At 62.3% G+C, this 55,524-nt stretch carries 58 protein-coding genes and 2 tRNA genes (2 of these 60 only partly in view); 31 read left to right on the forward strand and 29 right to left on the reverse strand.

Annotated elements, in window-relative coordinates:
• Both tig and EI983_RS09385 read right to left on the reverse strand, forming a co-directional pair.
• Window positions 1–266 carry the start of a trigger factor gene (tig, locus tag EI983_RS09380; RefSeq protein WP_157707103.1) on the reverse strand. Its footprint begins 1,066 nt before the window's first position, so the window shows 266 of its 1,332 coding nt (coding positions 1–266); the start codon lies at window positions 264–266; the stop codon falls past the left edge of the window.
• Window positions 267–402: 136 nt separating this feature from the next.
• Window positions 403–478: transfer RNA gene (locus EI983_RS09385), tRNA-Thr, on the reverse strand.
• A 184-nt stretch (window positions 479–662) separates the two neighbouring features.
• Between EI983_RS09385 and EI983_RS09390 the strand changes: the two genes are divergently transcribed.
• On the forward strand, window positions 663–1,538 hold the full coding sequence (locus EI983_RS09390) for a hypothetical protein (protein ID WP_157707104.1): 876 nt from the start codon (window positions 663–665) through the stop codon (window positions 1,536–1,538).
• A 6-nt stretch (window positions 1,539–1,544) separates the two neighbouring features.
• Here the strand turns inward: EI983_RS09390 and EI983_RS09395 are convergent, their stop codons facing one another.
• Window positions 1,545–1,802, reverse strand: a complete 258-nt coding sequence (locus tag EI983_RS09395) for a DUF2312 domain-containing protein (RefSeq protein WP_157707105.1) — start codon at window positions 1,800–1,802, stop codon at window positions 1,545–1,547.
• A 140-nt stretch (window positions 1,803–1,942) separates the two neighbouring features.
• Between EI983_RS09395 and EI983_RS09400 the strand changes: the two genes are divergently transcribed.
• A complete protein-coding gene (locus EI983_RS09400) occupies window positions 1,943–2,158 on the forward strand; it encodes a hypothetical protein (protein ID WP_157707106.1) in 216 nt (71 codons plus the stop codon).
• A gap of 4 nt (window positions 2,159–2,162) precedes the next feature.
• On the opposite strand, the gene EI983_RS09405 is transcribed toward EI983_RS09400, so the two are convergent.
• From EI983_RS09405 to EI983_RS09435, 7 genes are all read right to left on the reverse strand, one after another.
• Window positions 2,163–4,187, reverse strand: a complete 2,025-nt coding sequence (locus EI983_RS09405; protein ID WP_198389405.1) for an enoyl-CoA hydratase/isomerase family protein — start codon at window positions 4,185–4,187, stop codon at window positions 2,163–2,165.
• 142 nt (window positions 4,188–4,329) lie between these two features.
• Entirely contained in the window at window positions 4,330–4,731 is a 402-nt protein-coding gene (locus EI983_RS09410; RefSeq protein WP_157707108.1) for a hypothetical protein, read from the reverse strand.
• Between the two features lie 33 nt (window positions 4,732–4,764).
• Window positions 4,765–5,949, reverse strand: a complete 1,185-nt coding sequence (locus tag EI983_RS09415) for a FliM/FliN family flagellar motor switch protein (RefSeq protein ID WP_157707109.1) — start codon at window positions 5,947–5,949, stop codon at window positions 4,765–4,767.
• Window positions 5,950–6,011: 62 nt separating this feature from the next.
• Window positions 6,012–8,705: an ATP-binding protein gene (locus EI983_RS09420; protein WP_157707110.1), complete on the reverse strand. Its 2,694-nt coding sequence runs from the start codon at window positions 8,703–8,705 to the stop codon at window positions 6,012–6,014.
• Window positions 8,706–8,975, reverse strand: a complete 270-nt coding sequence (locus EI983_RS09425; protein ID WP_157707111.1) for a hypothetical protein — start codon at window positions 8,973–8,975, stop codon at window positions 8,706–8,708. It lies immediately after the preceding gene.
• On the reverse strand, window positions 8,972–9,340 hold the full coding sequence (locus EI983_RS09430) for a response regulator transcription factor (protein ID WP_157707112.1): 369 nt from the start codon (window positions 9,338–9,340) through the stop codon (window positions 8,972–8,974). The genes EI983_RS09425 and EI983_RS09430 overlap by 4 nt, the downstream gene beginning before the upstream one ends.
• A gap of 68 nt (window positions 9,341–9,408) precedes the next feature.
• A complete protein-coding gene (locus tag EI983_RS09435; RefSeq protein ID WP_157707113.1) occupies window positions 9,409–10,716 on the reverse strand; it encodes a helix-turn-helix domain-containing protein in 1,308 nt (435 codons plus the stop codon).
• Window positions 10,717–10,940: 224 nt separating this feature from the next.
• Here EI983_RS09435 and EI983_RS09440 point away from each other — a divergent pair, with 224 nt between their 5' ends.
• The 6 genes from EI983_RS09440 (at window position 10,941) to acs (ending at window position 18,192) form a co-directional block, all read left to right on the forward strand.
• Window positions 10,941–12,293, forward strand: coding sequence for a substrate-binding protein (locus tag EI983_RS09440; protein WP_157707114.1), 1,353 nt, complete (start codon window positions 10,941–10,943; stop codon window positions 12,291–12,293).
• A 112-nt stretch (window positions 12,294–12,405) separates the two neighbouring features.
• A complete protein-coding gene (locus EI983_RS09445) occupies window positions 12,406–13,437 on the forward strand; it encodes a branched-chain amino acid ABC transporter permease (protein ID WP_157707115.1) in 1,032 nt (343 codons plus the stop codon).
• A gap of 3 nt (window positions 13,438–13,440) precedes the next feature.
• On the forward strand, window positions 13,441–14,640 hold the full coding sequence (locus EI983_RS09450; RefSeq protein WP_157707116.1) for a branched-chain amino acid ABC transporter permease: 1,200 nt from the start codon (window positions 13,441–13,443) through the stop codon (window positions 14,638–14,640).
• A 12-nt stretch (window positions 14,641–14,652) separates the two neighbouring features.
• Window positions 14,653–15,408 (forward strand): ABC transporter ATP-binding protein, encoded by a 756-nt coding sequence (locus EI983_RS09455; protein ID WP_157707117.1) that lies wholly within the window; start codon window positions 14,653–14,655, stop codon window positions 15,406–15,408.
• A gap of 12 nt (window positions 15,409–15,420) precedes the next feature.
• Complete coding sequence (locus tag EI983_RS09460; protein ID WP_157707118.1) at window positions 15,421–16,176, forward strand: ABC transporter ATP-binding protein; 756 nt, start codon at window positions 15,421–15,423, stop codon at window positions 16,174–16,176.
• A gap of 66 nt (window positions 16,177–16,242) precedes the next feature.
• Window positions 16,243–18,192, forward strand: coding sequence for an acetate--CoA ligase (acs, locus tag EI983_RS09465; RefSeq protein WP_425500901.1), 1,950 nt, complete (start codon window positions 16,243–16,245; stop codon window positions 18,190–18,192).
• Window positions 18,193–18,243: 51 nt separating this feature from the next.
• Here the strand turns inward: acs and EI983_RS09470 are convergent, their stop codons facing one another.
• The gene (locus EI983_RS09470) at window positions 18,244–19,134 is read right to left on the reverse strand and encodes a DMT family transporter (RefSeq protein ID WP_157707120.1); all 891 of its coding nucleotides are present in this window, start codon (window positions 19,132–19,134) and stop codon (window positions 18,244–18,246) included.
• Between the two features lie 142 nt (window positions 19,135–19,276).
• On the opposite strand from EI983_RS09470, the gene EI983_RS09475 reads away from it, so the two are divergent.
• The 5 genes from EI983_RS09475 (at window position 19,277) to aat (ending at window position 24,007) form a co-directional block, all read left to right on the forward strand.
• Complete coding sequence (locus EI983_RS09475) at window positions 19,277–20,401, forward strand: DMT family transporter (protein ID WP_246162366.1); 1,125 nt, start codon at window positions 19,277–19,279, stop codon at window positions 20,399–20,401.
• Window positions 20,398–21,309, forward strand: coding sequence for a DMT family transporter (locus EI983_RS09480; RefSeq protein ID WP_157707121.1), 912 nt, complete (start codon window positions 20,398–20,400; stop codon window positions 21,307–21,309). Before EI983_RS09475 ends, EI983_RS09480 begins: the two co-directional genes overlap by 4 nt.
• Window positions 21,310–21,471: 162 nt before the next feature.
• Window positions 21,472–21,972: an acetyl-CoA carboxylase biotin carboxyl carrier protein gene (gene accB / locus EI983_RS09485; RefSeq protein ID WP_157707122.1), complete on the forward strand. Its 501-nt coding sequence runs from the start codon at window positions 21,472–21,474 to the stop codon at window positions 21,970–21,972.
• A 13-nt stretch (window positions 21,973–21,985) separates the two neighbouring features.
• Complete coding sequence (gene accC / locus EI983_RS09490; protein WP_157707123.1) at window positions 21,986–23,335, forward strand: acetyl-CoA carboxylase biotin carboxylase subunit; 1,350 nt, start codon at window positions 21,986–21,988, stop codon at window positions 23,333–23,335.
• 21 nt (window positions 23,336–23,356) lie between these two features.
• A complete protein-coding gene (gene aat, locus EI983_RS09495; protein ID WP_157707124.1) occupies window positions 23,357–24,007 on the forward strand; it encodes a leucyl/phenylalanyl-tRNA--protein transferase in 651 nt (216 codons plus the stop codon).
• Here aat and EI983_RS09500 read toward each other — a convergent pair.
• The 9 genes from EI983_RS09500 to EI983_RS09540 all read right to left on the reverse strand — a co-directional run bounded on the left by EI983_RS09500 (window position 23,971) and on the right by EI983_RS09540 (window position 31,794).
• Entirely contained in the window at window positions 23,971–24,327 is a 357-nt protein-coding gene (locus tag EI983_RS09500) for a DUF2155 domain-containing protein (RefSeq protein ID WP_157707126.1), read from the reverse strand. The two genes, aat and EI983_RS09500, sit on opposite strands and share 37 nt — an antisense overlap.
• Entirely contained in the window at window positions 24,324–24,788 is a 465-nt protein-coding gene (mlaD, locus tag EI983_RS09505; RefSeq protein WP_157707128.1) for an outer membrane lipid asymmetry maintenance protein MlaD, read from the reverse strand. Before mlaD ends, EI983_RS09500 begins: the two co-directional genes overlap by 4 nt.
• A 9-nt stretch (window positions 24,789–24,797) precedes the next feature.
• Window positions 24,798–25,181 (reverse strand): NADH:ubiquinone oxidoreductase subunit NDUFA12, encoded by a 384-nt coding sequence (locus tag EI983_RS09510; RefSeq protein ID WP_157707130.1) that lies wholly within the window; start codon window positions 25,179–25,181, stop codon window positions 24,798–24,800.
• A 110-nt stretch (window positions 25,182–25,291) separates the two neighbouring features.
• Window positions 25,292–26,557, reverse strand: coding sequence for an ATP-dependent Clp protease ATP-binding subunit ClpX (gene clpX, locus EI983_RS09515; protein WP_157707131.1), 1,266 nt, complete (start codon window positions 26,555–26,557; stop codon window positions 25,292–25,294).
• 145 nt (window positions 26,558–26,702) lie between these two features.
• Window positions 26,703–27,332, reverse strand: a complete 630-nt coding sequence (locus EI983_RS09520) for an ATP-dependent Clp protease proteolytic subunit (protein ID WP_157707133.1) — start codon at window positions 27,330–27,332, stop codon at window positions 26,703–26,705.
• A 146-nt stretch (window positions 27,333–27,478) separates the two neighbouring features.
• Entirely contained in the window at window positions 27,479–28,717 is a 1,239-nt protein-coding gene (locus EI983_RS09525; protein WP_157707136.1) for an acyl-CoA dehydrogenase family protein, read from the reverse strand.
• 66 nt (window positions 28,718–28,783) lie between these two features.
• The gene (locus EI983_RS09530; protein WP_157707138.1) at window positions 28,784–29,425 is read right to left on the reverse strand and encodes a response regulator; all 642 of its coding nucleotides are present in this window, start codon (window positions 29,423–29,425) and stop codon (window positions 28,784–28,786) included.
• Between the two features lie 136 nt (window positions 29,426–29,561).
• Window positions 29,562–30,278 carry a sensor histidine kinase gene (locus tag EI983_RS09535; protein WP_157707140.1) on the reverse strand — a complete coding sequence of 239 codons (717 nt, stop codon included), beginning with the start codon at window positions 30,276–30,278 and terminating at the stop codon, window positions 29,562–29,564.
• Window positions 30,279–30,318: 40 nt separating this feature from the next.
• Window positions 30,319–31,794, reverse strand: a complete 1,476-nt coding sequence (locus EI983_RS09540; RefSeq protein ID WP_246162368.1) for an extracellular solute-binding protein — start codon at window positions 31,792–31,794, stop codon at window positions 30,319–30,321.
• A 119-nt stretch (window positions 31,795–31,913) separates the two neighbouring features.
• Here EI983_RS09540 and EI983_RS09545 point away from each other — a divergent pair, with 119 nt between their 5' ends.
• The 3 genes from EI983_RS09545 (at window position 31,914) to EI983_RS09555 (ending at window position 35,186) form a co-directional block, all read left to right on the forward strand.
• Window positions 31,914–33,863, forward strand: coding sequence for a sensor histidine kinase (locus EI983_RS09545; protein ID WP_157707142.1), 1,950 nt, complete (start codon window positions 31,914–31,916; stop codon window positions 33,861–33,863).
• Window positions 33,864–33,886: 23 nt separating this feature from the next.
• Complete coding sequence (locus EI983_RS09550; protein WP_157707144.1) at window positions 33,887–34,348, forward strand: response regulator; 462 nt, start codon at window positions 33,887–33,889, stop codon at window positions 34,346–34,348.
• A 136-nt stretch (window positions 34,349–34,484) separates the two neighbouring features.
• On the forward strand, window positions 34,485–35,186 hold the full coding sequence (locus EI983_RS09555; RefSeq protein ID WP_157707145.1) for a response regulator: 702 nt from the start codon (window positions 34,485–34,487) through the stop codon (window positions 35,184–35,186).
• A gap of 64 nt (window positions 35,187–35,250) precedes the next feature.
• Here EI983_RS09555 and EI983_RS09560 read toward each other — a convergent pair.
• A tRNA-Leu gene (locus EI983_RS09560) sits at window positions 35,251–35,335 on the reverse strand.
• A gap of 150 nt (window positions 35,336–35,485) precedes the next feature.
• On the opposite strand from EI983_RS09560, the gene EI983_RS09565 reads away from it, so the two are divergent.
• Complete coding sequence (locus EI983_RS09565; protein ID WP_157707147.1) at window positions 35,486–35,992, forward strand: Hint domain-containing protein; 507 nt, start codon at window positions 35,486–35,488, stop codon at window positions 35,990–35,992.
• Here EI983_RS09565 and EI983_RS09570 read toward each other — a convergent pair.
• On the reverse strand, window positions 35,989–37,527 hold the full coding sequence (locus EI983_RS09570; protein ID WP_157707149.1) for an NAD(P)H-hydrate dehydratase: 1,539 nt from the start codon (window positions 37,525–37,527) through the stop codon (window positions 35,989–35,991). The two genes, EI983_RS09565 and EI983_RS09570, sit on opposite strands and share 4 nt — an antisense overlap.
• Before the next feature lie 173 nt (window positions 37,528–37,700).
• On the opposite strand from EI983_RS09570, the gene EI983_RS09575 reads away from it, so the two are divergent.
• The 4 genes from EI983_RS09575 (at window position 37,701) to EI983_RS09590 (ending at window position 41,072) form a co-directional block, all read left to right on the forward strand.
• Window positions 37,701–38,039 (forward strand): P-II family nitrogen regulator, encoded by a 339-nt coding sequence (locus tag EI983_RS09575; RefSeq protein ID WP_157707151.1) that lies wholly within the window; start codon window positions 37,701–37,703, stop codon window positions 38,037–38,039.
• 27 nt (window positions 38,040–38,066) lie between these two features.
• Complete coding sequence (glnA, locus tag EI983_RS09580) at window positions 38,067–39,473, forward strand: type I glutamate--ammonia ligase (protein ID WP_157707153.1); 1,407 nt, start codon at window positions 38,067–38,069, stop codon at window positions 39,471–39,473.
• A gap of 178 nt (window positions 39,474–39,651) precedes the next feature.
• Complete coding sequence (locus tag EI983_RS09585) at window positions 39,652–40,455, forward strand: lytic murein transglycosylase (RefSeq protein ID WP_198389407.1); 804 nt, start codon at window positions 39,652–39,654, stop codon at window positions 40,453–40,455.
• A 185-nt stretch (window positions 40,456–40,640) separates the two neighbouring features.
• A complete protein-coding gene (locus tag EI983_RS09590) occupies window positions 40,641–41,072 on the forward strand; it encodes a glyoxalase superfamily protein (RefSeq protein ID WP_157707155.1) in 432 nt (143 codons plus the stop codon).
• 30 nt (window positions 41,073–41,102) lie between these two features.
• On the opposite strand, the gene EI983_RS09595 is transcribed toward EI983_RS09590, so the two are convergent.
• Window positions 41,103–41,528, reverse strand: a complete 426-nt coding sequence (locus EI983_RS09595; RefSeq protein ID WP_246162369.1) for a DUF6314 family protein — start codon at window positions 41,526–41,528, stop codon at window positions 41,103–41,105.
• Window positions 41,529–41,598: 70 nt separating this feature from the next.
• Between EI983_RS09595 and purB the strand changes: the two genes are divergently transcribed.
• The 7 genes from purB to EI983_RS09630 all read left to right on the forward strand — a co-directional run bounded on the left by purB (window position 41,599) and on the right by EI983_RS09630 (window position 46,668).
• Window positions 41,599–42,906 carry an adenylosuccinate lyase gene (purB, locus tag EI983_RS09600; RefSeq protein WP_157707158.1) on the forward strand — a complete coding sequence of 436 codons (1,308 nt, stop codon included), beginning with the start codon at window positions 41,599–41,601 and terminating at the stop codon, window positions 42,904–42,906.
• 144 nt (window positions 42,907–43,050) lie between these two features.
• Window positions 43,051–43,215 (forward strand): hypothetical protein, encoded by a 165-nt coding sequence (locus EI983_RS09605; RefSeq protein WP_157707160.1) that lies wholly within the window; start codon window positions 43,051–43,053, stop codon window positions 43,213–43,215.
• Between the two features lie 120 nt (window positions 43,216–43,335).
• A complete protein-coding gene (locus EI983_RS09610) occupies window positions 43,336–44,412 on the forward strand; it encodes a flagellar motor switch protein FliG (protein ID WP_157707162.1) in 1,077 nt (358 codons plus the stop codon).
• 74 nt (window positions 44,413–44,486) lie between these two features.
• Complete coding sequence (locus tag EI983_RS19490) at window positions 44,487–44,792, forward strand: SH3-like domain-containing protein (protein ID WP_157709046.1); 306 nt, start codon at window positions 44,487–44,489, stop codon at window positions 44,790–44,792.
• Window positions 44,785–45,048: an SH3-like domain-containing protein gene (locus EI983_RS19495; protein ID WP_343038638.1), complete on the forward strand. Its 264-nt coding sequence runs from the start codon at window positions 44,785–44,787 to the stop codon at window positions 45,046–45,048. Before EI983_RS19490 ends, EI983_RS19495 begins: the two co-directional genes overlap by 8 nt.
• 3 nt (window positions 45,049–45,051) lie before the next feature.
• Window positions 45,052–45,699, forward strand: a complete 648-nt coding sequence (nthA, locus tag EI983_RS09625) for a nitrile hydratase subunit alpha (protein ID WP_157707166.1) — start codon at window positions 45,052–45,054, stop codon at window positions 45,697–45,699.
• Between the two features lie 39 nt (window positions 45,700–45,738).
• A complete protein-coding gene (locus EI983_RS09630) occupies window positions 45,739–46,668 on the forward strand; it encodes a lysophospholipid acyltransferase family protein (protein ID WP_157707168.1) in 930 nt (309 codons plus the stop codon).
• A gap of 64 nt (window positions 46,669–46,732) precedes the next feature.
• Here EI983_RS09630 and hemF read toward each other — a convergent pair whose 3' ends face one another.
• The 4 genes from hemF to clpS are packed head-to-tail and all read right to left on the reverse strand — an operon-like array spanning window position 46,733 to window position 49,812.
• Window positions 46,733–47,623 carry an oxygen-dependent coproporphyrinogen oxidase gene (gene hemF / locus EI983_RS09635; RefSeq protein ID WP_157707170.1) on the reverse strand — a complete coding sequence of 297 codons (891 nt, stop codon included), beginning with the start codon at window positions 47,621–47,623 and terminating at the stop codon, window positions 46,733–46,735.
• Between the two features lie 13 nt (window positions 47,624–47,636).
• Window positions 47,637–48,437 carry an SDR family NAD(P)-dependent oxidoreductase gene (locus tag EI983_RS09640; protein ID WP_157707172.1) on the reverse strand — a complete coding sequence of 267 codons (801 nt, stop codon included), beginning with the start codon at window positions 48,435–48,437 and terminating at the stop codon, window positions 47,637–47,639.
• Window positions 48,438–48,479: 42 nt separating this feature from the next.
• A complete protein-coding gene (locus tag EI983_RS09645; protein ID WP_157709047.1) occupies window positions 48,480–49,463 on the reverse strand; it encodes a class I SAM-dependent methyltransferase in 984 nt (327 codons plus the stop codon).
• Window positions 49,464–49,494: 31 nt separating this feature from the next.
• Window positions 49,495–49,812, reverse strand: a complete 318-nt coding sequence (gene clpS / locus EI983_RS09650; RefSeq protein WP_246162370.1) for an ATP-dependent Clp protease adapter ClpS — start codon at window positions 49,810–49,812, stop codon at window positions 49,495–49,497.
• 100 nt (window positions 49,813–49,912) lie between these two features.
• Here clpS and EI983_RS09655 point away from each other — a divergent pair, with 100 nt between their 5' ends.
• Both EI983_RS09655 and EI983_RS19440 read left to right on the forward strand, forming a co-directional pair.
• Entirely contained in the window at window positions 49,913–50,635 is a 723-nt protein-coding gene (locus EI983_RS09655) for an HAD family hydrolase (RefSeq protein ID WP_157707176.1), read from the forward strand.
• Window positions 50,636–50,837: 202 nt separating this feature from the next.
• A complete protein-coding gene (locus EI983_RS19440) occupies window positions 50,838–50,963 on the forward strand; it encodes a hypothetical protein (RefSeq protein WP_281356461.1) in 126 nt (41 codons plus the stop codon).
• A 34-nt stretch (window positions 50,964–50,997) separates the two neighbouring features.
• Here EI983_RS19440 and mfd read toward each other — a convergent pair whose 3' ends face one another.
• Both mfd and EI983_RS09665 read right to left on the reverse strand, forming a co-directional pair.
• A complete protein-coding gene (gene mfd, locus EI983_RS09660) occupies window positions 50,998–54,462 on the reverse strand; it encodes a transcription-repair coupling factor (protein WP_157707178.1) in 3,465 nt (1,154 codons plus the stop codon).
• A gap of 25 nt (window positions 54,463–54,487) precedes the next feature.
• Window positions 54,488–55,015, reverse strand: a complete 528-nt coding sequence (locus EI983_RS09665; RefSeq protein WP_157707180.1) for a component of SufBCD complex — start codon at window positions 55,013–55,015, stop codon at window positions 54,488–54,490.
• 122 nt (window positions 55,016–55,137) lie between these two features.
• Here EI983_RS09665 and hemB point away from each other — a divergent pair, with 122 nt between their 5' ends.
• On the forward strand, window positions 55,138–55,524 hold the 5' portion of the coding sequence (gene hemB / locus EI983_RS09670) for a porphobilinogen synthase (RefSeq protein ID WP_157707183.1). 609 nt of this gene lie beyond the right edge of the window; the window shows 387 of its 996 coding nt (coding positions 1–387); the start codon lies at window positions 55,138–55,140; the stop codon falls past the right edge of the window.

Consider the following 55,524-nt stretch of genomic DNA (forward strand, 5'->3'; position numbering starts at 1 on the left):
TCGGCTGCCGGACGCTCGCCGCTGTCCTCGAAATGCTTGGACATGGCGCCATCGACGGCTTCTTGCATGGCTTCGCCCAGCACACGTGCGCCAAACTGCTTTTTCAGCAGCGGCAGCGGCACCTTGCCTTTGCGGAAGCCTTTCATCTCGATCTCGGGCTGCGCTTCCTTGAGCTTGGCCAGAACCTTGTCATCCAGCTCCTTGGCGCTCAGCACCATTTTGTAGCCGCGTTTCAGACCCTCATTCAGGGTTTCGGTGACCTGCATTGTCGTCCTCTCATATGCATCGGGCCGCAGAGGCGTCTGCGGCGGTCAAAATCAGGGGTCTTCTAGGGACCGGACCCGCGCGATGCAAGCGGATAAGGCACGCGGCGCGGGGGAATTTCGACTGTCAGGAAAAAACTGGTGCCCCCACACGGACTCGAACCGCGGACCTACTGATTACAAATCAGTTGCTCTACCAGCTGAGCTATAGGGGCACGGGCGCGTGACTACGCCAAGCTCAGTCACCGCGCAAGAGAAATTCCGCCTTGTGTGGCCGAATTGAGGCCCCATTTACCTTAGCATCGCCATGCCCGTGCCATGACAGAGGCTCAAAAGCCGGTTTACACTGGCGTGCGAACAGGTAAACCCGCAGATGTTCACGAGACCCCTGGACCTAAGATGCAAGTCGTACTTCACGCCGGTGCCCATATCACAGACGAAGATCGCCTGGTGAACACGCTGATCGCCAATCGCGATATGCTGGGTGAATTCGGCACCAATGTTCCGCATCCCACAACCTATCGCAAGCTGATCCGCGACGTGTTCCAGACCGCGCAGCATACCGGTCTGGGCACGGATGTGCGGGATGTGATCCTCGATACGATCCTGAAGGGCGATGCCATGGATCGTGTGATCCTGTCCAATCCGGGCCTGTTCGGAACCCCGAAAATGGCGATCTCGGCGGGCAGCCTCTATGCGGCGACAGAACAACGGCTGGAGATTCTCACCGGGATCTTCAACCATGATGCGCTTGAGCTTTATCTGGCCATCTGCAACCCGGCGACCTTTCTTCCGGCCGTGTATCAGAAAACACCCTATACAAGTTTCGACGAATTCATGCGTCATGTGGACCCGCGCAGCGTGCGCTGGTCCGACATGCTGACCCGGGTGCGCGAAGCCTTCCCCGACCTGCCGATCACGGTCTGGTGCAACGAGGATCTGCCGCTTATCTGGGCGCAGGTCCTGCGCGAGATGGCCGGGATCGACCCCACGGTGGAAATCGAAGGCGAATTCGCTCTTCTGAACGAGATCATGACGCCTGCCGGGCTCAAGCGGTTCGATGCCTATATCGCCTCGCATCCCGGCATGTCGGAAATCCAGAAGCGCCGCGTGATCGCGGCTTTTCTCGACAAGTTCGCCAAGGACGAAGCCATAGAGGAAGAGCTGGACATACCCGGCTGGACCGAAGACCTGATAGACCAGCTCACGGAAATCTATGACGAAGATCTTTATGCGATTCAGCGCATTCCGGGGATCAACCTGATCACCCCGTAAGCGTCATCACATTCCCAGCGCTTCCTTGTACATCTCCAGCACGGCCTCTTCCTCGGCGATATCGTCCTTGTCGCGCTTGCGCAGGCTGATCACCTTGCGCATCACCTTGGTGTCGTAACCACGGGCCTTGGCCTCGGCCATGACCTCTTTCTGCTGATCTGCGATATCCTTCTTCTCGGCCTCAAGCCGCTCGAAGCGCTCAATGAACTGGCGAAGCTCATCGGCTGTTACACGGTAGCTGCTGTCGGGAGAGATATCGCTCATGATGGGCCTCTTTTGCTGTCCTGAACGCCTGTCCTACCCCCGAGCGCGCGACGCTGCAAGACGCATCTGCGACCTTGCAACCCAACACCTCATGCGCTAGGCGCGGGGCGCGAAATACGCACAGGCCGGAGGGCATTGGCATGGAAAATCTGATCTGGATCGGCGCCTTGGTGTCGCTCATCGGGCTCGCGGGGCTTGTCTGGTGCATCGCATCCGTCTGGAAGGCCAAGAAAGCCGGACTGAGCGATGAAGAGCTGCGCGCCGCGGTTCAGAAGGTGATGCCCCTGAACACAGGCGCCTTGTTTCTGTCGGTGCTTGGCCTGATGATCGTCGTTCTGGGTATCGCATTCAGCTGATCCGCTAGCCGATACTGCGGCCAAAGAAACCATCGCCGTTTTTCACCATGGTTTCGATCCTGGCATGCGGCACCCAGACCGGCGCCCGCTGCCCCAGCGCACGCATGTCCTTGTAGAGCGAGAACAGCCCGCCCAGATCGACCTGTAACAGCGGCCCGCCCCGTGCGCGATCAAACCCCATGCCGTTGACCATGGCGAGGTCGATCTCTGAGGCCCGGCGCAGAAGGCCCGCGGCCATGATCTCGGCCGCGGCATTGGCCAGCGCAGCAAGCAGCGCCTGCTCTGGCGGCACCGCCGAAAGAGCCGCCCCGGCATCCCCCGGCAGCAGCCGGTCCAACAGCGGGTCCGCACTCGCTTGCCCGCCCCGATAGGCATAGAACCCCTGCCCCGTGCTTTGCCCGGTTCGGCCTGCGCCGATAACCCTCTCCAGCAGGTGAATACCGGCATCCCCTTCGGCGCCCGCGCCGAGTTGCGCCCGTATCTTGGGAAGCCCGGCCCGGTCCATCATCTCGCATGGCCCCGTTGCAAGGCCCATCCGGCGCGCTGCGGCATCCACGTCATCGGGACGTGCGCCAAGCGCCATCAGGCCAAGCCCAGCCCTGAAAAGCGCGCCGGATAACCGATGCTCGATTTCTCCGGCCCGCGCCTTGGTCAGCAGAACGGAAATTCCGATCCGGTTCATTGCCGCCATCAACCCGGCGACATCCGCCATGTCCTGTTGCGCGCTGAACGTGACCTCCGCCACCGCACGGGCGATGACGGGCTGCCACAGATGCACCGGCAGGACCGGTTTGCTCAGCGCCAGTTGCGCCCGGCGCGCATCTGGCCGGTGATCGCGCCCCAGCAGCACCCAGATCGCATGCGGCTGAAGGCCGCTCTGAGGCGTACCCGGCACCGACCCATCGTCAAAGATCAGATCGGCTTGCGCCAGCGCCCCGGGCCCGGTGCGCGTATCCAGCCGCGCCATGCGCTGACGGTGCTCCTCGTCGTTCAGTTCCCCCGCTTTCATCTGATTTTGCAGGCGTCGCGCCACCCAGGCATCGAAGGCCGCCGCCTCGGCTGGTCCGGCTGTGACGATGGCCACCTGAACATCATGCGCGATGAAGGTCAGGGCAAGCTCGCCAAGCCGGTCGCGCGATCCGTAAAGGGCGACCTGGCGGATCGCCGTGACGCTGCGCGGAGATTTCGGCGGCAGGGCCGCATAGCGTTCAGCCATCAGGATATGCCGTGCCGCGCGGGCATCTGGCGCCATCAGCCGGTCTCGAAAAAGGCTCTGCTCGAATTGCAGCCCCTGCTCGAAAGGCAAAAGTTGCGCGGCTTCCACACAGCGCAGCATGTCCGCTGCGGCACTTTGTTCGGATGTGATCTGCCGCCGCAGGCTGGACAGGGCGGACTGATACCCCTCCGGATCGCCAAAGCCCCGCGTTTCATCGCGCACACGCCGCCATCCGCCGCCATCCGCCAGGCGCATCGCAAGCTGACAGGCCGCCTCGACCGGCGCGCCCTCGGTGAGCTGCGCCATGAGCCGGTTCAACCGGATATCGGAGGCGAAAAGCGTCTGCCCGCTCAGCAGAAGCTCAAGCGCGGCCTGCGCCCCGAGCAGTCGCGGCAAACGCTGCGTGGCCCCGCCGCCGGGGATCATGTTGAGCTTGATATCCGGCATGGCAAAGCGCGTCCGGTTATGCGCGACACGGGCATGTGCGGCCAGCGCCAGTTCGAACCCCGCTCCCATGACCGCGCCATGAAGCGCGGCCACCACCGGTTTTGACGACATCTCGATCCGGGTGCAAAGCGCATCGACCCACGGATCGGCCAAAACGCCGTCATATTCCGAGACGTCCACGCCCGGGCAAAACCCCGGACCGGCCCCGGTAAGGACAATCGCCCTGATCTCCGGGGCGTCTTGTGCGGCAGACAGCTCCGCATTCAGCGCCAGGCGCAGCGCCGGGGTCAGAACATTGGCAGGCGGGCGCGTCAGACGGATCAGCGCCAGCGCGTCGCGACGTTCTGTTTCAACCAGATCCGGCACGGGGCCCCCTTCACACACATCCGTTGCACGCACTCTACACCCAAAGCCGCCTGCTCAGGCAAGCCGCAGACGCAGCCCCCCATGCGCAAGGCGCGGCGGGCTGTTGCAGATGTGTCTCGGATATGTCCGGTCGGGCGTCCGTTCAGACAGGGAAATTGTCAAACTGCGCTTCTATCGCCTCGTCCCGCAACTCGTCATTCAACTGGCGGGCCGCAGGCGGTACCGGCTTCCCTCTGATCGTTCTGGCGGTGATCCAGCTCTCCAGTTTCGGTTGCAGTTTGTAGCGCGAGTCCGCCGGGCACTTATGGATGATCTGCGCTACCTGGCCCCAATCTTCGCCATTCAAATTCATCGTCAACTCCCTTTGCCGCTCATCGTTTTTCTTAGCACGATCCGGTTCTACTTCGCTGATTTTGGCAGGGCGTTCCTTAAGAATGCGTAAATTTCCGCCAATCAGATGGCAGGAACCAGAGCCTTGCCTAAAAATAAACCGGGGAGGAAATGGCGCCGACTCAAGTCCCTGCGCGCGCAACATGGCAGCCACGGGCGGATCTGTCCTTGACGCAGGTCAATGGCATCACGGCAGATCGAGCATCGGCAGGGGGTCCGGCAGGGCCATCTCACCGCTGTCCCCGTGCTGCCCATCCTGATCCGGATCGTCTTCCCACATGGACAGATCTCCCGGCAGGCCGTCCGGGCCGGGCAACGATAGCCCATCCGCCTCACCCTCCAGATCGCCAAGCGCGGGCAACTCGCCCCCGAACGCAGGGTCGGGTTCAAGCGCATTGAGGGACGCCAAAGCGGGCTCTTCAAGCGGCCCGGCCTCATCCCCTCTGGCCGAAAGGGCGGTGGTCCGTGCAAGTGGCATCGCGCCGTGGCCCGCCTGTTCGTCCTTCACCCGTATCCGGATAGCCCGCATGCCACCCAATTGGCCAAGCCGCCCCTCTGCCACAAGGTAGCGCGGGCGCACCACCAGTTCGGCCTGGGCGATGGCATCCGGGGATACCGGCAACAGCATCCCGGGCTGAAGCGCGCAGATCTCGTTCAGCGGCCGGCGCATACGGGAAAGCACGGCGTTCAGCGTCACAGGCGCCTCCATGGCGAGCGTTTTCAGGCTGCTGGCCGGTCTTGACGGCGAACTCAGGCCGCCGGTCGCGCGTGCCGACGGCACCGGGCGGACCGGCAACGCCAAGCTGAGCATACCCGACTTGGCACCGTTGCCGATCGAAACGGTCATCCGGAAAAGGTCAAACTCCCGCCCCTGTAGCGCCAGCGACAAGACCCGCGCATCTTCAACCTTGTCGCCAAAGCGGAAGTGGCCGCCCGCATACCCTTCCTGCTCGGCCTCCAGAAGTGCGTCTGCCCCCGCAAGGCCCGCATCCAGCAAGGGCGCCATCATCGCCGCATCGGTGCGGGTATAGAGCCGCGCGCGCGCCTCCCCCTCCCGCACGGCACCGGTGACCTGCATTTCGATCAGGGCCGCGACGACCTGCGTGTCAAGGATCGCAGCCCCGCGCGCGCCTTCCGCCCCATCCAGCAGGATCAGAAGTGCATCATCGCTCAGCTCCTCGACAAGGGCTGCGGTGCTGACCTTGGTCTGTTCCAGCATTGTGACGGTAAACGCCATATCAAGCCGCTCTTCCGCGGCCTGGGCAAACGCCAGGCGCAAGGCCTTTGCCGGCGACATGGCGCGCGCGTCAAAATCCTCGCGCGCCACGCGCGCCTTCTTGTGGATGATCGAAAGGCCGTCGTTCTGCTGCATCTGTCCAATAGGGCCAGGAAAAGGTCAGCCCGATCTTAGACTAAGATTGGTTACGAAGGGCTTTATGCGGCTGAATGCGCGGACATATCCGGCCTGGATACGGGCAAGGTCACCCGGAAGGCGGTGCCGGTCATGGTCGGGATGATCTCGATCTGGCCGTCAAGGCGGGTCATGATTTCGCGACAGATCGCCAGGCCCAGCCCGGCCCCGTCAACCCGGCCATGACTGATCCGCGAAAACTTCTCAAACACCATGGAGCGCATTTCGGGCGCAATCCCCGACCCATTGTCAGAGAACTCGACGCGGGCGGTTTCGCCATCCAGATGAGTCGAGATTTCCAGCACGGGATCCTCGGCATCGCAGTATTTCCGCGCATTGGTAATCAGGTTGATGAACACCTGCGCCAGCCGGTCGTGATCGGTTGTAAGCGTGATGTCTTCGGCCAGGGGCGTGTATCGCACGTCCAGACTGCCCCCCTCGCCGCCCGCGGCTGCGATTGACCGGCTGAGCAGCGCCGAGAGGCTTCCCGTCTGGGCATTAAGCACAACCTGACCGCTCTCCAGAACGCTCAGATCAAGCAGATCGTCAAGCAGCCGGGTCAGCCGCACAGCCTCGTCATGAATGATCGACGAATACTTGCCGATCTCTGCGTCCGACAGATCCCGGGCATCACGCAATATTTCGGAAAACGCGCGGATCGAGGTCATCGGCGTGCGCAGCTCATGGCTGATCTGGCCGAGAAAACTGTCTTTCTGCGCCGACACCTGGGTAAGCTTCTCGTTGGCCGCCCGCAATTGCCGGGCGGTACGCGACAGCTCGCGCGATTTGACTTCGAGCTGGCTGGAATATTCCATAATCTGGGCGGTTTCATCGGCCACCGCCATCAGGTCCTGAACCGACACTGTCGCGCCACCGACAATCTGGCTGATCATCGCATGCGCCGTGGCCCCGCCCACCGAACCCGACAGTTCTCGCTCCAGCGCCTGAAGGAAATCCGGGGTCGGTTCCGGCAAATAGCCCGAAAACCCCTGTTTCGACGCGGCCTCGGTAAAGAATTTCTGCGCCTCTTCCGCGCCCATGATCCGCTGCGACATCAACAAAAGGTCTTCGCTTTTGGCGAGCCCCCCGGCCCAGCTTGCGGCGGTGCTGGAATGCTGAAAGATATTGACGAACTGCGCGCCCTGTAGCCGCTCGAGAGGGGTCGGGAAGGTCAGGATCGACACCACGATGAAGAAGATCGTGTTGAACAGCATCGACCACATCACCGCATGCACCAGCGGGTCCATGCCCTCGGCCCCGAAAAGCGCCCGGGGGCGCAGCCAGTCAAGCCCGAGCGGCCCCTGCTCGAACACCGCCTGCGACAGGACCACGCCGGGTCCGAAACTGGGCAGGTAAAGCGCATAAAGCCACACCACAAATCCCGCGGACAGCCCCGCCAGCGCCCCCAGCCGCGTCGCTCCGCGCCAGAACATACCGCCGATCATCGCCGGCAGGAACTGCGCAACCCCGGCAAAGCTGATCAGACCGATGGCCGCCAGCCCTGCCCCGCCATCGGAGAGCCGCAGATAGACATATCCCAAAAACACCACACCGGCGATCGACAGCCGCCGGGCCAGAAGCGCCACGTGCCGCACGTCGCCCGACACCACCGCCGACCCCCCCGTCATCCGCAGCCAGATCGGCATCACCACATGGTTCGACAGCATCGTGGACAGCGCAATCGCCGCCACGATCACCATCGAGGTGGCTGAGGAAAACCCGCCCAGAAACGTCAGGATCGCCAGCCCCTCGCGGCCTTCCTGCAACGGCAGCGTCAGCACGAAAAGATCCGGGTTAGAGCCCTCGGGCATCAGATCCAGCCCCACCGCCGCAATCGGCACCACAAAGAGGCTCATCAGCATCAGATAGGCCGGAAACGCCCAGGCGGCGGTGGCAAGGTGGCCTTCATCCTCGTTTTCCACCACCATCACCTGAAACATACGCGGCAGACAGAGAAACGCCGCCGCCGATAGCGCCGTAAGACCGATCCAGCGGTCGCCCTTGACCTCCCAATCGGCAATCTTCGAGGCATCGATCCGCGCGAAAGTCTCGGACACGCCGCCCGCCAGCCCCCAGACAACGAACACCCCGACGGCTAACAAGGCGAAAAGCTTGACCACCGCCTCCAGCGCGATCGCCATGACCACGCCATGATGGCGTTCATTGGCATCCAGGTTTCGCGTCCCGAAGACGATGGTGAACAGCGAAAGCCCCGCCGCGACCCATAGCGCGGTCGAGCCCGACACGGTGCTGGGTCCGGTATGATCCACGCTGGCGAACGCCTCGAAGGACAGGGTCACCGATTGCAGTTGCAGCGCGATATAGGGCGTCGTGCCGATGACGGCGAGCATGGTCACGATCACCGCGAGCAGGTTCGATTTGCCATAGCGCGACGAGATCAGGTCAGCCACCGAGGTGATCCGCTGCGAGCGCCCGATGCGCACCATCTTGCGCAGCGCCCACCACCAGCCGATCATCACCAGCGTGGGTCCAAGGTAGATCGTCACGAACTCAAGACCTGAACGCGCGGCGAACCCCACAGCCCCATAGAAGGTCCAGGCGGTGCAGTAGATCGACAGGGACAGCGTATAGATCAACGGCGACCGCAGCCAGCCGCCGCGCCCGTGCAGCGCCGCGCGATCCGCCGCGAAGGCCACCGCGAACAGTAGCGCCACATAAAGAAGGCACACAATGACGAGAACGTTCAGCGTGCCCATCTACTCTTCCTTGCGGGTGTCCGTTGAGTCGTCTGTCAGATTCAGTCGCCGCGAGACCAGCGTCGAAACCCCGATCAGTCCGAACCAGACCACAAAGAGATACACCATCACATAAGAGGTCGGCACCGTCTGTCCACGGGGACCGCCCCACAGAAGCGGCACCAGAAGAAGCACCGAGCCGAAAATCGGCAGAAGACGCGCAGCATCCGCGATGCGACGGCGGCGATAGGTGCTCCGGTCCAGAAACGCCTGCTGCTTTTCGGCATTCATGGCGCGATCAGCTCACGCACCGCGGCCAGCACATCGGCATTGGAAAAGGGCTTGGTCATGTACCTGCTGGCGCCATATCGCTCGGCCATCTCGCGGTCTTTTTCCTGCCCCCGCGCGGTCAGCATCAGAACCGGACGTTCCGACAGTCTTTCATCCGCCCGGATATCCTGCAATATCTCGAAACCGCTGCGTCCCGGCAGCATGACATCGAGAATGATCAGGTCCGGGTCCCGGTGGCGCGCGGCGTCGATTGCGTCATGGCCGTTGGAATGGGTTTTTACCTCCCAGCCATCGCGCGACAGAATAAAGCTTACCGCCTCGATGATGTTCGGCTCATCCTCGATGAGAAGCACGCGCTTGGTCATTATCCGTATGTCCCTGTCCCCCGGGGTCCCGACCCGGATGTCCAGTATGGAAAATCGCTGCGCATCTGTCAAAAACCTTCGCCAAGCAACGACGGTTCGCGCCGGGCCCCGCAGGTCGTGACCGGACAGACCCGACAGGTCGCCCCCACAACCCGTGGCTCCTGGCGGTCGTCCGCCACGCGCCCGGGCAACAGCAGCATCAGCGCCGTCAGCCCCGGCGCAGCCGAGAACCGCGAGGGGCTGACCGTTTCCGCCACCGCATAGCTCATCACCGGCATCTGGTTGCGCCCGGCCTGAAGCAGCGGCGCCACATGCGCCGTAAGCGGATTGAGAAGCGCCCCGAACAGCGGCCAGAGCGAACAGGCCCCTGCCCCCTGCGGAATGCTGAAACCCGGAACCGGCTTGCGAAAGAGGAACGTCCCGGAGGCGTCGCAACTCACCAGTCCGATCGGACCGAACTCTTTCGAGGGCAGCATCGCCAGACGCCGGAACAAAAGCGGCAGCCCCAGATCGAGCGCTTCGGCAAGCGCCTCCGGATCCAGCCCGTGCCGCGCGATGGCTTCGCGCAGATCGCTCAGCGGCAGCGCTTGGGCATCGCGGTAGCATTGATGCAGCCAGCGTTCGGCCAGATGCCGCGCGCCATCGCTGGCAAGCTCCTCGGCCTGGGCTACGATCGCCCCGATCCGCGCATCGCCCACCGAGCTTTCCACTTCGGGAATCGAATAATCCTTGGCCGCAAGATAGGCGTGCATCTCATCCAGCGGCGAGCGGATTTCCTCATCGGTATCCGGGGCCGCTTCGAGATAGCGCACCAACGCTTCCGCTCCTTCGGCAAGGCGGCGGCTGTCCTCGTTGATGTTCCGGTGAAACCGCGCCTGCCATTCCGGCTCCAGCGTCTTGGTGTCCACCAGGATCGACGCGGTTGAGCGGATCGCCGTCACTGTCGAGATCACATCATGCAGCGAGGCGGCAAGCTGTGGGTCATTGGCCAGACGGTCGGTGAGTGTCTTGACGGTCTGCTCCAATGCTTCGCTCCGCTGCATGAGCTTGATCAGAAGCTGCGCCCAGCCCGGAAACCGCCCGGCGAATTCCTCGGTGCGCTCCAGTTCCGCACTTGTGTCCTCGTCCGATTGCGCCGCCACACGCAAGGCGTTAAGCAGCGTTGCCTCGGCCCCTTCGCTGAGCTGTGTCGGCTCAACCTTCAGTAACTCGGCCAGTGTGAGAAGCGTCTTGCCGCCGATTCTGCGCCGGTTGTGCTCGATCAGGTTGAGATAGGACGGAGAGATTCCGGCCTGCCGCGCAAGCTCGGACTGCTTGACCCCCAACATGACCCTGCGTTCGCGTATGCGTGAGCCGACAAGCGTGTCTCCAGACATGTGGTATTCCTGTATTTTTTCCGTATCTTACCGCGGACGGGCGAAAATTATTTACAAAACAAGCGCCGCTTCTGTGTAGTTTTTTACAAATTTATTATTTCAAGTAAAGCACTTGTTGCGATGTTTTCTTACCCACTGCGATAATGTGCTCACACATTTGTGTACCCTGGGGGTCAGCGCGGAGGAGGCGCTCGCCCCGAGTTTAACTCAATGGGAGGAACTCCATGACCAAATCCAATTTCACCCGTCGCGGTCTGCTCAAAACCAGCGCTGTCGCTGGCGCGGGTGTTGCACTGCCGACGATCTTTACCGGCTCGTCTGCGCATGCCTTCACCAATGAGCCGACGGGCAGCACGGTCACGCTGGGCTTCAACGTCCCGCAAACCGGCCCCTATGCCGACGAGGGCGCGGACGAGCTGCGCGCATATGAGCTGGCGGTCGAGCACCTGAACGGTGGCGGCGACGGCGGCATGATGAACACCTTCTCGTCCAAGGCGCTTCAGGGCAACGGTATCCTGGGCAAGAAGGTCGAGTATGTGACCGGTGACACGCAGACCAAATCGGACGCGGCCCGTGCGTCGGCCAAGTCGATGATCGAAAAAGACGGCGCGGTGATGATCACCGGCGGGTCGTCCTCGGGTGTGGCCGTGGCCGTGCAGGCGCTCTGCCAAGAGGCCGGCATCATCTTCATGGCGGGTCTGACCCACTCCAACGACACCACCGGCAAGGACCGCAAGGCCAATGGCTTCCGCCATTTCTTCAACTCCTACATGTCGGGTGCCGCCCTCGCACCGGTGCTGGCCAATGCCTATGGCACCGACCGCAAGGCCTATCACCTGACCGCCGACTACAACTGGGGCTACACCACCGAGGAAGCCGTGCGCGCCTCGACCGAAGCCATGGGCTGGGAAACCGTCGCCGCCGTGAAAACGCCGCTGACGCAGACCGACTTCTCGTCCTATATCGCACCGGTTCTGCAATCGGGTGCCGACACGCTGGTTCTGAACCACTACGGCGGCAACATGGTGAACTCGCTGACCAACGCCGTGCAGTTCGGTCTGCGCGACAAGCAGGTCAACGGCAAGGACTTCCAGATCGTTGTTCCGCTCTACTCGCGCCTGATGGCCAAGGGTGCCGGCGCCAACGTGAAGGGCATCTTCGGCTCGACCAACTGGCACTGGTCGCTGCAGGATGAAGGCTCCAAAGCCTTCGTGAAATCCTTCGGCACCAAATACGGCTTCCCGCCGAGCCAGGCCGCGCATACCTGCTACGTGCAGGCGATGCTCTATGCGGATGCGGTCGAGCGCGCAGGCTCGTTTGCGCCTTGCGCCGTGGCCGAGGCTCTGGAAGGCTTCGAGTTCGACGGGATGGGCAACGGCCCGACCCTGTATCGCGCCGAAGACCACCAGTGCTTCAAGGACGTGCTCGTCGTGAAAGGGAAAGAGAACCCGACCTCCGAGTTCGACCTTCTCGAAATCGTTGAAGTGACCCCGGTGGATCAGGTGACCTATGCGCCCGATCACCCGCAGATGGGCGGCCCCGAAGCCACCCTGGGCAGCTGCAACAACGGCGCCTGATCTGACAGGCCGCTGATTGGGGTGGGCAGCACCAGCTGCCTGCCCCTCCCCCAAAATTCACCAGAGACTGTTCGCCGGCAAGGGCGTCTCGCAGACCCATGGGGACTGACCGATGGAAGCCATCATCCTGCAAATCCTGAACGGGCTCGACAAGGGCTCTGCCTATGCGCTGATCGCGCTCGGGCTGACACTCATTTTCGGCACGCTCGGCGTGGTGAACTTCGCCCATGGCGCGCTGTTCATGATCGGGGCGTTCTGCGCCGTGACATTGTCGCGTATCCTGACGCTCAGCCACACTGTCATCGACGAGACCAAGGTCGATTTCCTTGGCAATCCCCTCAAGGTCGATGTGCCGTATGTCTATGACTGGTTCGGTCAGGCCACGGGTGATGCGATCATCGACTGGGCCGTTCCTCTGGCGATCCTGTTCTCGATCCCGGTGATGCTGTTTGTCGGCTACGCCATGGAACGCGGCCTGATCAAACACTTCTACAAGCGCCCTCATGCGGACCAGATCCTCGTGACCTTCGGCCTGGCCATCGTGCTGCAGGAAGTGATCAAGTATTTCTACGGCGCCAATCCGATCCCGACGCCTGCCCCGCAGGCCTTTGCCGGATCGTTCGATTTCGGCGCCATGCTGGGCTTTGATCCCAACACCATCATCTATCCCTACTGGCGGCTCGTCTACTTTGCCTTCGCCGCGATCATCATCGGCGGTGTCTTTGCCTTCCTACAATTCACCACCTTCGGCATGGTCGTGCGCGCCGGCATGGCCGACCGCGAGACCGTGGGCCTTCTGGGCATCAACATCGACAAGCGCTTTACCATCATGTTCGGCATCGCTGCCGCCGTGGCGGGGCTTGCGGGCGTGATGTACGCGCCCATCAACTCGCCAAACTACCACATGGGCATGGACTTCCTCGTGCTCAGCTTCGTCGTGGTGGTTGTGGGCGGCATGGGCTCTCTGCCCGGTGCGGTCGCCGCAGGCTTCCTGCTGGGCATCCTGGAGAGCTTTGCCTCGATGGGCGCCGTGCTCGAAGTGCTGCCGGGGCTGAACCAGATCATCATCTATCTGGTCGCGATTATCATTCTGCTCACGCGCCCTCGGGGCCTCATGGGCCGCAAAGGCGTGATGGAGGACTAAACCATGTTCGGACTCGACAACAAAGACTTCAAACTCTTCATGATCGTCGTTGGGCTGACCATGCTGGCGCCCTTCATCCTCAACCCCTTCCCCGAAGGCTCGGGCCTTGCACAGTTCAACGCGGGCTATCCCGATCTGATGCAGCGCTTCGTGATCTTCGGGATCTTCGCCATCGGCTTCAACATCCTCTTCGGCCTCACCGGCTATCTCAGCTTCGGCCACGCGGCCTTCCTGGGGATCGGTTCTTACGGCGCGATGTGGACGATGAAACTGATCACGCTCAACGTGATCCCGGCGATCCTTGTGGGTGTGTTCTTCGCCGGTCTCTTTGCAATCGCGGTTGGCTACATTTCCCTGCGGCGCTCGGGCATCTACTTCTCGATCCTGACCCTGGCCTTCGCCCAGATGTCCTACGCGCTGGCCTATTCGGTGCTGACCCCCATCACCGGCGGTGAAACCGGCCTTCAGATCAAACCGACCGACCGGCCTATCCTGTCGAGCCTCGAAGATGGAGAGATCGGACGCGCCAGCCTCTTTGGGATGGATATGCGCGCCAGCTTCGAGCTGGAGGTGGGCTCCTGGCTCTTCACCTTCAACTCGGGCTACTACATCGCCGCGGTAGTGATGCTGATCGCCTTCTACCTCTCGATCCGGATCTTCCGTTCGCCCTTCGGCATGATGCTGCGCGCGGTGAAATCCAACCAGCAGCGGATGAACTATACCGGGCTGAACTCCAAGCCCTATACCCTCGCCGCCTTTGTCATTTCGGGCATGTATGCCGGTCTTGCCGGTGGCCTGATGGTGGCAATGGACACGCAGGTGGGCCCGGAACGGATGTTCTGGACGGCCTCGGGCGAGGTGGTTCTGATGACCATCCTCGGCGGCGCCGGCACGCTGATCGGCCCAGTCCTGGGCGCAGGCATGATCAAATACATGGAAAACATCATTTCCAAGATCAACTCGAACATCCTGCATGAATGGTTCTACTGGATGCCCGACGGGATGGAGGATTTCGTGATCGCGATCATCTATCCCTTCATCGGCAAAGGCTGGCACCTGACGCTGGGTATTATCTTCATGCTTGTGGTGATCTTCCTGCCCGGTGGCCTTGTCGAAGGGGGACAGCGCATTCGCAAGCTGTTCTCCAAGAAGGCCAGCACCGGTGGCGACGACAAAGCCACACAATCCACGCCTGCGGAATAAGGAGACGGACCAATGGGAATCCTTGAGGTTAGCAACGTCAACAAGCGCTTCGGCGGTCTGCAGGCCCTGGGCGACGTGAACCTGAGCGTGCAGGACCAATCAGTGCACGCGATCATCGGCCCCAACGGGGCGGGCAAATCCACCCTGCTCAACTGCCTGGTGGGCAAGCTCATCCCCGATACCGGCTCGGTCATGTTCGACGGCCAGTCGGTGCTGGGACGCAAGCCCTATGAGATCAATCAGATGGGCATCTCCCGCGTGTTCCAGACCCCCGAGATCTTCGGCGATCTGACCGTGCTGGAAAACATGATGATCCCGATTTTCGCCAAGCGCGACGGGGCCTTCCGGATGCATGCCATCGAAAGCTCGAACAACGAGAGCGAAGTGATCGACCAGGCCATGGAGATGCTGGAAAGCCTGAACATGGCCGATGCCCGCAATGATCATGCCGCGGCGATGAGCCGGGGCAACAAGCGTCGGCTTGAGATCGGGATGTGTCTCGCCCAGAACCCGCGCCTGCTGCTTCTGGACGAGCCGACGGCCGGCATGGCGCGCGCCGACACCAACAACACCATCGATCTGTTGAAACAGATCAAGGACGAGCGCGACATCACCATCGCCATCATCGAACACGACATGCATGTGGTGTTCTCCCTCGCCGAACGGATCACCGTTCTGGCGCAGGGCACCCCGCTGGTGGAAGACACGCCCGACAATATCAAAGGCCATCCCAAGGTGCGCGAAGCGTATCTCGGCGAGAGCGCGTAAAGGAGACGAGCCATGAACGTCAAACCCGACTTCTCAAAGGGCCACAGCCACGCCGAAACCGCCCCCGCCTTCCTGTCGGTCTGGTCGCTTCAGGCGTATTACGGCGAAAGCTACATCGTCCAGGACATCAGCTTCAACGTGCATGAGGGCGAGATCCTCGCGCTGCTGGGCCGCAATGGCGCCGGCAAGACCACGACGCTGCGCTCGATTGCCCGGATGGACAACCCGCAGGTGCTGCATGGCGAGATCTGGCTGGATCACCAGCCGCTGCACAAGATGAAAAGCCATGAGGCCGCGGCTGTCGGCATTGGCCTCGTCCCCGAAGACCGCTGCATCATCCCCGGCCTCACGGTCGAGGAAAATCTGCAACTGGCGCAGATCGCCCCGCCCATCGGCTGGTCGCTGGATCGTCTTTACGAACTCTTCCCGCGCCTCGCTGAACGGCGCAAGCAGGAGGGCGTGACCCTTTCGGGCGGTGAGCAGCAGATGCTCGCCGTGGCCCGTGCCCTTGCCCGTGACATCAAGGTGCTGTTGCTGGACGAGCCTTACGAAGGGCTGGCCCCGGTCATCGTGGACGAGATCGAGAAAACCCTGCGCGTCATCAAGGAACAGGGCATCACCACGATCATCGTCGAACAGAACGCGATCCGCGCGCTGGAACTGGCCGACCGGGCGGTGATCCTTGACACCGGCGGCATTGTTTTCGACGGCACCGCCGCGGAAGTGCTTGAAAACGAAAGCCTGCGCGCCGAGTATCTGGCCATCTGATCACGCGTCTCCCCGCCGTTCGCGCGGCGGGGGCCTTTCTTCACTGCTACGACAAGGATGCCGACCATGTCCTCCAAAACCTATCCCCCTTCGTCAGAGTTTTCGTCCGGTGCGCATGTTGATGCGGGGCGGTATGAGGAGATGTATGCGGCGTCGCTGGCGGATCCGGAGGGGTTCTGGGCGGAGCAGGCCAAGCGGATCGACTGGATCAAGCCGTTCACCCGCGTGAAGGATGTGGATTTTTCCTTCGGCAATGTCTCGATCAAGTGGTTCGAGGATGGCACGCTCAACGTATCGGCCAACTGTATCGACCGGCATCTGGCCACGCGCGGCGACCAGACCGCGATCATCTTCGAGCCTGACGACCCGAACGAGCCCGCCCAGCACATCACCTACAAGGAGCTGCACGCCCAGGTCTGCAAGATGGCCAATGTGCTCAAGGCTCTCGGCGTGGGCAAGGGCGACCGGGTGGTGCTCTATCTGCCGATGATCCCCGAGGCGGCCTATGCGATGCTGGCCTGCACGCGGATCGGCGCCATTCACTCCATCGTCTTTGCCGGGTTCTCGCCTGATGCTCTGGGCGCGCGCGTCAATGGCTGTGACGCCAAGCTGGTGATCACCGCCGATCACGCCCCGCGCGGCGGCCGCATCACCAAGCTGAAGGACAATGTGAACCAGGCGCTGCTGAACGATTTTGACGAGGTCAAATGCCTTGTCGTCAAGCGCACCGGCGATCCGATCGCCTGGCGCAACGAGCTGGATTTCTGGTGGCATGAAGAAGCCGAGAAGGTTTCGGATGACTGCCCGCCCGAGGAGATGGGCGCCGAAGATCCGCTCTTCATCCTCTACACGTCAGGCTCCACCGGTCAGCCCAAGGGCGTGGTGCATACCACCGGCGGGTACCTCACCTATGCCGCCATGACCCATGAGATCACCTTCGACTATCATGACGGCGATATCTACTGGTGCACGGCCGATGTGGGCTGGGTCACGGGGCACAGCTATATCGTCTATGGCCCGCTGGCCAATGGCGCCACCACGCTGATGTTCGAAGGCGTGCCGACCTATCCGGATGCCTCCCGCTTCTGGCAGGTCTGCGAGAAGCACAAGGTGAACCAGTTCTACACCGCGCCGACCGCCCTGCGCGCGCTGATGGGCCAGGGCAACAGCTTTGTCGAGGCCTGCGATCTGAGCTCGCTGAAGGTGCTGGGCACGGTGGGGGAGCCGATCAACCCCGAGGCCTGGAACTGGTATAACGAGGTGGTGGGCCAGGGCCGCTGCCCGATCGTCGACACCTGGTGGCAGACCGAGACCGGCGGCCACCTGATGACCCCGCTGCCGGGCGCCCATGCGCTCAAGCCCGGGGCGGCGATGAAGCCCTTCTTTGGGGTGAAGCCCGTGGTGCTGGAGCCTGCGAGCGGCGAGATCATCGAGGGCAATGGCGTCGAGGGCGTGCTCTGCATTGCCGACAGCTGGCCCGGGCAGATGCGCACGGTCTGGGGCGATCACGAGCGCTTCATGAAGACCTATTTCGCCGATTACAAAGGCTATTACTTCACCGGCGACGGCTGCCGCCGCGACGAGGATGGCGACTACTGGATCACCGGCCGGGTCGATGACGTGATCAACGTCTCGGGCCACCGGATGGGCACGGCCGAGGTGGAAAGCGCGCTGGTCGCCCATTCCAAGGTCTCCGAGGCCGCCGTGGTGGGCTACCCGCATGCGATCAAGGGCCAGGGCATCTATTGCTACGTCACACTGATGGCCGGCGAAGAACCCTCGGACGAGCTGCGCCAGGAACTGCGCACCTGGGTCCGCCAGGAGATCGGCCCGATCGCGTCCCCCGACCTGATCCAGTGGGCCCCGGGCCTGCCGAAAACCCGCTCCGGCAAGATCATGCGCCGCATCCTGCGCAAAATCGCTGAAAACGACTACGCAACCCTCGGCGACACCTCCACCCTCGCCGACCCCTCCGTCGTCGATGACCTCATCGAAAACCGGATGAATAAGGCATAGCACTCCCTGTGGACGGTCGCTTCGGAGGCCGCACATACCTTGCGGGCCGGGTCATTCCCGGCTCGTTTTTTCTTTGCGCATAGCCAGGAACACGCCTGCCCCCGCCACCGCCATCCCGAGCCAGGCCAGCGGCGGCATCACCTCGCCCAGCAGCGCCCAGGCGACAAGCGCCGCGCCGGGCGGGACGAGAAACAGCAGCGCTGAAACCCGCGCCACATCGCCCGCCCGGATCATCGCCAGCAACAGCCCCACCGCGATGACCGAATTACCGATGACAAGATAGGCCAGCGCCGCCCCGAATTCCCATGTCCAGTGCACCTGCATGTCTTCGAGCAGCAGCATTGCCGGCACGATCCCCACAAGACCCGCCGCATACCCGACCAGATTGGCCGTGACCGGGTGGTGGCTGAGGCCAAAGCGTTTCTCCCAGAGCGAGCCGCCGGTGATCCCCGCCAGCCCGAGAAAGGCAAACACAAATCCGATCAGGCTCGGCGTTTCGATGCTGAGCCGGGCCGAAATGACCAGACCTGCCCCGGCCAGCCCGAGACCAAGCCCAAGCCATTGCCGACCGCCCACCCTCTCTCCGTTCCAGCGTGGCACGATCAGCGCCACGAGGACCGGTTGCAGTGACATCAGCAACGCCACCGTCCCTGCCGCCACGCCCGCGTGAAAGGCAATGTAGGACATGCCGAAATACACCGCCTGAATCAGGAACCCGACCATGGCCAGATGCCCCCATTCCGCGCGGGTTTTCGGAACCGGCGGGCGCAACACGATAAAGATCGCGCCCATGACCACCACAACGACCCCGAACCGAAGCGCCAGAAGCGTCAAGGGCCCGGTATAGTGCAGCCCGAGCTTGGCCACAGCATAGCCGCCCGACCAAAGGCAGAGAAAAATGACAGGCGCAAAGGCCAGCCAGAGCGGGCGGGATGCGGGCACGCAGATCGTCCTTCTTGACGCAATCGCGCTCACGGTGGCGCAAGCCGTGACCATGTGCAATCCGCTTTCACCTCTTTCTTGGATCAATCGTATTATCAATGATTTGCGAGGCGTTCTTGATACAGAGACGCCCGTTTGCGACATGGCGTCGCAAACCGGCAAGACAGGCCCGCAGCGCCTGACCACCCTTGGCGGGTTCACCTGCGCCAGGAAAGTCATGACAGAGCTCAGCCAAAAGGACATCTATAGCCCGCCGATGCGGGCGATCCACGGCATTTTATGTGTCGAGATCGCCATGGTGTTCTATGCCGTGCAGGACGCGATGATGAAATCGCTGCTCGAGACCTATTCGGTCTGGATGCTGATCTTCTTTCGCGCGCTAGTCTCGGTGATCATCCTGAGCCCGATCATCCTCTGGCTCGGGGCCCCCTATCGCATTCTCACGCCGCTCTGGCCCATTCACGCGGTGCGCGGCGCGCTTTTTGCCATTGCCTTTGCGCTGTTCTATGCCGCCTTCCCCTTCATGGGGCTGGCCGAGGTTGTGACGATCTTTTTCTCGGCCCCGCTTTTTACCGCGATTCTGGCCGCGCTCTGGCTGAAGGAGACGATCGGGCCGCATCGCGCGGGCGCTCTGATTGTCGGCTTCATCGGCATTCTTATCGCGATGAACCCCACGGGCGACAGCTTCACCTGGGTGGCGCTGCTGCCTCTGGGTACGGCGGTGATGTACGCGGTCAGTCAGGTGCTGGCGCGGATCATCGGCGACCGCGAAACTACGCTGACAGTGGGCCTTCACACGCTGTTTTTCTCAGGGCTGGCGATCTTGCCCTTCGGCTGGCTGGTGGCGCAGATTGTCGGCGGCAATCCCGAGTTCCGGCACCTTGATTTCAACTTCTTCAGCCAGTTCTGGGCCGGCTGGGATATCCTGATCTTCATGGGCGCAATCGGCATGGTCGGCTATGTGCTTCTGGGGCGGGCCTATCAGGTGGCCCCGGCGAGCCTGATCGCGCCGTTCGACTATACCTACCTGCCCATTGCCGTGGCGCTTGGTTATTTCCTGTTTGACGAGGTGCCGCCACAGACCACAATCCTCGGCATGGGACTGATCATCCTGAGCGGGCTTTATCTGGGTTATCGCGAAATCCGCGCGCTCCGGAAAACCGAAGAGCCCGCCATCGTGGCCGAAACGACCTTTGTTCCGGGCAATCCGCTGCCCGCGCAGGTGACGGACGAATACGAGGCGCCCGATCAACCGGGGTCAAGATGAGCACACTCACCGCGACCTCCCCCGATGTGGCCCGGACCCAGGGAATGCTGCTGGTGTTTCTGGCGGGTGTTCTTTGGTCCACGGTAGGATTGGGCATAAGGCTGATCGAGGAGGCGCAGGTCTGGCAAATCCTGATTTACCGGTCTGCCGCGCTCTCTCTTCTGCTCTTTGTCGTGATCCGCCTGCGGTCGGGTCGGAATCCCTTTGCACTGGCGCGCCGGGCGGGCTGGATCGGGTTTCTCGGGGCGGTGTCGCTGGTCGCGGCCTATTCCGGCGGGATTTACGCCATTCAGACAACCTCCGTCGCCAATGCGATGCTGCTTTTTGCCAGCGCGCCGTTCATGACCGCGATCCTGGGCCTTCTGATCTTGCGCGAACGGGTCCGCTGGCAGACATGGGCCGCCATTGCGCTGGCCATCGCCGGGATCACTGTGATGGTCTGGGACAAATCGGGCGCCACCCAATGGTCCGGCAATCTGGCCGCTCTTGGGTCTGCCTTCGGCTTTGCGGTCTTTACCATCACGCTCCGGATCAATCGCGCAGGCGAAACCCTTCCGATTGTCTTTCTGTCCGGCATTATCGGCATTCCGATCATGATCCTGATCTGCACCGCCTCGGGCCTGCCGCTTCTGATCACCCCGCGCGACACCTCCATCGCTCTGGCGATGGGCATGTTCCAGGTCGGCGCGGGGCTCGTCCTCTATACGCTGGGTTCCAGATCCGTTCCAGCGGTGGAACTGACGCTGCTGTCACTGGCCGAGGTGGTCCTCGCGCCGTTCTGGGTCTGGCTGGTGATCGGCGAGGTGCCCAGCCACTTCACCATAATCGGCGGGGCGATCCTGCTTTTGGCCATCATCGGCAATGCCGTCACCGGCATCCGCCGCAAACCGCCCATCCTGCCCGGATAGGCGCGCGGCCGGGGTTTCCCTGATTTGCCTCACGATTGCCTGAAAGACGGCATACAACCAGACGAAATGCCCGCTTTTCTAAGGCCAAGCCATGGCCTATAAGCGGTGAAAACGAATTGCGGTGACGATACGTCATCCCTCTCTTGCCTGTCGAGGAACCTCATGCCCAAAACCAACCACGAGTCGGATGTTGCTTTCATCAAAGCGCTGGCGGAATTGCTCAACGAGAACGAGCTGACCGAACTTCAGGTCAAGCGTGAATATGGCGAAAACGACAGCCTGAACGTGCGCGTGAGCCGCCGTCAGGACGTCGCGGCACAGGTTGCCCTGCCCGCTGCGGCCCCGGTCGCGGCGGCAGCACCCGCAGCAGCGGCCCCGGCGGCAAGTGCGGCAGAGCCTGCCGCCCCCGCCGACGATCCCGCCAACCACCCCGGCGCGGTCACCTCGCCCATGGTCGGCACCGTCTATATGCAGGCCGAACCCGGCGCGCCCTCTTTCGTGAGCGTGGGCGATCAGGTCTCCGAAGGGGATACGCTTCTCATCGTGGAAGCGATGAAAACCATGAACCACATCCCCGCCCCGCGCAGCGGCACCGTCAAGCGTATCCTGATCGAGGATGGCGCGGCGGTCGAGTTTGGCTCTCCCCTGATGATCATCGAATAAGGCGGGCTGGCCGATGTTCGAAAAAATCCTCGTTGCCAACCGTGGTGAAATTGCCCTGCGCGTGATCCGCGCCGCGCGTGAGATGGGCATCCGCTCTGTCGCCGTCCATTCGACCGCCGACAGTGACGCGATGCATGTGCGCATGGCTGATGAAAGCGTCTGCATCGGCCCGCCGCCGGGTGTGGACAGCTATTTGTCCATCCCCGCGATCATCGCCGCCTGCGAAGTGACCGGCGCACAGGCGATCCACCCCGGTTACGGCTTTCTCAGCGAAAACGCCAATTTCGTGCAGATCGTCGAGGATCACGGGCTCAGCTTCATCGGCCCCACGGCCGAACATATCCGCATCATGGGCGACAAGATCACCGCCAAGGACACAATGAAGAAGCTTGGCGTGCCTTGCGTGCCCGGCTCCGATGGCGGTGTTGCGAACCTTGCAGAAGCGAAAAAACTGGCCGGAGAGATGGGCTATCCCGTCATCGTCAAGGCCACGGCGGGCGGCGGCGGCCGCGGGATGAAAGTGGCCGAGAGCGCAGAGAAGCTTGAAAGCGCCTTCATGACCGCACGCTCCGAGGCCAAATCGGCCTTCGGCAATGACGAGGTCTATATCGAGAAATACCTCACCACGCCCCGCCATATCGAGATCCAGGTCTTCGGCGATGGCAAGGGCCAGGCCGTGCATCTGGGCGAGCGTGACTGCTCTCTTCAGCGCCGCCACCAGAAAGTCCTCGAAGAGGCCCCCGGCCCCGTCATCACCGACGAAGAGCGCGCGCGTATCGGCAAAATCTGCGCCGACGCTGTGGCACAGATCAACTATGCCGGCGCCGGCACGATCGAATTTCTTTATGAAAACGGCGAATTCTACTTCATCGAGATGAACACCCGGCTTCAGGTCGAACATCCGGTGACCGAAGCGATCTTTGGCGTCGACCTCGTGCGCGAGCAGATCCGTGTCGCCGAAGGGCTGCCCATGTCCTTCACGCAGGACGATCTTTCGATCAACGGGCACGCCATCGAGGTGCGCATCAACGCCGAAAAACTTCCCGAATTTTCGCCGCGCCCCGGCACGATCAGCCAGTTTCACGCGCCCGGCGGTCTGGGGGTGCGCATGGATTCCGCACTCTATGACGGCTACAAGATCCCGCCCTATTACGACAGCCTCATTGCCAAGCTCATCGTGCATGGCCGCGACCGGCCCGAGGCGCTCGCCCGGCTCAACCGCGCCCTGTCCGAGCTGATCGTCGACGGGATCGACACCACGGTGCCGCTGTTTCACGCGCTTTTGCAAGAACCCGATATTCATTCCGGCAATTACAACATCCACTGGCTGGAGCACTGGCTGGAAACCAATCTTCGCGAGTGAGGGATCGCACCGCGCCACGCCATGAGTGACGATGACCATAGTCTGACGCCACAACTGCTGCTGCAAGGGTATGCGCAGGGTGTCTTTCCCATGGCCGAGTCGCGCGAAGACCCCTCGGTGTTCTGGGTCGACCCAAGTGACCGGGGCATTCTGCCGCTCGACGGGTTTCACATCTCCCGCTCTCTGGCCCGGCGTATGCGGCGCGGCGGCTATGACATCACGCTGAACCAGTGCTTTGATGAGGTGGTGCTGGCCTGTGCCGACCGTCAGGACACCTGGATCAATGCGCAGATATTCGATCTTTACAGGCAATTGCATGCGCTTGGGCATGCGCATTCGCTGGAAATCTGGCACGACGATGCGTTGATTGGCGGGGTTTACGGTGTCGCGCTGGGGGCTGCGTTCTTTGGCGAAAGCATGTTTTCCCGGGCCACCGATGGCTCAAAGCTGGCGCTCACGCATCTTGTGGATCACCTGCGGTGCTGCGACTTCCACCTCTTCGATACGCAATTCATCACCGGACATCTGGCCAGCCTTGGCGCTGTCGAAATCCCCCGCCGCAGCTATCATGCGCTCCTGCGCCCTGCGCTGCAATTGCCCGCCGACATCCTGTCCCGGCCGCTGGACACGAACCCTCAGGGTGTCTTGCAGCGCATGACCCAGACATCATAGCGTGGATGTTCCAGCGCGTTCAGCGCGGGCGACGAGGCAATCATCCAACCTTCGAAAACCGGCCCCGATGCGCCCTCTTCCGCAATGGTGACAAACGCATAGGCATCGCCCGTCGGATTGCCAGCCGGAAACCGGCATTCGCGCAGATGCACTTTCAGGCGGCCGATCTCGTAAATCCCGTTATTGTCGATGTCCATATCGGTGACCTGACCATCAACCTTGTCAAGCCAGCGCAGCTTGGCACCGGTCCCGGTGGCGACCTGCTGCGCCGCGGCGGCCTGCCCCGTCAGAAGCAGCGCCAGCAGCGCCCAGCGGATCATTCGGCCGCCTCGGACTCGCCACCATCCCCGGCGACAAATTTCATCAGCAGCGAAATCAGGCTGATCGACCCTTGGGTGAATTCGATCTCATCCCCTGCCGCCAGTGCAAAAGGCGAACCGCCAGGCAGGATTTCCACGAAATTGCCGCCCAAAAGCCCCTCGGAGCTGACCGCCACCGCGCTGTCATCTGGCACGTCGATGCCCTCTCGCACGGTGAAAAGGGTGTTGGCGCGATAGGTCTCGGGGTCAAGCTCGATCGAGGTGACGCGCCCCACCTTGACGCCTGCAAGGCGCACATCCGTCCCCACATCCACACCATCAGCGCTACGGAAACTGGCCATCAACGGATATTCCGTCTGCCCGGTCGTAATGCCGGTCATCTGGCCTGCATAGATCAGAAAACCGACCGCAGCGGCCAGCACCGCCCCGCCGACGATGACTTCAGTGGTGTTCTCCGACATGTGTCCGCCCTATTCCGGCTGCCAGGCCTCGTAATCGGCCCGATCGGCCGGGGCCCCCTTGCGGATCGATCCGGCAGGCGCATAGGCCAGCGCCGTACCGGTCAGGTTGTCCTGATGCGGTTTTTCCCAGGCCTTGCGCGGCAGGGGCGCTTCGGTGGGCGGTGCATCGAACGTATGGTGCAGCCAGCCATGCCATTCCGGGCTCACCCGGCTGGCCTCGGCTTCGCCGTTGAACATGACCCAGCGGCGGCTGTCATCATGGGTGCGGAAATAGACATTGCCCTGATCGTCCTCACCGACCTTCACGCCCTTGCGCCAGCTCCAGAGCTGGGTGTTGAGCGTGGCCCCGTCCCACCAGGTAAAGGCGCGCAAAACGGTTCTGAAAAGTCCCATGAAAGCCTCCGGCATTTATCGGATTCAGATATGGCGTATCCGGGCGAAAAGGTCCAGCGCAGAGGCGCTCTGAGTGGCAAGGTGCGCCATAATGCGCACCTGTCGCAGCATCAGCTCGCGCTCGTGCCTTCCTTCTTGGTGTCCGCATAGATCATCAGCGGGGCCGCGTCCGAATTCGCCGCCTCCTCGTTGACGACCACTTCCTCAACCGTATCCATCCCCGGCAGGTCGAACATCGTGTCCAGAAGAATGCTCTCCAGGATCGAGCGCAGCCCGCGCGCACCGGTCTTGCGCTCGATGGCGCGCTTGGCAATGGCGCTCAGCGCATCTTCGGTAAAGGTCAGCTGCACGTCTTCCAGTTCGAACAACCGCTGATACTGTTTGACCAGCGCGTTCTTCGGCTCCGTCAGGATGGTCACAAGTGCATCCTCGTCGAGGTCCTCCAGCGTCGCGATCACCGGCAGGCGGCCGACGAATTCCGGGATCAGTCCGAACTTGAGCAGGTCTTCCGGCTCCAGCTCGGTGAAAATCTCGCCCACACCGCGCTCGTCCACATCGCGCACATCCGCGCCGAACCCCATGGCAGAGCCCTTGCCGCGTTGCGCAATGATCTTGTCGAGCCCAGCGAAAGCCCCGCCGCAAATGAACAGAATGTTCGTGGTGTCCACCTGCAGGAATTCCTGCTGCGGATGCTTGCGCCCGCCCTGCGGCGGCACTGCGGCCACGGTGCCTTCCATCAGCTTCAGCAGCGCCTGCTGCACGCCCTCGCCCGATACGTCGCGGGTGATCGACGGGTTCTCGGATTTGCGCGTGATCTTGTCGACCTCATCGATATAGACAATGCCGCGCTGCGCGCGCTCCACATTGTACTCCGAAGATTGCAGCAGCTTGAGGATGATGTTTTCCACATCCTCACCCACATAGCCCGCTTCGGTGAGTGTCGTGGCATCGGCCATGGTAAAGGGCACGTCCAGAATACGCGCCAGCGTCTGCGCCAGCAGCGTCTTGCCACAGCCCGTCGGCCCGATCAGCAGGATGTTGGATTTCTGCAGCTCGATCTCGCCGGATTTTCCGGAATGTTCCAGCCGCTTGTAATGGTTATGCACGGCAACCGAGAGCACCCGCTTGGCCATGGCCTGTCCGATCACATAATCGTCAAGCACGGCGCAGATCTCGCGCGGGGTTGGCACACCATCGGTCGATTTGAGGCCGGCGGTCTTGGTCTCCTCCCGGATGATATCCATGCAAAGCTCGACACACTCGTCACAGATGAACACCGTGGGCCCCGCGATCAGCTTTCGCACCTCGTGCTGGCTCTTACCGCAGAAGCTGCAATAGAGGGTGTTTTTGCTGTCGCCGCTGGAGTTATTCGCCATTTTTTCTCTACCGTCTCTATACCTTTTCGCCCTGCTCGCGCAGAGGTCAAACCGCCCGACCCGTTTTTGTTTCGGTCAGCTTACGGCACGTGCCGTAGCATCACAATCTCAAATTTGCCGCCCCCGGAACGAGCGGCAAAGAGTGTTACTTATCCTCATCGGCCTTGTCGCGGTTCTCGACGATCTCGTCGATCAAACCCCAGCTTTTGGCCTCTTCCGGGCTCATGAAATTGTCGCGTTCCAGGGCGTCCTCGACCTTTTTCAGCGTCTGGCCGGTATGTTTGACATAGATTTCGTTAAGCCGCTTTTTCAGCTTCATCGTCTCTTCGGCATGGATCATGATATCGGTCGCCTGGCCCTGATAGCCACCAGACGGCTGGTGCACCATCACCCGGCTGTTGGGCAGCGAATAGCGCATTCCCTTCTCACCCGCAGTCAGAAGCAGGCTCCCCATCGAGGCCGCCTGCCCGATCACCAGCGTACTCACCTTCGGTCGGATATACTGCATCGTGTCATAAATCGAGAGCCCCGACGTCACCACACCGCCCGGGCTGTTGATATACATGCTGATTTCCTTTGACGGATTCTCCGCCTCCAGGTGCAAAAGCTGCGCCACGATCAGGCTCGACATACCGTCATGCACGGGGCCGTTGAGAAAGACGATCCGCTCCTTCAGCAGCCTTGAGAAAATGTCATAGGCCCGCTCGCCGCGGCTCGTCTGCTCCACCACCATCGGCACCAGCGTGTTCATATATGTGTCAATCGGGTCGTTCATGTCTTGCCTGCCTCACCATGTAGATCCGTTGCGTAACGGAAAGTTCCTAAACGAGTCTTAGTGTTGCGCCTTGGGGGCCGCAAGGGCTGGCACTCATTTTCGAAACGCTAATAGCACAGCGCCTGTCAACGAGTGGTTAACCACGCTCACGCTGACTTATCCTGCGCCTGCTGATACGGCTTCAATTCGGCGCGCGCCACCTGGCGGCGATGCACTGCATCGGGACCGTCAGCCAGCCGCAATGTTCGCAGGTGGGTCCACATCGCCGCCAGCGGCGCATCTTGGCTGATGCCTTGCGCGCCGAACATCTGCACCGCCTCATCCACGACCTTGAGCGCCATGCGCGGCGCGACGACCTTGATCTGATGAATCCACGGCGCCGCCGCACGCGCATCGCCCTGATCCATCATCCAGGCGGCCTTCAGGCACAATAACCGTGCCTGCTCGATCTCCATGCGGCATTCGGCGATGATATCGAAATTGGCCCCAAGCTGCGCCAGCGGCTTGCCGAACGCCTGTCGTTCCAGCCCGCGGCGGCACATCAGTTCCAGCGCCGCCTCCGCCTGACCGATGGCGCGCATGCAATGATGAATACGCCCCGGTCCAAGCCGACCCTGCGCAATCTCGAAACCACGTCCCTCGCCCAGCAGCAGGTTCTCGGTCGGAACACGCACATTTGTAAACCGGATATGCATATGCCCATGCGGCGCGTCATCCTGTCCATAGACCTTCATCGGGCGCAGGACCTCGATCCCCGCGCTTGCCGCATCCACCACGATCATCGAATGCCGTTTGTGCTTGGGGGCGTCGTCGCCACCCGTGCGCACCATCACGATATAGACCGCGCATCTCGGGTCCCCGGCACCCGTCGCCCACCATTTCTCGCCATTGAGTACATAGGCATCCCCATCGCGCATACACGACATCGACAGCTGGGTGGGATCGGAGCTTGCCACATCCGGCTCGGTCATCAGATAAGCGCTGCGGATGGTCCCCTCCATCAGCGGGGCAAGCCAGCGCGCCTTCATCTCTGCGCTGCCATAGCGGTGGAAAACTTCCATGTTGCCCGTGTCCGGCGCGTTACAGTTGAACACTTCGGGCGCCAGATGGGTGCGCCCCATGGCCTCGGCGAAATACGCATATTCGACCGTGCTCAACCCGGGCGAGCCTTCGCCCTCGGTCAGCCACAGGTTCCAAAGCCCCTCCTCCTTGGCCCGGGCCTTCAACCCTTCGAGGATCTCCGCCTGCCGCTCGGTATAGGTCCAGCGGTCTCCCTTCGGGATCTCGGCGTGAAACGCCTCTTCCATCGGCATGATCTCTTCGCGGATCATTCGCTCCACCCGCGCAAGCAGCGCGCCACTTTCCGGTTTCAGCCCCAAATCCATTGTGCATGCCCTCCGTTCTTTGCGCGGAGTTCACGAAATTCGCCCCGGAATGTCAAAGCCCTGCGCTCAGGTTCTGAAATGAAAGTCATCGACCTCAAGATAACTGCCCAGAAGCGCGTCGATCCGCCCGGCCTCGCTCAGCCCTGTCGGCAGGTATTCCTGCCGTATCGCCCGGCGCAGACCATCCTCGAGCAACCGCTGCATCGCCTCACTCTGCATGGCCTTGCGCAGCGCCCGCTGTAACGGCTCCTGCACCTGCGCCTGGTCCACAGACGTTCCGCGCACCCGTGCAAGGGCAGCACTCATTCGCTCGCGCAGCATGGCGGGCGACATCTCGTCCTTGGGAATCAGGTCATGGCACCCCTCGCGCATGGCCTCGACCGCCACCTCCCGGTGCTGTTGCCCGGTAATCATGATCACCGCGGCGTCACTTTGCACCGCGGTTCGGCGGATCATCTCTACCGCCCGAAGCCCGTTGCCTTCCGGCAATTGGTAATCCAGGAGAAAAAGGTCAAACACCCCTTGCTCCAACGCGCGTTCCATGGATTTCAGGTCCGGCGCTTCGGTGAACTCCACATCCAGGCGCGATTTCTCCGAGTAGCGCCGGATGCGGCGCCGGTCGAACGACGAATCGTCAAGCAACAGCGCCCGGATCGGCCGGTCAGCCGGGACATGTTCGCCCGGAGTCCATTTTGGCAAGGCAGACATTGTTCGCTCCCCCTCTCTCATCTCTTCACCCGTCGCACAGGATGAGCGGAAGCGGCTGACAAAGGCTTAACGAGGGGCCACAATCCCCCGGGATACTGCGTTGTGATTTATCAAATTTTGAAACGACTTGCGCCAGTCACCCCGTCGGCAGACGAATTTCGAGCACCGCGCCGCGCGCGTCAGCCGGCATGCACCAGCGCAGTTCCCCCCCGTAATGATGCACGATCTTGCGCACGATGGTCAGCCCCATGCCACTGCCTTCCAGTTCGTCCCGCGACTTCAGCAGGGTCATCGGATCGAACACCGAATTGCGGTGTGCCTCTGCGATCCCGGGCCCATCGTCGCTGACCGTCAGGATACACAGCCCCGATGCCTCCTGCGTCTCAATACTGACATGCCCGCATGGGCGATCATGATGCTTTGCCGCATTGGACAGCAACGCCGCCAGCAACCGTTCGGCATCGATGGGGCCCATATGCGGGCCGCGCCCCTCGATCCGGCGGTGCAGGGTAAACCCCTGCGGCAAGGGGCGCCGATGCAGCACCTCTTCCAGCACCGCGTTCAGATCGACAGGTCGCGGCGTCTGCATCCGCCCGACCCGCGAATATTCCAGCAGATCCCCCAGCATGCGATCCAGCCTGCGCATATGGGTGTGCATCAGCCCGAATTTTTCGGCCAGCGGCTGATCGATGCGCACCCCGGCCTCTTCCAGATCTTCCTCGATCCATTGCGGCAGTTCCAGCGAGGCCCGCACACAACTGCGTATGTCGTGGCTGAGCACATAGATGAAATCATCAAAATCCGATGCGGAGGTCACCGGCTCCGTCGCGGTTGGGCTGGGTTGCGGTATCATTTGGCGTCCTCCTGAACACGGACATGCTGTTGCACAGGCACTATGCCGTATGATCTCTTAAGACACGGCGAATAGCCGCGGGATATTTTGCCTTCAGGTCACGCCAGCGCCGCGTCTGGTCCTCAAGTCCGGCGTCCAGGGTGATCATCTGCCAGCGATGCGCCACGCGTTCCAGCGCCTCCTCCGGGCGCACATCCCCGGCAAGCGCGCGGGTCAGCCAGGTGTCCAGTACGTTGAAATACGCACTTTGATCCTTGAGGTAGAGATCGGGAATCGCCTGCTCCAGACTGGCCCGGTGCACATCCAGAAACGCCTTGGTGTAGACCTCCCGGATCTGGCTGTCCTCGTAATGTTCCGGCCGGAACGGGTCAAAAAAGCCGTCTTTCTGACGCACGGCCAGCGTCGAGATCTCGGGCGTGGAGGCGAAAAGCGCAAAGAGATAGGCGATCTCGGCGAACACGCAGTCGCTCGAGACGACATAATCCCATCCCCAGTTGAAATAGGGCGTGATCAGAAGCGCGCCATCCACCATCCCGCCCGGGGTCGGCCCATGCACCATCCGGCCCCGCATTGGCGAGCCCGGACGATTGAGATATTTCTGCGTCCCGCCCCAGCCGATATTGCAGTAGACATCACCGCGCGCGTAACGCTCCCAGTTTTCGAACAATCCCATTTGCCCGGCCTTGGGGCACAGGCTGTCCGTCGCCCGGATCATCTCTTCAAGCGCAAGCACACCGGCTTCCGACTGGATCTGGGGGGTCATGTCATCGGCAAAGGGCCAGATCCCCTTGGCATGAAAGCGGATCCACCACTCCCAGCCGAGATAGCCGGGGTTGCGAAACAGCGCGCCCCCGCAGCGGCCAGCCTGCGGATCATGGAAAAACGCCATCTGGCGGTCAAGTTCCTCCCAGGTCAGCGGCGGTTGCAATGGGGTCTGATAGAGATCTTCATAGGCCCCGCGAAGTGCCTCATCCTCCAGCATGTCCTTGTGATAGAACATCAAATAGGCATCCCCGTCGGTCTGAAACCCGTAAACTCGGCCGTCGAAGCTGTCTCCGGTGCGGTATAGTATGGTGTCACGATAGCCTGCGGGTTCGTGGCGTTCCGCGTACTGATCAAGCGGCATGATCGCCCCCGTCGCCACGAGGTTCGGCAGCCCGAACGTGGCCGAAACCGCCAGATCATAACTGCGCGAATGGCTGAGCGCGTCGAGCGAGAAGACGGTGTTCAACTCGTCAACCGGAACCTCCGAGACGACGATCTTGACGTCGCTCAGCGCCTCAAAAGCCGCGATCACCGGCGCGACATTCCCGCCGGACCCTTCGGGCACCAACAGCCGAAGCGTGATCTGCCGCCCGTTCACGAGGGTGCGTACCCTGGCCCCCACCTGCTCGTGCAGGTCGGCATTCGCCGCCATCCCGGGAGTCGCGGTCAACCCGGTCACAGCCGAAGCAGTCAGGCCGAACACAGCTTCCCGGCGCGTCAACGCACGGGGCATGACAGACAGCTTCATCATCAGAGAGTTTCCCACCGGCCCGATGCCGTCCATCCAGTTTGGGCAAACAGTCTTAACTCAACGTTAATGGCTCATGCGTATCACCAACCTGGCAGCGCAGACTGCGAAAGGAACATCGCTTGACCCGGTCCAAAAATCCGCTCGCCTCGGGAATTGTGCGGCGCTTGCGCGTTGTATTCCTGTCCATCTCGCTGGTCCTGATCGCGGCCATCGCGATCGGCGTGCAGCAACTCCTGCTGCTGGAGCGCTCTACGCGGCAGCTCACCCAGTCCTCCGTCCCTGTATTCGAGCGCGCCGCAGAACTGGAGCGGAGCCTGAAGAACCTGCTATTGCTGCTGCAACAGGTCGATTCGATGTCGGAGCTGCGCAGTTTCAAAAAGGTGCATGACGCCTTCGAAACGCAGCTTGCCCTTTTGCGCCGTGAAATGCAGAGCTACACCGCCTCGGATCCCGGTCGGCATGACACCCGCGACATGCTGACCGCCCTGGAAGAGATCGAACGAAGCGCCAAGACCATCCTTACCGCCAAGGAGGCCGCGCTGAATCACACCGCCACAATCGATCGGCTTGAAGAGCAGCTCGCAGGGTTACGCATCAACGCGCGCCACGAGCTTGAGCGGTTGTCTTTCATCAACCCCCGGCAGGATCCTGGCTCCGATCCCCCGGTCGGCGGCCCCTTTCAAGACCCGGCCGCGCAACCGGAACGCTCTGAGCGCACTGAGCTCAGCATGGTTGCCATCCTTACCGAACTGACCCTGGAGCTGGAGGCGGTCCTGGACGTGGCCGCGGGGCTGCGCAAAGAAGTCTCCCATGAAGGGCTGGATCAGGCGCGCTCCGTCCTGTCGTTCAAGCTGCGGGGGGTGACGGTGCTGCTGGGCCGTCTGCACGACAGCCCGGAACGCGCTGCGCTGGCCCGCACGGTGATCCAGACCCGCAGCCTGATTTTTGAAACGCCCGGCCTTTTCAGCGCGACCCAGGCACTGCACCGGGAACTGGAGGTTCTGGAGCAGGAAAAACTCAAGCAGATCGCGCCGATTCAGGCGATCTCCACCGGCTCGAACCGGCTGACCCTGTCCGCCCGCGCGCAGGTCAGCAAAGCCGGCCAGGAACTTACCCATGCTCTCGACAACCTGGTGATTGTCGTGGTCTTCTCCGGCGCCGTGGCCTTGCTGGTCATTCTCGGGGCACTGATCTTCATCGTAGAGCATCAGATCAACCGCCGCATGGCCAAGCTGACCCGCTCCGTCCTCGCCATCGCCGAAGGGCAGAATGACACCGATGTCGATGTCAGAGGCCCGGATGAACTGGGCAAGATCGCCCGCGCGCTGGAGGTCTTCAAGCTCAACGCCCACGAGCTTCAAAGGTCCAATACCGAGCTTGAGAAATTCGCCTATGTCGCGGCCCATGACCTGCGCTCTCCACTGCGCGCCATCCAGGACCTGACCGACTGGACCCTGGAAGACCCCGATACGATCCTGTCGGAGGACAGCCAGCAAAACATGCGCATGCTGCAACAGCGCACCATACGTCTGAACCAGCTTCTATCGGATTTGCTGGAATATTCCCGCGTCGGCAAGGAGGCGAGCGATATCACCCCCGTATCGCTCTCTTCGGTCGTCAAGGACACCGCCGGGCTTCTCGATCCGGAGGATCACTTCAAAATTCGCTACAAGGGCGTGATGACCCCGGTGTGTACCTATGTCATTCCGCTCAGGCATATCCTGCTCAACCTGGTCAGCAACGCGATCAAGCACCACGACAAGGCCGAAGGACGCATCACCATTCGCGCTGATGTCCATGCGGGGCGCCTGACCTGCCGCGTTTGCGATGACGGCCCGGGGATCGAGCCGCAATATCACGACCGTATCTTCAACCTGTTCCAGACCCTGCGCCCCCGTGACGAGGTCGAGGGCAGCGGCCTGGGCCTCGCTATCATCCGCAAACTTCTGGAGCAGCATGGCGGCAGCATCCGTGTGCTCTCGGATCCTGCCTTGGGGCGCGGGTCGGAATTCGTCTTCACCATCCCCGGCCAAAACCAGGCCGAAACAACGCTCAATATCGCGGCCTGAGACAAAAGAAACGGAGCTTTCTGATGACCACTTCCCCCAGCAGCACCCTGTTCGACGTCGAGACAGATCCGGTCAAGTTCCTGATTGTCGATGATGATCAGGTCAGCGTCATGGCAATCAAGCGGGCCTTGAAAAAACTACGTATCCTCAACCCGATCCTGGTGGCCCGCGACGGCCGCGAAGCGCTGGACATCCTGCGGGGTGCCAGTGGTGAGGACGGGCTGCCACCGCCCTTTCTCGTCACGCTCGATCTCAACATGCCGCGCATGAACGGATTCGAGTTCCTCGAAGAACTGCGCCAGGACAAATCCCTGAACCGCGCGGTCGTTTTCGTGCTGTCCACCTCCGACGCCCCGACCGATATCGCCCATGCCTATGACAGCAATGTCGCAGGCTACATCGTGAAGGACGATCTCGGAGACAGTTTCCTTCGCGCGCTCGACATGATCGACAGCTTTTCCAAGGTCGTTGAACTGCCTCGCTGAGGCGCCGATGCCGGATTTAACTAGAATCCGAGACGTTTTCCGCCCGGTCCCTTAACGGCTGGTTAATCATTGACACGCTACCGCTGGTCAGGCGGGACATTCTCGCTTCTTTTCATAAGCACAAACGAGGTTCGTGATGATCACCCCCATGCCGACCCACACCACTGGCGACCAGGCCCCGATCTCACAAACCGGGATCGCCGCTCTTATCCTCGATGACAATCAGTTCGACCGGCTCAAGATCCGTCGGCTCTTCCAGTCCACCGGAATGACTGTCTATCTCGACGAAGCCGACTCCCTTCAAACACTTCACGATATGCTGGACGCACAGGAATTCGACGTGATCCTTCTGGACTACGATCTGCCGCGGAACAGCGGCATGGACGCCGTCAAACTGGTGCGCAGCCACCCGCGCAACCACAGCGCCGCCACGATCATGGTCACCGGCTTCGACCAATCCGACATCGCCGTGCAGGCGCTCAAATTGGGCTGTACCGACTACATCTCCAAGGGGGAACTGTCCGCGGCCCGGCTGCGCACATCCGTACTTGCCGCCATTGACGAGGCCGCGCATCTGCACGCCAGCACCCGCGCGCATGAGCAGTTTTCCGAATGCCTCGCCGAACGGATCATGTCCGAATACTCGTCGGTGCTTCAGCCCGAACTGGCCAAGATCGTTCGCGAAATGCGCGCGTTGAAGGCCACGCTCGGCGATCCCAGCAGCAACCTGCCGCACGATCTGGAACAAATCGAAAAACGCTGCATCCGCCTGTGGTCCATCCTGACCAACCGGCAGGAACTGGGCATTCAGCCGATCCCGATCAAAACCATTCAGTGACCGCTCAGCAGGCAGATCGCAAAGCCCAAACCGTGCCCGACATGTCCCCTCCGATCTGGAAAGTTGGTGCGGGTGGAGGGACTTGAACCCCCACGCCTTGCGGCGCCAGAACCTAAATCTGGTGCGTCTACCAATTTCGCCACACCCGCAATCCGCGCGTTCTCTAGCAAAGCCGATTGCCGGATGCGAGAGAATTTATCGCCAATTCTCGGTCTTTGGCCGAAAAAAGGCGCGACATTAACCGATTCTTGCCATAATCTGCCGCACATAAAAGAGGCAGTGTTAGAGCGAGAAACGCCATGAAACCGAAAACGGTCGGGCGTGTCAGTGGGATAGCCACGGATACACCTTATCATACCGCAGGACTTCCGTCCGACAGCTATATTCTCACACTCGACGGCGAACGTCAGGTTTCAGAGATCGGTGTCGGTGACCGTGTTATCACCCGCGACAGCGGTGTGGCGCGCGTCACCTCCGTGCGCAGCCGCAAGATCGCGGCCCGCGCCATTCGCATTCTCGCAGGCTCTCTTGGACATACCCGGCCGGAACGCGATGTGCTTCTGCCTGCGGGCCAGCCCGTTCTGATCCGTGACTGGCGCGCGACAGCGGTCTTCAGTTCGGTCGGCGCCGCAATGATCGAAGCAAGCCGCCTCATCGATGGCGAATTCATCACCGATGAAGGCATGCAAGACATGACGCTTTACGAGCTTTCGTTCGACCGCCCGCACATCCTCTATGTGGATGGTCTGGAACTGGCCAGTGACGCCGCCGCCGTGCGCGCCGCCCAGGCCGATCGGGCCGCCTAGAGCCCCAGGTCGCGAAACACCTTCGGCAGCTCCTCCGGCAAATCCTCCGCAATCAGCCCAGGCCCGAAACTGCGGGCGCATTCCACATGCAACCACGCGGCGGTCTCCGCGGCCTGCATCGGGGCAACCCCTCGCGCCAGAAGCCCGGTGATAAACCCTGCCAGCACATCTCCCGACCCGGCTGTGGCCAGCCAGGGCGCCGCCCGCTCATACTGCGCCGAGTTGATAATGCACCGCCCATCCGGGTCCGCAATCACCGTATCGGGCCCCTTGAACAGCACCACACACCCGGCCCGCGCCGCCGCCTCGCGCGTGGCGTCTACCTTGGAATAGGCCGGGCCCTTGGTGGGCACAGCTTTCAGCTTCTCCGCAATATCCGGAAAGAGCCGCGCGAACTCTCCACCATGCGGCGTCAACACACAGCCCTCATGCAGCATCCCGAACAGTGCTTCGGGCTCTTCCGCAAAGGCCGTCAGCGCATCCGCATCCAGAACGATGTAGGGTGTGTGCTCTGCACGCACCGCCATCGGCACCAGCTCCCGCGCCCGCTCCGCACCCAGCCCCGGCCCAAGACAGACCGCATTGAGCCGCTCGTCCTCCAGCACCGAGGCCAACCCGTCACCATCCTCCACCCGTCGCAGCATCAGCGCGGTGATCTGGCCCGCCACCTCCATCTGCGCCGCTCCCGGCACCCCCAGCGTCACCAGCCCTGCCCCGATCCGCAAGCTTGCCCGTGCCGCCAACCGCGCCGCGCCGGTCTTGCCCGCGCCGCCGGAGAGGATCAGGGCATGGCCGTGATCATACTTGTGATCAAACGGCGTCTTGAAGAGACTACTTTCTTCGATGCAGACAAGAGTGACCGGCTCGCATGTTTGGGATCCGTGGTGTTGCCATGTGTTGATCCCAATATCCTTCACGATAGCCCGGCCCATCCTGTCGCCGAGAACATGCCCCTGCTTCAGCCGATGAAAACTCACCTCGAGCTCGGCAACGAACGCGTAAATCCCGATTTCTTTGCCACTATCGGCGCAGACACCTGAAGCGATATCGACTGCCACAATCGCAACGCCATCCGCGATGCAGTCAAGATGACTATCCCAAACATCCTGAAACTCATCGGACAAACCGCGCCCCAAGCCGGTTCCAAACAATGCATCAACAAGCAAATCTGTTTCAGTCATCGCAGACGGAGCGGCGGAGAGAGGCAGTACCTCCCCCAACGCTGCCCATCGCTCATAATTCACCCGCGCATCGGATGGTAGTCTCGCTGGATCGCCATAGAGAAACACCTCCACGTCCCAGCCCCATTCCTTCAGCAGACGCGCAACGACAAACCCGTCGCCGCCATTATTGCCCGGCCCGCACAGCACCACCGCCCGATGGGACGTCTCGGCCAACTCCGGCCATTCCTCGAAAACCGCCTCGACCACACCGCGCCCGGCGCGCTCCATCAGTTCCAGCCCGGTGACCTCGCCCGACTCGATAGCGGCCTGTTCAATGGCGCGCATTTGGGCAGCGGTCAGCAATTCGGTCATGAAATTTCCCTTCTGCGATTCATATCAGCACATTTAGTGGGCACTGTGCCTATTTTTTAGGCATCACCATAGTCGTCACCACAGCAGACCCACCCGGTCCAGACTATCCGATTGAGCCCACCATTGAGAAGTGATCTGACACGCCCGAAGACGAAGGGACAAGGAGGCCTGACATGAAAAAGATCGAAGCGATCATCAAGCCGTTCAAGCTGGATGAAGTGAAAGAAGCGCTGCAGGATGTCGGCGTGCAGGGTCTCTCTGTGATCGAGGTGAAGGGCTTTGGCCGTCAGAAAGGCCATACCGAGCTGTACCGTGGCGCGGAATATGTCGTCGACTTTCTGCCCAAGGTGAAGATCGATGTGGTGCTCGACGACGATCAGGTCGACGCCGCAATCCAGGCCATCACCGACGCCGCCAAAACCGACAAGATCGGCGACGGCAAAATCTTTGTCAGCCCTGTTGACCAAGCCATTCGCATCCGCACCGGCGAAACCGGTTCGGACGCGCTGTAAAACACCCCAAGGAAAGAGGAAATTGATATGAGCACCAAAGATCTGCTCAAGACCATCAAGGACGAGGACGTCGAGTATGTCGACATCCGCTTCACCGATCCGCGTGGCAAACTGCAACATGTGACCGTCATGGCCGATCAGGTCGACGAGGATTTCCTCGAAGAGGGCTTCATGTTCGACGGCTCGTCGATCGCCGGCTGGAAGTCGATCGAAGCCTCCGACATGAAGCTGATGCCCGACACCAACAGCGCCTATCTTGACCCGTTCTATGCCGAGAAAACCATCTGCGTGCATTGCTCCGTGGTCGAACCCGACACCGGCGAACCCTATAACCGCGACCCGCGCGGCACCGCTGAGAAGGCCGAAGCCTATCTGAAAGCCTCCGGCATCGGCGATGTGGCCTATATGGGCCCCGAAGCCGAATTCTTCCTGTTCGACGATGTGCGTTTTTCCAATACGATCAACAAGGTATCGTATGAAGTTGATGCGATGGACGCATCCTGGAACACCGACACCGAATACGAGATGGGCAATACCGGCCATCGCCCCGGCATCAAGGGCGGCTATTTCCCGGTCAACCCGATCGACGACGCCCAGGACATCCGCTCGGAAATGCTGAGCACGATGAAGCGTCTCGGTATGAAGGTCGACAAGCACCACCACGAAGTGGCGTCCTGCCAGCACGAGCTGGGCCTGATCTTCGACACGCTGACCAAGCAGGCCGATGAGCTGCAGAAATACAAATACGTCATTCACAACGTGGCGCAGGCCTATGGCAAGTCGGCCACCTTCATGCCCAAGCCGATCTATGGCGACAACGGCACCGGCATGCACGTGAACATGTCGATCTGGAAAGACGGCAAGCCCCTGTTCGCAGGTGACAAATACGCCGATCTCAGCCAGGAAGCGCTGTATTACATCGGCGGCGTGCTGAAACATGCCAAGACGCTCAATGCCTTCACCAACCCCTCGACCAACAGCTACAAGCGGCTGATCCCCGGCTTCGAGGCCCCCGTGCTGCGCGCCTATTCGGCCCGTAACCGCTCGGGTTGTGTGCGGATCCCGTGGACCGAAAGCCCCAAAGCCAAGCGCGTCGAGGCCCGTTTCCCCGACCCGTCCGCCAACCCCTACCTGTGCTTTGCCGCCCTGCTGATGGCCGGTCTGGACGGGATCAAGAACAAGATCGATCCGGGCGAGGCGATGGACAAGAACCTCTACGATCTGCCCGCGGAAGAGCTCGAAGGTATCCCGACCGTCTGCGGCAGCTTGCGCGAGGCCCTGGAGGCGCTGGCCGCCGATCACGACTTCCTGCTTGCAGGCGACGTGTTCACCAAAGATCAGATCGACGGCTATATCGAGCTGAAAATGGAAGAGCTGGAGCGCTACGAGCACACGCCGCACCCGGTTGAGTTCGGCATGTACTACAGCTGCTAACACGCTGTAGGAAATACCAATATTGGAAAAGGCGCTCTTTCGGGGCGCCTTTTTCGCTTCCCCTGAACGGCAGAACCACAGCATCGCGACGGAGCGCGCGGCCGTGCTTTTCCCCCTTCCACGACGTCATGGGCTCGGCTATCCTTTTGGATATGCCTGGGTAGGGAGTAGTGCCATCATGTCTTTCAGAACCATCGCCACCGCGATCACCGCCGCGACCTTGCTGTGCGCGGCCCCTGCCCTTGCCGCGACCTGCGGAAACACCTCCAGCGGATTTGAAAACTGGAAATCAAGCTTTGCCCAGGAGGCACAGCGCGCCGGGGTTGGTCAGCGCGGCCTTCAGGCCCTGGCCGAGGCGCGCTATGCCTCCAAGACCATCGCCGCCGACCGCAATCAGAAAAGCTTTAAATACAGCCTGGAAAAATTCATGCAGGTGCGGGGCGCCAACACGATTGTCGCCCAGGGACGCAAGCGCAAGGCCAAGTCGCCCGGCTTTTACGACGCGTTGGAACGTCAGTATGGCGTGCCCGCCGGCGTGATCATCGCCATTCACGGGATGGAAACAGGCTTTGGCGGGTTCATGGGCGACAGCTCGGTCGTCTCGGCCATCGTCACGCTCACCTATGACTGCCGCCGCTCTGATTTCTTCAAGCCGCACGCCATCGGCGCGCTCAAGCTCGTGGATCAGGGCTCCATCACCGGCGCCACCAAGGGCGCCAAACATGGCGAACTGGGTCATACGCAGTTCCTGCCGGGCAATGCGCTGAAATACGGGGTGGACGGGAATGGCGACGGGCGCGTGGATTTCTACAACCTGACCGACGCGCTCACCTCCACCGCCAATTTCCTGCGCCAGAAGGGTTGGAAACCCGGCCAGGGCTATCAGGAAGGCCAGCCCAATTTCCGCGTCATTCAGGAATGGAACGCGGCAGGCGTGTATCAGAAAGCCATCGCCATCATGGGCGCACGCATTGACGGCTAAGCACCACTCTTGACGACCCCATAACGACCACCTATCTGCAAGGCTCCAAGGGGCGTCAGGCCCCCGCCGTTCGCATATGGTGAAGCCCTGACATCTGACGCTTTCCCGTTTCTGACCCTCGGGCCAAGACCGGGCGGCAAGGCGAACACCCGCATTCGGACATCTGGCTCATCGGGAAAGAAACCATGACCCATCAAACTCTTCCGCCGCGCGCGGAGCTCAAGGCACAGGCGCGCCGCCTGCGCGCCGCCATGGCCGATCAGGGCCGCCCCATGACCCATGCCACCGCCCTGGAAACGGTGGCGCATCAATGGGGTCTGCGCGACTGGAACACCCTGTCTGCCCTCGCGCCCGACACGGCCCCGCCCTGGCAGATCGGCCAGCGCGTGACCGGGCGCTACCTGGGGCAGCCCTTCAAGGGGCGCATCAAATCGGTGGCGCAAACCGGCGACAGCCATGCCAGGCTGACACTGGTCTTCGATCAGCCGGTCGATGTTGTGACGTCCGACAAATTCAGCTCGCTGCGCCGTCAGGTGACCGCAACGGTCAATTCTGATGGCCGCACGGTCGAGAAAACATCGGACGGGCAACCGCATCTGGTGCTGCACAGCGCCTGACAAACGGCCCCGCGCCACCTTGGCGCGGGGTCAGTCGATCCCCGGAACGGGCCGCCGGTAGGTGCTGACCATCTTGTAGGCCTTGCGCGGCCCGCTCACCGTCCAGGTGGCAATCCAGTCGGGCCACTGGCCAAAGCGATACCGCACCTCATATGTGTCCGGATCGCACCAATGGGTGTCTTCGGGGTTCTCCGGGTCAATCCGGTGAAAGGCGCGGCCATCCTCGAACAGAACCTCGATCACCCCATCCTCGCCCTCGCGCCACAGATAGGACCGCTGCGCGCTGACCGGGCGCAGCCCTTCGATCTTCATCAGGCCTTTTTCCTCGTAAAGCAGCCCATCGCCATCCGGCAGGAACCGGGCCGAGCCGCGAAACTGCGCATCGGGCTGATCCTCATGCACGATCCGGCGCTCGACCACCCAGGCGCCCTCGAAATCTTCCAATGTTATCGTCATCAGCTTGTCGCCACCTGCCCGTTCGGTATAACCCGCGCCAAGACTTAGCGTTAAATCAAAGGCCCGTCACATGATTCCCCGATATTCCCGCCCCGAAATGGTCGCCCTTTGGGAGCCCGCCACCAAATTCCGCATCTGGTACGAGATCGAGGCCCATGCCTGTGATGCCATGGCCGACCTGGGCGTGATCCCGCGCGAGAATGCCGACGCGGTGTGGAAAGCCAAGGATGTGGAGTTTGACGTGGCCCGGATTGACGAGATCGAGGCGGTCACCAAACACGACGTCATCGCCTTTCTGACCCATCTGGCCGAGCATGTGGGCAGTGAGGAGGCGCGTTTCGTGCATCAGGGCATGACCTCCTCAGACGTGCTCGACACCTGCCTCAACGTGCAGCTCGTGCGCGCCGCCGACATTCTGCTGAAGGATATGGACGACCTGCTCGCCGCCCTCAAACGCCGCGCGTTTGAGCACAAGATGACCCTGCGCGTGGGCCGCAGCCACGGCATCCATGCCGAACCCACCACGATGGGCCTGACTTTCGCCCGCTTCTACGCCGAGATGGACCGCAACAAAAACCGCCTGGAAAAGGCCCGCTGGGAAATCGCCACCGGCGCAATTTCCGGCGCTGTCGGCACCTTTGCCAATATCGACCCGGCCGTCGAAGAGCATGTCTGCGAAAAGCTGGGCCTGCGCCCCGAGCCGATCAGCACGCAAGTGATCCCCCGCGACCGGCACGCGATGTTCTTTGCCACGCTGGGCGTCATCGCCTCGTCGATCGAAAACGTCGCGATCGAGATCCGCCACATGCAGCGCACCGAGGTGCTGGAAGGGGCGGAATTCTTCTCGATGGGGCAAAAAGGCTCCTCCGCGATGCCGCACAAGAAAAACCCCGTGCTGACCGAAAACCTCACCGGTCTTGCGCGCCTTGTGCGCATGGCGGTGATCCCGGCGATGGAAAACGTGGCCCTCTGGCACGAGCGCGACATCTCGCACAGCTCGGTTGAGCGGATGATCGGGCCGGATGCCACCGTAACGCTTGATTTCGCGCTCGCGCGGCTGACAGGTGTGATCGACAAGATGTTGATCTTCCCCGAAAACATGCTCGACAACATGAACAAGTTTCCCGGGCTCGTCATGTCTCAGCGGGTGCTGCTGGCCCTGACCCAGGCCGGGGTCAGCCGCGAGGACGCCTATACAATGGTCCAGCGCAACGCGCTCAAGGTCTGGGAACACCGCACCGATTTCCGCGAAGAGCTTCTGGCCGATGCCGATGTGGTGGCCGCCCTGGGCGTGGAGCAGATCGAAGAGAAGTTCGACATGGGCTACCACACCAAACATGTGGACACGATCTTCAAGCGGGTGTTCGGCGAAGATTAACCCTTTGAGTGGCGCGTTTTCAATGCGTTACACGCCACTCCTCATCTCACAAACTGGTGATTGAAAAAACGCTCTGCCGAACCTGGCTTCTGTGGTATCGTGCCTCACGCTGTTTTACCGGAGCCATTTCAACGGAGCCATGTGATGACCCGCACCCTTCTGATTGCCACCGTCCTGACGCTCAGCACGACGCTGTCGGCGCAGGCGACCTGCAACGGCAAATCCCACAGCCAGCAAGCCATGTCCTGCGCCGAAGGCGCGGTTTGGGACAGCGCCACCCAGACCTGCGTGCCGCAAATCTCAAGCTGAGCTTTTTACCCGGCTGAGTTCAGGCATCGCCCCGCGCGGTGCCTGAAATTTCGCGGCCAGTCTTAGACCTTTCTTCATCCCTCCGCTCTAGTCTGCGGCAAGCAGCAATCGGGCCCCGGGATGACAGACGCTTTACCCTTCGCACAGATCGAACCCCTGCAAATCGCGGCCCCGGTGTCCGGCGATGACCGCGCGGCACAACTGACGCGCAAGCAAAAGGCGGCGATCATCGTCCGCTTCCTGCTCAATGAAGGGGCCGACGTGCCGCTCACCGACCTGCCCGAGCCGTTGCAGGCCGCGCTCACCACCCAGATGGGCAACATGCGCTATGTGGACCGCGGCACGCTCGCCGATGTGGTGGCCGAATTCGCGAGGGAGCTTGAGGCGATGGGCCTCACCTTTCCCCGTGGCGTCTCCGGCGCGCTCTCCGCGCTCGATGGCCGGATCAGCCCGCAAACCGCCGCCCGCCTGAAGAAAGAGGCCGGCGTGCGCCAGTTTGGTGAGCCGTGGGAGCAGGTCTGCGCCGCCGACCCGGATGAACAGCTCGATATCCTGAGCTCGGAAAGCCCCGAAGTGGCCGCCGTCATGCTGTCCAAGCTCGATGTCGCCCGCGCGGCCGAACTGCTGGGCCGCCTGCCCGGCCCCGCCGCCCGCGCCATTGCCTTTGAGATGTCGCGCACCGGCTCGGTCACGCCCGACGCCGTGGACCGGATCGGGCTCAGCCTTGCCGCCCAACTCCACGAACTGCCCGAACATGCCTTTGACGACGGCCCCGTGCAACGCGTCGGCGCCATCCTCAACTACTCGCCCGCCACCACCCGCGATGACGTGCTCACCGGGCTAGACGAGGCCGACCGCCAGTTCGCCGATCTGGTCCGCAAGGCGATCTTTACCTTTGAAAACATCCCCGATCGCCTCTCGCCAATGGACCTGCCCAAGATCACCCGCGAGGTCCCGCAGGACGTGATGACCATCGCCCTGAAAGCGGCAAGCGACGGCCCCCTTGCCCATGTTGCCGACTTCATCCTCGATGGCATTTCCAAACGCATGGCCGAAGCGATCCGCGAGGAAATGAGCGAGCTTGGCAAGATCAAGACCAAGGATGGCGAGGATGCGATGACCGAAGTGATCAATGCCATCCGCACGCTCGAAGCCTCCGGAGAGATCACGCTGCTCACGCCCGAGGATGAGGGCTAGCGCCACTGGACAGCCGCACGCGCCCGCCCTACCCTGTCCCCATGGATCAGACAGACGCACGCCGATGGCATGATATGGGCGGCCGGCCCGCCGGGGACATCCCGATGGAAGGCCATGACTTTTCGCTCTGGGAAAAGCGGGTGGATGCCCTCATGGTGCTATGCGGCGCCAAAGGATATCTGACCGTTGACGGGCTGCGCCGCGTGCTAGAAGACATGGGCGAAGAGGCGTTCGAGACATACAGCTATTACGAACGCTGGATCGCCTCGGTCAATCAGAACCTTGTCGAGGCCGGGCTCTACTCGCTCGAAGAGCTTGCCACCCGCATGGCCGAGGTCGAGGCCCGCGGGGCCACCTATGGCGAGGCCAACAATGGGTAGCCGCGTGCGCGTCAAGGCGCTCTGCCCGCCGGGCCATGTGCGCGCGCCGTGGTATCTGCGCGGCAAGACCGGCGTGATCGAACGCGCATTGGGCGAGTTCGGCAATCCCGAACAACTCGCCTATGGCGTCCCGGCCGAGAAAAAGCCGCTCTACCGGGTGCGATTCACCATGTCCGAAATCTGGGGCAATCGCGCCGAAAACCCGGATGACACCATCGACGCCGAGATTTACGGCCACTGGCTGGAAGAGGTCTGAACGATGCCCCACGACCACCACGATCACGACCACGATCACCTCAGCCCCTCCGGCCACCCCTACCGGCAGGACAATGACGAACCGCTCAGCTACTGGCAGTGCATGGAAATTGCCGTGCGCGAGCTGATGATCGAAAAGGGCCACCTGACCGCCGCCGAGGTCGCGGCACAGATCGACGCGATGGATGCGCGCTCTCCCGCCAATGGCGCCGCCGTTGTGGCCCGCGCCTGGGTCGATCCGGACTTCAAGGCAGCGCTTCTGAACGACGCCTCCGCCGCGAGCCGTGAGATGGGCTTCGACATCGGCCCGCTCAACCTGATCGCGGTGGAAAACACCGCCGACACCCATAACATGATCGTCTGCACGCTCTGCTCGTGCTATCCGCGCAACCTGCTGGGCATGCCGCCCGATTGGTACAAGACCCGCGCCTATCGTTCACGCGCCGTGTCCGAACCGCGCGCGGTCCTGCGCGAATTTGGCGTGGACCTGCCCGAGGACACCACCGTCCGCGTGCATGACAGCACGGCCGACATGCGCTATATCGTCCTGCCCGCGCGCCCCCCCGGTACCGACGGGATGAGCGAGGCCGAACTGGCCCGCCTCGTCACCCGCGACAGCATGATCGGCACCGGCCTGCCGCTCTCACCCTGACGCTTGTGATGCGCCGCCGCGCAGGCTAAGGCAGCGTTGATGAGCGACACCTCGGATCATATCCCGCTGACCGAGCGCTTTGTGGGCATGGTGCTCTATGCCCCCATCGCGCTTGCCAGGACGCTGCCCTATCGCTGGCGCATCCCCGTCGCGGGCTGGCTCACCGCGCATGTCCTGGCCCCACTGGCCGGATACCGCCGCCGCGTGCGCGACAACCTCGCCCATGCCTGCCCCGACCTGCCCGCGCCCGAACGGCGCCGCCTCATGCGCGCCGTGCCCGATAATGCCGGGCGCAACATGATGGAAATGTACAGCCCCGAGTTTCGTGAGGCCGCGCGGCACCTGCCCGTCTCCGGCCCCGGCCTGCCGACGCTGCGCGCCGCACGCGAGGCGGGACGGCCCGTGGTCTTCGTCACCGGGCATTTCGGCAATTTCAACGCCGCGCGGGTGGCGATGATCGAACAGGGCTTTCACATGGGCGGCTTCTATCGCCCGATGAAAAACCGCCCCTTCAACCGGCATTACATGGCGGCCATGCGCTCGGTCTCCGAGCCGCTCTTTGAGCAGGGCCGCAAGGGCATGACCCAGATGGTCCGGCACCTGCGGTCCGGCGGGGTCGTCGCCGTGCTCAACGATCTCAATGCCCATGACGGCGTGCCGCTCACCTTTTTCGGCCAGCCCGCACTCACCTCGCTTGCCACGGCGGAAATGGCGCTGAAATACGACGCCCCCCTGATCCCGGTCTGGGGCATCCGCAATCCCGACGGGCGCAGCTTTCATGTTGTGGTCGAAGACGAGATCGCACCGTCAGATGCCGTCACCATGACGCAGGAATTCAACGACCGTCTCGAGGCCCAGGTGCGCGCGCATATGGATCAGTGGTTCTGGATTCACCGCCGCTGGAAAGACGGCTCCGGCCCCCTGCATGACAAACGCGCCGAGGCCCTGGCAAAGATGCAGAACCGCTGATCCCGGCGACCGCATTTTCTGTGTCAGAAAATGCCCCAGAAACTGTATCAGTTTCTGTCCCCGCTCAGACCCATTTCGCCAGGGGTGGCAGGCTCATCAGCACCGCATCCGCGTCATGCCCGGTGGCCAGGCCAAACTTGGTGCCCCGGTCGTAGACAAGGTTGTATTCCGCATAAAGCCCGCGATGGACAAGCTGCGTTTCCTTGTCCGCCTCCGACCAGTCCTGCACCCGTCGCTTTTCCACCAGAGGCACGAACGCCGGCAGAAAGGCGCGCCCGATATCCTGCGTCAGGGCAAAATCCGCCTCCCAATCGCCGGAATTCTGGTCATCCATGAATATACCGCCGACCCCCCGCGCCCGGTGCCGGTGCGGGATATAGAAATACTCGTCCGCCCAGTCTTTCAGGCGCGGATACTGATCCTCCCCATGCGGATCGAGATGCGCCTTTTGCTGGCCATGAAAATGCGCCGTGTCCTCGTCATATTCGATGCACGGGTTCAGGTCGGACCCGCCGCCAAACCACCATGCGCCCGGCGTCCAGAACATCCGCGTGTTCATATGCACCGCGGGGCAATGCGGGTTTTGCATATGCGCCACCAGGCTGATGCCCGACGCCCAGAACCGCGGGTCGCTCTCCATCCCAGGCACGCCGCGCGCCGCCATCGCCTTCTGCGCGGCCTCCCCCAACTCGCCATAGACCTCCGAGACGTTCACGCCGACCTTTTCAAAGACCCGCCCCCCGCGCATCACGCTCATCAGACCGCCACCCGCATCCGAGCCATCCTCACTGGCCCGGCGCGTCTCGCGCACGTCGAACCGGCCCGGTGCCGCGTCGCTCATCGGACCGCTGTCATGACTGTCCTCAAGCCCCTCGAAAGCCGCCACAATCTCATCGCGCAACTGCCGGAACCACGCCGCCGCGCGGCGCTTTTCATCTTTGAAATCATCGCTCATCAAGCTGCCTTTCTCAGTGCAAGGGAACGGTCACGGGATCAAGCAGCGAGCGCCCGCCGTCAATCGTCATGATCTGACCGGTCATGAAGGCGCTCGCATCGCTGGCCAGAAACTGCACCGCATCGGCAAGCTCGGCAGGCGAGGCGATGCGCCCCAGCGGGGTATGCGCCTCGATCTCATGGCGATGCTCCCGGTGCCCTTTCAGCTCCGCCTTGAGCGAGGCCGACATCACCGACCCGAAAGCCACGGCATTCACCCGGATGCGCTCCGGCGCCAGCGCCACCGCCAGAGAGCGCGTCATCTGGTCAAGGGCTGCCGAGGCCACCGAATAGGCCAGCAGATCCGGATGCGTCAGCCGCGCCGAGATCGACGACAGGTTCACAATCGCCCCCGCCATGCCTTCCTCGCGGTCCTCGGCCTGTTTGATCATCCGCTTGGCCACAAGCTGGCTCAGCCTCAGCGCGGGCATCAGGTTCTGGTTCAGAAGCTCCGTCACCGCGTCATCATCCGGGTTCAGCGGGTCCGACGGCATCACCTGCCGTGACGCATTCACCAGGATATCCACCTGATCGAACGCATCTATCGTGGCCGAAAGAAGGTTGGCCAGCGTCAGCTTCTCGCGCAGATCGCCCGCGAAATAGCGGATCGCATCGCCCTCACCCGGCTCTCCCAGCTGATTGAGCAGCTGTTCCTCGTCCATATCGGCGAACATCACATTGGCGCCCTGATCCGCAAAATGCCGCCCGATCGCAAGACCAATCCCATTGGCCCCGCCGGTGACAATCGCGGTCTTTCCCGAGATGGATTTGGACATGGTTGCGTTTCCCTGATTCCGTGGGGTCGAGCTTAGGCCAATTCAGCGCGCCTGACGAGACGGGCGCGCCGCATGCAGGATCTTGAACCGCGTGGTGCCGCCCACTGTCTCGACCTTGGCAAAATGCCGCGCCAGCGCGTCCTCGTAAGGCAGATGCCGGTTGGCCACCATCCAGAACTGCCCCGAGGGTGCCAGCATCCCCGCAGCCGCCGCGATAAACGCACGGCCCAGCCCGGGATCGGCGGCGCGGTCGGTGTGAAACGGCGGGTTTGAGATCACCGCGTCCAGTTTTTGCGGCGGGGTCCAATGCGTGGCGTCGGCCCAGTGGATGTTCAGGCGCGGATCGGACACGTTCAGCCGGGCACATTCACAGGCGGCGTGATCGGCTTCCACCAGGTGCAGCGCCTCGATACTGTCGCGCTCCAGCGCCCGCGCCGACAGATAACCCCAGCCTCCACCCAGATCGGCAACAGACCGGCCCAGCTTGGCAGGCAGATGATCCGCCAGCAAAGCCGACCCCGGATCGATCCCATCGGCCGAAAACACGCCCGGCGCCGTGTGGAACCCGCCTTCGATCTCGCGCGGGGCGGCGCGCCAGTCGTCAAACGCGGCCTCGGCCTCGAACCAGAACAACTTGCCATGCGCTTTCGAAATCGGGGCCGACACCGCCACCCGTTTCCGGCAGTCTTTCAGCAGGCTTTCCACCCCGTCGGTCTTGGCCCCGTCGACGATCACCGGTCCGTCAGTGACCGAAACCGCCTCGGCAATCAGGGCCCGCGCCTGCGGTTTGGCGCGCGGCAGACAGATCACCGCCGCCGCATACCGCCCCTCAGGCGCCACCGCGCAGTCATAGCCCTGACCCGCAAAATGATCATGGTCCGGCTTGAACCCGGTCAGAATGTGCAACCGATCCTTGGGAAGGCCCGAAAGCGCCGTGCCAGCACGCGGGGCAAAGACCGCGATCCGGCCGATCTCCGGCACGGACAGCAAACCGCTTTCCAGGGCCAGCGGCAGGCGGGCATCGATCAATTATTCGGCTTCCATCATGCAGAGCATGTCACTCTTTTTCCATCGTGCACTGAAGCGGATGCTGATGCTGGCGCGCAAAATCCATCACCTGCGCCACCTTGGTCTCGGCAATCTCATGGCTGAACACGCCCACAACCGCCACGCCTTTCTTGTGCACGGTCAGCATGATCTCAAACGCCTGCGCGTGGCTCATGTGGAAAAACCGCTCCAGCACGGCCACGACAAATTCCATCGGCGTGTAATCATCATTCAGCAGCAACACCTTATAGAGCGGCGGCCGCTTCGTCTTGGGCTTGGTTTCGACCACGACAGAGGTGTCGTTGTCATCGTCCGAAGGCCCTGCCATGATGATGGTCCTGCTGATCATGTCGCGCGCGTGGTCTGTCCCCTGGGTTGGGGCTGTATATAACCTGTCACGCGCACAAGAAAAGGGGCCAATGGGGCCGATGTCCGCCGAATTGACCACAATCGCCTTCGATGCCGATGACACGCTCTGGCATAACGAGCGGTTCTTTAAGCTGACCCAGGCGCGCTTTGCCGACCTTCTGCGCGATTACACCGAGCCCGAGGCTCTGATCGAGCGGCTGATCGAGGCCGAACGGCGCAATCTGGGTCATTACGGGTTCGGCATCAAGGGCTTCGTTCTGTCGATGATCGAAACCGCCATCGAGGTAACGGACGAGCGCGTGCCCGCCTCGGTCATCGCCCAGCTCATCGCGGCAGGCCAGGAGATGCTCCAGCACCCGATCGAGCTTCTGCCCCACGCCCGCGAGGCGGTCGAGGCGGTGGCGGATACGCACCGCGTGCTGCTGATCACCAAGGGCGACCTTCTGGATCAGGAACGCAAGCTGGCGCAATCCGGCCTGGGCGAGATGTTCGACGGGGTCGAGATCGTCTCGCACAAGACCCGCGCCACCTATGACGGCATTTTCCAGCGTCATTGCAACGGGGCGGCGCATGCGATGATGGTCGGCAACTCCCTGCGCTCCGACGTGCGCCCGGCCATCGAGGCAGGAAGCTGGGGCGTGCATGTCCCGCATGAGCTGACCTGGGCACTGGAACATGATGAGCCGCCCGAGGACGCACCCCGCTTTCGGCAACTGCCCGATCTCAGCGGCCTTGCCGAACTGGTGCAGGCGCTCGGCCAAAGCGTTCGGCCAGAAACCTGAATCACAGCTTTTGGCCGAACGCAGCGCAAGATATCAGCGGTGCGCGCGTCCCGCCCTTATCTGATGTCTGAGGTTAAAGGCCGGACGCTTTAATCAAGCCGCCTCACAACCGATCACGTCGCGGTCAGCGCCCCTGTGCGCGCCGCCTGAACGGCCCACTTCCTGATCACGACCATGCTTCATTTAGATCAGGAGAAACTCCATGCGTATTTTTGCAACCCTCGCCACCGCCGGCCTTCTTGCCCTCACCGCGACCGGCCCCGTCCTCGCGGATGGCCATGGCGGTCACAGCACCAAATGCGTGCCCTTCGGCTGCTACGACCGCTGAAGCCTGAACAGGGGGTGCGCCACAGCGGCGCGCCCTACCCCGCCTTGCCCGCCTTGCGCTTCTTCTCGGCCACGACCTTTTCGGCCAGATCGCGGGCAATGGCAAAGGCGCCCTTGATCTTGTCTGCCTCTTTATTCCAGTCGCGCCGCACGACGATCTTGTTGTCGCGCACCTTGGCCAGCCCGCGCTGATCCTGGATGAACTCCACCAGCCCCTGCGGCGAGGCAAACTTGTCATTGTGAAACTGGATCGTCGCACCCTTCGGCCCGCCATCCAGCTTGGCAATCCCCGCCTTCTTGCACATCGCCTTGATCCGCACGATCAGCATCAGCATGTTGACCTCTCGCGGCAGCTTGCCAAACCGGTCGATCAGCTCGGCGGCAAAACCCTCCAGTTCAACTTTGCTCTGTAACCCGCTGAGACGGCGGTACAATCCCAGCCTGACATCCAGATCCGGCACGTAAGATTCAGGGATCAGCACCGGCACGCCCAGATTGATCTGCGGCGCCCATTGATCATCGGCCTCGCTAAGGCCCTCCAGTTCGCCCGCCTTGATCTTGGCAATCGCCTCTTCCAGCATCGACTGGTAAAGCTCATACCCCACATCGCGCATCTGGCCTGACTGTTCTTCGCCCAGAAGGTTGCCCGCCCCGCGAATATCGAGGTCCTGACTGGCCAGCGTGAACCCCGCGCCCAGCGTATCGAGGCTGCCCAGAACGCGCAGCCGTTTTTCCGCGCTCGGCGTCAGCGGCACGCGCGGCTTGGTCGTCAGATACGCATACGCCCGTTGCTTGGAGCGCCCGACGCGCCCCCGGATCTGATAGAGCTGTGCCAGGCCAAACATATCCGCGCGATGAATGACCATTGTGTTCGCGGTCGGAATGTCCAGCCCGCTCTCGACAATCGTCGTGGCAAGCAACACGTCGTATTTGCCGTCGTAAAACGCATTCATCCGGTCATCCAGCTCGCGCGCGGCCATCTGACCATGCGCCACCACAGTGCTCACCTCCGGCACCTGCGTTTTCAGGAATTCCTCGATCTCGGGCAAATCCTTGATCCGTGGCACCACGTAAAAGCTCTGCCCGCCGCGATAATGCTCGCGCAGCAGCGCCTCCCGGATCGTCACAGAGTCAAACTCGCTCACATAGGTCCGGATCGAAAGCCGGTCCACGGGCGGCGTGCCGATAATGCTCAGATCACGCACACCCGACAGGCTCAGTTGCAAGGTGCGCGGAATGGGCGTCGCCGTCAGGGTCAGCACATGCACGTCCGAGCGCAGCTGCTTCAGCCGCTCCTTATGCCCCACGCCAAAGCGCTGCTCCTCATCGATCACCAGAAGCCCGAGATTCTTGAACCGGATGTTTTTCGCCAGCAGCGCATGGGTGCCGACAACGATATCCACCTCACCCTTGGCCATGCCCTCGCGGGTCTTGCTGGCCTCGCTTGCCGTGACAAAACGCGACAGCGGCCGCACCGTGACGGGAAAGCCGCGAAACCGCTCGGCAAAACTCTGATAGTGCTGCCGCGCCAGCAGCGTCGTGGGCGCAATCACCGCCACCTGCATGCCCTGCATCGCCGCCACGAAGGCCGCGCGCATGGCCACTTCGGTCTTGCCAAAACCCACATCGCCGCAGATCAGCCGGTCCATCGGCGTGCCGCTTTCCAGATCGGTCAGCACATCCTCGATCGCCTTGAGCTGATCATCCGTCTCCGAATAGGGAAAGCGCGCCGCGAACTCCTCCCAGGCGTGGTGCTCGGGCTCCAGCACGGGGGCTTTGCGCAGCGCGCGCTCGGCCGCAATCCGGATCAGCCGGTCCGCCATCTCGCGGATACGTTCCTTGAGCTTGGCCTTCTTCGACTGCCATGCACCCCCGCCGAGCCGGTCGAGCAACCCTTCCTCATGGCCATAACGGCTCAAGAGTTCGATATTCTCCACCGGAAGGTAAAGCGTTGAGCTTTCGGCATATTCCAGCTTCAGGCACTCATGCGCAGCACCCGCCGCCGTGATCACCTCCAGCCCGTGATACCGCCCGATCCCGTGATCCACATGCACCACCAGATCGCCTGGACTGAGCGATTGCACCTCGCTCAGGAAATTCTCGGCCCGGCGTTTGCGCTTGGGGGACCGGATCAGGCGGTCGCCCAGAATATCCTGCTCGGCAATCACCGTGAGGTCAGGCGAGGTAAAGCCATGCTCCAGCGGCCACACCGCCAGATGCAGCCCGTGCCGCCCGATACCGCCCGCGTTGCGCACCGTCACCGCCCCGATCAGGCCCTCATCTTCCAGAAGGCCCTCCATCCGCTCCCGCGCGCCTTCAGAATAGGAGGCCAGCAACACTGGCCCCTCGGTCATGCGCGCCTGAACATGATCCTTCAAGGCCCCGAAAAGGCTGATGTTTTCCTGTTGCCGCTCCGGTGCGAAATCGCGCCCGATGCGCCCGCCCGCGTCGATCACACCGGGGCCGGTGGCCTGCGGCAGCGGCACAAGCTGCATCACCCGCCGCGCGCCCAGGGCGGCCTCCCACGCGTCATCGTCCAGATACAAAAGCTCCGGAGCTATGGGTTTGTAAACCGTGTCCGTGCGCCCCTTCTGGCTCATCGCGTGCTGGCGCGCCTCATACTGATCGCGCACCATGTCCCACCGGCTCAGCCGCGCCGCCGTCACCTGATCGTCAAGGCTGACCGTCACGCCGGGCAGGTAGTCAAACAGCGTCTCCAGCGTCTCATGGAAAAACGGCAGCCAATGTTCCACGCCATGATGCTTGCGCCCCGCGCTGACCGCCTCATAGAGCGGATCCTCTCCCCCGCCCGCGCCAAATTCGATCCGGTAATTCTGCCGGAACCGGCGGATCGCGGCCTCATCCAGGATCACCTCGCTGACCGGCGACAGCTCGATCCGGTCCAGCTTTTCCGTGGTCCGCTGCGTCGCCGGGTCGAACCGGCGCACCCCATCGAGCACATCGCCAAACAGATCCAGCCGCACCGGCCCGCCGTCGCCCGGCGGATAAATGTCGATGATCCCGCCGCGCACCGCGTAATCGCCCGGCTCCATCACCGTGGGCGCCTGGCTGAACCCCATCCGCGCCAGAAACGCGCGCAGCGCCGCCTCGTCGATCTGATAATCGACCCGCGCGGTAAAGGCCGCCTCGCGCAGCACCTCGCGCGCAGGCACCCTTTGCGTCGCCGCATTCAGCGTGGTCAGCAGGACAAACTGCCCCGGCATCCCGTGCACCAGCCCGGCCAGCGTGGCCATCCGCGCCGCCGAAATGTCCGCATTGGGCGAGGTCCGGTCATAGGGCAGGCAATCCCAGCCCGGAAAGCGGATCACCGGCATATCGGGCGCGAAAAACCGCAGCGCCTCTTCCATCGCGGCCATGCGCTTGTCATCGCGGGCGACATGGATGACCGGGCCACCCTGCTTGTCCACCTCCTGCAGCAACAGGCGCGCATCGAACCCCTCGGGCGCGCCGCTGACGGTGATATGCTGGACCTTGCTCATGGACAAAATCGGATGCGGCGGCCGATCAGAACAGCACGCTGGCGGTCATGTTCTGCAACATCCCCCAGATCGCCGTGACAAAGATCGACAGCATCCCGATGCCCTGGGTGATGATCCGGTGCTTGACCAGCCGTTTATAAAGAGCCTCGCCCGCCGGCTCTTCCACGCGGATCTTGCGCGCGGTCGCGACCGACAACAGCCCCACGATACTCATCGGAAAGCCCAGCAGAAACAGCGCCTGGGCAAACTCATTGCGATAGAAAAACCCGAGGATCGCCATCATCGTCAGCGCAAAACACGCAAACCCGGTGATCAGCAGACCCGATTGCCCGGCGATATAGAGAATGCGGTTGACGTTGATCCGCACCATCGCCTGCAGATCCTCGACCGCCTCGCCCTCGCCTTCCTTGCGCGCGCGCAGCACCATGTCCCAGGGCACCCCCAGCACCCAATGGCTGACCGACGACCACAGCACCGCCAGCGCGATCCAGAACCACAGGTTCGAGAAGCTGCGCATATCGATCAGTTCAAAGACGCTTTCGTACCAGTCCAAAATCCGGGCCCCAGGTTATCCCTTCTGGCCCCCCTTTAGCGCCCAAGTGAGGCAATTCCTACCCTTGAGTGCATGCGAAGCTTATGTCACTCAGGAAGTGTTGCATCACATGAGGAAATCCCATGCGCCCCACCCTTGGCCCCACGCCGATCACCCGTCTGCGCCGCACCCGCCAATCGCCTGCGATTCGCGCACTGGTTGCCGAAAACACCTTGTCGGCCGCCGATATGATCTGGCCGGTTTTCGTGCGTGAAGGCGAGAATGTGGAAGAGCCCGTGCCGTCCATGCCAGGCGTGGTGCGCCGCTCGGTCGACCGCGTGGTCGAGGCCGCGCGCGAGGCGGCTGATCTGGGCATTCCCGCGATCTGCCTCTTTCCCTACACCGATGCGGCAAACCGCACCGAGGATTGCGCCGAGGCCTGGAACCCCGAGAACCTCAGCAACCGCGCCACGCGGGCGATCAAGAAAGCCGTGCCCGACATTGCCATCATGACCGATGTGGCGCTCGAC

The organism is Roseovarius faecimaris, from assembly GCF_009762325.1.
GTDB lineage: Bacteria > Pseudomonadota > Alphaproteobacteria > Rhodobacterales > Rhodobacteraceae > Roseovarius > Roseovarius faecimaris.

What these genes read in the sequence shown, in the direction of transcription:
- EI983_RS09455 (WP_157707117.1), top strand. Translation starts at nt 14,653, where the DNA reads ATGGGAATCCTTGAGGTTAGCAACGTCAACAAGCGCTTCGGCGGTCTG.
- EI983_RS09395 (WP_157707105.1), bottom strand. Translation starts at nt 1,802, where the DNA reads ATGAGCGATATCTCTCCCGACAGCAGCTACCGTGTAACAGCCGATGAG.
- EI983_RS09550 (WP_157707144.1), top strand. Translation starts at nt 33,887, where the DNA reads ATGACCACTTCCCCCAGCAGCACCCTGTTCGACGTCGAGACAGATCCG.
- EI983_RS09440 (WP_157707114.1), top strand. Translation starts at nt 10,941, where the DNA reads ATGACCAAATCCAATTTCACCCGTCGCGGTCTGCTCAAAACCAGCGCT.
- EI983_RS09555 (WP_157707145.1), top strand. Translation starts at nt 34,485, where the DNA reads ATGATCACCCCCATGCCGACCCACACCACTGGCGACCAGGCCCCGATC.
- nthA (WP_157707166.1), top strand. Translation starts at nt 45,052, where the DNA reads ATGCCCCACGACCACCACGATCACGACCACGATCACCTCAGCCCCTCC.
- EI983_RS09630 (WP_157707168.1), top strand. Translation starts at nt 45,739, where the DNA reads ATGAGCGACACCTCGGATCATATCCCGCTGACCGAGCGCTTTGTGGGC.
- purB (WP_157707158.1), top strand. Translation starts at nt 41,599, where the DNA reads ATGATTCCCCGATATTCCCGCCCCGAAATGGTCGCCCTTTGGGAGCCC.
- EI983_RS09585 (WP_198389407.1), top strand. Translation starts at nt 39,652, where the DNA reads ATGTCTTTCAGAACCATCGCCACCGCGATCACCGCCGCGACCTTGCTG.
- EI983_RS09535 (WP_157707140.1), bottom strand. Translation starts at nt 30,278, where the DNA reads ATGATACCGCAACCCAGCCCAACCGCGACGGAGCCGGTGACCTCCGCA.
- EI983_RS09475 (WP_246162366.1), top strand. Translation starts at nt 19,277, where the DNA reads ATGGCGTCGCAAACCGGCAAGACAGGCCCGCAGCGCCTGACCACCCTT.
- accC (WP_157707123.1), top strand. Translation starts at nt 21,986, where the DNA reads ATGTTCGAAAAAATCCTCGTTGCCAACCGTGGTGAAATTGCCCTGCGC.
- EI983_RS09500 (WP_157707126.1), bottom strand. Translation starts at nt 24,327, where the DNA reads ATGATCCGCTGGGCGCTGCTGGCGCTGCTTCTGACGGGGCAGGCCGCC.
- EI983_RS09575 (WP_157707151.1), top strand. Translation starts at nt 37,701, where the DNA reads ATGAAAAAGATCGAAGCGATCATCAAGCCGTTCAAGCTGGATGAAGTG.
- EI983_RS09430 (WP_157707112.1), bottom strand. Translation starts at nt 9,340, where the DNA reads ATGACCAAGCGCGTGCTTCTCATCGAGGATGAGCCGAACATCATCGAG.
- hemF (WP_157707170.1), bottom strand. Translation starts at nt 47,623, where the DNA reads ATGAGCGATGATTTCAAAGATGAAAAGCGCCGCGCGGCGGCGTGGTTC.
- clpS (WP_246162370.1), bottom strand. Translation starts at nt 49,812, where the DNA reads ATGGCAGGGCCTTCGGACGATGACAACGACACCTCTGTCGTGGTCGAA.
- mfd (WP_157707178.1), bottom strand. Translation starts at nt 54,462, where the DNA reads ATGAGCAAGGTCCAGCATATCACCGTCAGCGGCGCGCCCGAGGGGTTC.
- EI983_RS19495 (WP_343038638.1), top strand. Translation starts at nt 44,785, where the DNA reads ATGGGTAGCCGCGTGCGCGTCAAGGCGCTCTGCCCGCCGGGCCATGTG.
- EI983_RS09445 (WP_157707115.1), top strand. Translation starts at nt 12,406, where the DNA reads ATGGAAGCCATCATCCTGCAAATCCTGAACGGGCTCGACAAGGGCTCT.
- EI983_RS09425 (WP_157707111.1), bottom strand. Translation starts at nt 8,975, where the DNA reads ATGAATGCCGAAAAGCAGCAGGCGTTTCTGGACCGGAGCACCTATCGC.
- accB (WP_157707122.1), top strand. Translation starts at nt 21,472, where the DNA reads ATGCCCAAAACCAACCACGAGTCGGATGTTGCTTTCATCAAAGCGCTG.
- aat (WP_157707124.1), top strand. Translation starts at nt 23,357, where the DNA reads ATGAGTGACGATGACCATAGTCTGACGCCACAACTGCTGCTGCAAGGG.
- EI983_RS09415 (WP_157707109.1), bottom strand. Translation starts at nt 5,949, where the DNA reads ATGCAGCAGAACGACGGCCTTTCGATCATCCACAAGAAGGCGCGCGTG.
- EI983_RS09655 (WP_157707176.1), top strand. Translation starts at nt 49,913, where the DNA reads ATGTCCGCCGAATTGACCACAATCGCCTTCGATGCCGATGACACGCTC.
- EI983_RS09520 (WP_157707133.1), bottom strand. Translation starts at nt 27,332, where the DNA reads ATGAACGACCCGATTGACACATATATGAACACGCTGGTGCCGATGGTG.
- EI983_RS09595 (WP_246162369.1), bottom strand. Translation starts at nt 41,528, where the DNA reads ATGACGATAACATTGGAAGATTTCGAGGGCGCCTGGGTGGTCGAGCGC.
- EI983_RS09390 (WP_157707104.1), top strand. Translation starts at nt 663, where the DNA reads ATGCAAGTCGTACTTCACGCCGGTGCCCATATCACAGACGAAGATCGC.
- EI983_RS09400 (WP_157707106.1), top strand. Translation starts at nt 1,943, where the DNA reads ATGGAAAATCTGATCTGGATCGGCGCCTTGGTGTCGCTCATCGGGCTC.
- EI983_RS09640 (WP_157707172.1), bottom strand. Translation starts at nt 48,437, where the DNA reads ATGTCCAAATCCATCTCGGGAAAGACCGCGATTGTCACCGGCGGGGCC.
- glnA (WP_157707153.1), top strand. Translation starts at nt 38,067, where the DNA reads ATGAGCACCAAAGATCTGCTCAAGACCATCAAGGACGAGGACGTCGAG.
- acs (WP_425500901.1), top strand. Translation starts at nt 16,243, where the DNA reads ATGTCCTCCAAAACCTATCCCCCTTCGTCAGAGTTTTCGTCCGGTGCG.
- EI983_RS09510 (WP_157707130.1), bottom strand. Translation starts at nt 25,181, where the DNA reads ATGGGACTTTTCAGAACCGTTTTGCGCGCCTTTACCTGGTGGGACGGG.
- EI983_RS09460 (WP_157707118.1), top strand. Translation starts at nt 15,421, where the DNA reads ATGAACGTCAAACCCGACTTCTCAAAGGGCCACAGCCACGCCGAAACC.
- EI983_RS09530 (WP_157707138.1), bottom strand. Translation starts at nt 29,425, where the DNA reads ATGTCTGCCTTGCCAAAATGGACTCCGGGCGAACATGTCCCGGCTGAC.
- clpX (WP_157707131.1), bottom strand. Translation starts at nt 26,557, where the DNA reads ATGGCGAATAACTCCAGCGGCGACAGCAAAAACACCCTCTATTGCAGC.
- EI983_RS09480 (WP_157707121.1), top strand. Translation starts at nt 20,398, where the DNA reads ATGAGCACACTCACCGCGACCTCCCCCGATGTGGCCCGGACCCAGGGA.
- mlaD (WP_157707128.1), bottom strand. Translation starts at nt 24,788, where the DNA reads ATGTCGGAGAACACCACTGAAGTCATCGTCGGCGGGGCGGTGCTGGCC.
- EI983_RS09525 (WP_157707136.1), bottom strand. Translation starts at nt 28,717, where the DNA reads ATGGATTTGGGGCTGAAACCGGAAAGTGGCGCGCTGCTTGCGCGGGTG.
- EI983_RS19490 (WP_157709046.1), top strand. Translation starts at nt 44,487, where the DNA reads ATGGGCGGCCGGCCCGCCGGGGACATCCCGATGGAAGGCCATGACTTT.
- EI983_RS09590 (WP_157707155.1), top strand. Translation starts at nt 40,641, where the DNA reads ATGACCCATCAAACTCTTCCGCCGCGCGCGGAGCTCAAGGCACAGGCG.
- EI983_RS09610 (WP_157707162.1), top strand. Translation starts at nt 43,336, where the DNA reads ATGACAGACGCTTTACCCTTCGCACAGATCGAACCCCTGCAAATCGCG.
- EI983_RS09450 (WP_157707116.1), top strand. Translation starts at nt 13,441, where the DNA reads ATGTTCGGACTCGACAACAAAGACTTCAAACTCTTCATGATCGTCGTT.
- EI983_RS09605 (WP_157707160.1), top strand. Translation starts at nt 43,051, where the DNA reads ATGACCCGCACCCTTCTGATTGCCACCGTCCTGACGCTCAGCACGACG.
- EI983_RS09570 (WP_157707149.1), bottom strand. Translation starts at nt 37,527, where the DNA reads ATGACCGAATTGCTGACCGCTGCCCAAATGCGCGCCATTGAACAGGCC.
- EI983_RS19440 (WP_281356461.1), top strand. Translation starts at nt 50,838, where the DNA reads ATGCGTATTTTTGCAACCCTCGCCACCGCCGGCCTTCTTGCCCTCACC.
- EI983_RS09540 (WP_246162368.1), bottom strand. Translation starts at nt 31,794, where the DNA reads ATGATGAAGCTGTCTGTCATGCCCCGTGCGTTGACGCGCCGGGAAGCT.
- EI983_RS09420 (WP_157707110.1), bottom strand. Translation starts at nt 8,705, where the DNA reads ATGGGCACGCTGAACGTTCTCGTCATTGTGTGCCTTCTTTATGTGGCG.
- EI983_RS09565 (WP_157707147.1), top strand. Translation starts at nt 35,486, where the DNA reads ATGAAACCGAAAACGGTCGGGCGTGTCAGTGGGATAGCCACGGATACA.
- EI983_RS09435 (WP_157707113.1), bottom strand. Translation starts at nt 10,716, where the DNA reads ATGTCTGGAGACACGCTTGTCGGCTCACGCATACGCGAACGCAGGGTC.